The 53,527-nt window shown below is 42.2% G+C and carries 51 protein-coding genes and 3 tRNA genes; 16 read left to right on the forward strand and 38 right to left on the reverse strand.

The window, feature by feature from the left end:
- Positions 1-56 precede the first annotated feature (56 nt).
- From JIG41_RS14685 to JIG41_RS14695, 3 genes are all read right to left on the reverse strand, one after another.
- Positions 57-608, reverse strand: a complete 552-nt coding sequence (locus JIG41_RS14685; RefSeq protein ID WP_199525014.1) for an arylamine N-acetyltransferase — start codon at positions 606-608, stop codon at positions 57-59.
- A 67-nt stretch (positions 609-675) separates the two neighbouring features.
- The gene (locus tag JIG41_RS14690; protein WP_036974172.1) at positions 676-1,338 is read right to left on the reverse strand and encodes a hypothetical protein; all 663 of its coding nucleotides are present in this window, start codon (positions 1,336-1,338) and stop codon (positions 676-678) included.
- Positions 1,339-1,395: 57 nt separating this feature from the next.
- Positions 1,396-1,683, reverse strand: a complete 288-nt coding sequence (locus tag JIG41_RS14695; protein ID WP_036974174.1) for a hypothetical protein — start codon at positions 1,681-1,683, stop codon at positions 1,396-1,398.
- Between the two features lie 236 nt (positions 1,684-1,919).
- Here JIG41_RS14695 and JIG41_RS14700 point away from each other — a divergent pair, with 236 nt between their 5' ends.
- The 5 genes from JIG41_RS14700 (at position 1,920) to JIG41_RS14720 (ending at position 7,147) form a co-directional block, all read left to right on the forward strand.
- Entirely contained in the window at positions 1,920-2,300 is a 381-nt protein-coding gene (locus JIG41_RS14700; RefSeq protein ID WP_036974175.1) for an RNA-binding S4 domain-containing protein, read from the forward strand.
- Positions 2,301-2,363: 63 nt separating this feature from the next.
- Entirely contained in the window at positions 2,364-2,783 is a 420-nt protein-coding gene (locus JIG41_RS14705; protein ID WP_199525015.1) for a hypothetical protein, read from the forward strand.
- A gap of 208 nt (positions 2,784-2,991) precedes the next feature.
- Positions 2,992-5,742 (forward strand): aconitate hydratase AcnA, encoded by a 2,751-nt coding sequence (acnA, locus tag JIG41_RS14710; protein WP_036974180.1) that lies wholly within the window; start codon positions 2,992-2,994, stop codon positions 5,740-5,742.
- Positions 5,743-5,929: 187 nt separating this feature from the next.
- A complete protein-coding gene (locus tag JIG41_RS14715; protein WP_199525016.1) occupies positions 5,930-6,817 on the forward strand; it encodes a DUF4097 family beta strand repeat-containing protein in 888 nt (295 codons plus the stop codon).
- Between the two features lie 84 nt (positions 6,818-6,901).
- The gene (locus JIG41_RS14720; RefSeq protein WP_036974184.1) at positions 6,902-7,147 is read left to right on the forward strand and encodes a hypothetical protein; all 246 of its coding nucleotides are present in this window, start codon (positions 6,902-6,904) and stop codon (positions 7,145-7,147) included.
- Here JIG41_RS14720 and JIG41_RS14725 read toward each other — a convergent pair.
- From JIG41_RS14725 to JIG41_RS14745, 5 genes are all read right to left on the reverse strand, one after another.
- Positions 7,144-7,659, reverse strand: a complete 516-nt coding sequence (locus tag JIG41_RS14725; RefSeq protein WP_199525017.1) for a DUF4124 domain-containing protein — start codon at positions 7,657-7,659, stop codon at positions 7,144-7,146. The genes JIG41_RS14720 and JIG41_RS14725 overlap by 4 nt on opposite strands.
- Positions 7,660-7,674: 15 nt before the next feature.
- Complete coding sequence (locus JIG41_RS14730; RefSeq protein WP_074989649.1) at positions 7,675-8,397, reverse strand: ABC transporter substrate-binding protein; 723 nt, start codon at positions 8,395-8,397, stop codon at positions 7,675-7,677.
- A gap of 100 nt (positions 8,398-8,497) precedes the next feature.
- Positions 8,498-9,238 carry a phosphoadenylyl-sulfate reductase gene (locus tag JIG41_RS14735; RefSeq protein WP_036974190.1) on the reverse strand — a complete coding sequence of 247 codons (741 nt, stop codon included), beginning with the start codon at positions 9,236-9,238 and terminating at the stop codon, positions 8,498-8,500.
- A gap of 38 nt (positions 9,239-9,276) precedes the next feature.
- Complete coding sequence (gene cysI / locus JIG41_RS14740; RefSeq protein ID WP_065978922.1) at positions 9,277-10,974, reverse strand: assimilatory sulfite reductase (NADPH) hemoprotein subunit; 1,698 nt, start codon at positions 10,972-10,974, stop codon at positions 9,277-9,279.
- 49 nt (positions 10,975-11,023) lie between these two features.
- Entirely contained in the window at positions 11,024-12,838 is a 1,815-nt protein-coding gene (locus JIG41_RS14745) for an assimilatory sulfite reductase (NADPH) flavoprotein subunit (protein ID WP_036974194.1), read from the reverse strand.
- 340 nt (positions 12,839-13,178) lie between these two features.
- Between JIG41_RS14745 and JIG41_RS14750 the strand changes: the two genes are divergently transcribed.
- Positions 13,179-14,819 (forward strand): endonuclease, encoded by a 1,641-nt coding sequence (locus tag JIG41_RS14750; protein ID WP_199525018.1) that lies wholly within the window; start codon positions 13,179-13,181, stop codon positions 14,817-14,819.
- A gap of 42 nt (positions 14,820-14,861) precedes the next feature.
- Here JIG41_RS14750 and JIG41_RS14755 read toward each other — a convergent pair whose 3' ends face one another.
- The 14 genes from JIG41_RS14755 to rpsJ form a co-directional block, all read right to left on the reverse strand.
- Positions 14,862-15,449: a hypothetical protein gene (locus JIG41_RS14755; protein WP_199525019.1), complete on the reverse strand. Its 588-nt coding sequence runs from the start codon at positions 15,447-15,449 to the stop codon at positions 14,862-14,864.
- A 73-nt stretch (positions 15,450-15,522) separates the two neighbouring features.
- Positions 15,523-15,690: a hypothetical protein gene (locus tag JIG41_RS14760; protein ID WP_199525020.1), complete on the reverse strand. Its 168-nt coding sequence runs from the start codon at positions 15,688-15,690 to the stop codon at positions 15,523-15,525.
- Positions 15,691-15,883: 193 nt separating this feature from the next.
- Entirely contained in the window at positions 15,884-16,639 is a 756-nt protein-coding gene (locus JIG41_RS14765) for a hypothetical protein (protein ID WP_199525021.1), read from the reverse strand.
- 531 nt (positions 16,640-17,170) lie between these two features.
- Positions 17,171-17,428 carry a 30S ribosomal protein S17 gene (gene rpsQ / locus JIG41_RS14770; RefSeq protein ID WP_036974206.1) on the reverse strand — a complete coding sequence of 86 codons (258 nt, stop codon included), beginning with the start codon at positions 17,426-17,428 and terminating at the stop codon, positions 17,171-17,173.
- On the reverse strand, positions 17,428-17,619 hold the full coding sequence (rpmC, locus tag JIG41_RS14775; RefSeq protein WP_004588692.1) for a 50S ribosomal protein L29: 192 nt from the start codon (positions 17,617-17,619) through the stop codon (positions 17,428-17,430). The genes rpsQ and rpmC overlap by 1 nt, the downstream gene beginning before the upstream one ends.
- Positions 17,619-18,032: a 50S ribosomal protein L16 gene (gene rplP / locus JIG41_RS14780; RefSeq protein ID WP_036974208.1), complete on the reverse strand. Its 414-nt coding sequence runs from the start codon at positions 18,030-18,032 to the stop codon at positions 17,619-17,621. The genes rpmC and rplP overlap by 1 nt, the downstream gene beginning before the upstream one ends.
- Before the next feature lie 12 nt (positions 18,033-18,044).
- Positions 18,045-18,746, reverse strand: a complete 702-nt coding sequence (gene rpsC / locus JIG41_RS14785) for a 30S ribosomal protein S3 (protein ID WP_036974210.1) — start codon at positions 18,744-18,746, stop codon at positions 18,045-18,047.
- An 11-nt stretch (positions 18,747-18,757) separates the two neighbouring features.
- Positions 18,758-19,090 carry a 50S ribosomal protein L22 gene (gene rplV / locus JIG41_RS14790; RefSeq protein WP_004588690.1) on the reverse strand — a complete coding sequence of 111 codons (333 nt, stop codon included), beginning with the start codon at positions 19,088-19,090 and terminating at the stop codon, positions 18,758-18,760.
- 14 nt (positions 19,091-19,104) lie between these two features.
- A complete protein-coding gene (gene rpsS / locus JIG41_RS14795) occupies positions 19,105-19,383 on the reverse strand; it encodes a 30S ribosomal protein S19 (protein WP_010376377.1) in 279 nt (92 codons plus the stop codon).
- Between the two features lie 16 nt (positions 19,384-19,399).
- Positions 19,400-20,224 carry a 50S ribosomal protein L2 gene (gene rplB / locus JIG41_RS14800; RefSeq protein WP_036974212.1) on the reverse strand — a complete coding sequence of 275 codons (825 nt, stop codon included), beginning with the start codon at positions 20,222-20,224 and terminating at the stop codon, positions 19,400-19,402.
- 17 nt (positions 20,225-20,241) lie between these two features.
- Positions 20,242-20,544 carry a 50S ribosomal protein L23 gene (gene rplW / locus JIG41_RS14805; protein WP_036974214.1) on the reverse strand — a complete coding sequence of 101 codons (303 nt, stop codon included), beginning with the start codon at positions 20,542-20,544 and terminating at the stop codon, positions 20,242-20,244.
- Positions 20,541-21,146 carry a 50S ribosomal protein L4 gene (gene rplD, locus JIG41_RS14810; RefSeq protein WP_036974217.1) on the reverse strand — a complete coding sequence of 202 codons (606 nt, stop codon included), beginning with the start codon at positions 21,144-21,146 and terminating at the stop codon, positions 20,541-20,543. The genes rplW and rplD overlap by 4 nt, the downstream gene beginning before the upstream one ends.
- Positions 21,147-21,163: 17 nt before the next feature.
- The gene (gene rplC, locus JIG41_RS14815) at positions 21,164-21,799 is read right to left on the reverse strand and encodes a 50S ribosomal protein L3 (RefSeq protein WP_036974218.1); all 636 of its coding nucleotides are present in this window, start codon (positions 21,797-21,799) and stop codon (positions 21,164-21,166) included.
- A 27-nt stretch (positions 21,800-21,826) separates the two neighbouring features.
- On the reverse strand, positions 21,827-22,138 hold the full coding sequence (rpsJ, locus tag JIG41_RS14820; protein WP_002957900.1) for a 30S ribosomal protein S10: 312 nt from the start codon (positions 22,136-22,138) through the stop codon (positions 21,827-21,829).
- A 419-nt stretch (positions 22,139-22,557) separates the two neighbouring features.
- Between rpsJ and plsB the strand changes: the two genes are divergently transcribed.
- The gene (gene plsB / locus JIG41_RS14825) at positions 22,558-25,008 is read left to right on the forward strand and encodes a glycerol-3-phosphate 1-O-acyltransferase PlsB (protein ID WP_075594185.1); all 2,451 of its coding nucleotides are present in this window, start codon (positions 22,558-22,560) and stop codon (positions 25,006-25,008) included.
- Here the strand turns inward: plsB and tesB are convergent.
- Positions 25,005-25,862: an acyl-CoA thioesterase II gene (tesB, locus tag JIG41_RS14830; RefSeq protein ID WP_036974222.1), complete on the reverse strand. Its 858-nt coding sequence runs from the start codon at positions 25,860-25,862 to the stop codon at positions 25,005-25,007. The two genes, plsB and tesB, sit on opposite strands and share 4 nt — an antisense overlap.
- Positions 25,863-25,941: 79 nt before the next feature.
- Here tesB and JIG41_RS14835 point away from each other — a divergent pair, with 79 nt between their 5' ends.
- Both JIG41_RS14835 and JIG41_RS14840 read left to right on the forward strand, forming a co-directional pair.
- Positions 25,942-26,403, forward strand: coding sequence for an EVE domain-containing protein (locus JIG41_RS14835; RefSeq protein WP_199525022.1), 462 nt, complete (start codon positions 25,942-25,944; stop codon positions 26,401-26,403).
- Between the two features lie 85 nt (positions 26,404-26,488).
- Positions 26,489-27,520, forward strand: a complete 1,032-nt coding sequence (locus tag JIG41_RS14840; RefSeq protein WP_199525023.1) for a cytosolic protein — start codon at positions 26,489-26,491, stop codon at positions 27,518-27,520.
- A gap of 1 nt (position 27,521) precedes the next feature.
- Here the strand turns inward: JIG41_RS14840 and JIG41_RS14845 are convergent, their stop codons facing one another.
- Together JIG41_RS14845 and JIG41_RS14850 are read right to left on the reverse strand one after the other, a co-directional pair.
- The gene (locus tag JIG41_RS14845; protein WP_036974228.1) at positions 27,522-27,728 is read right to left on the reverse strand and encodes a PLDc N-terminal domain-containing protein; all 207 of its coding nucleotides are present in this window, start codon (positions 27,726-27,728) and stop codon (positions 27,522-27,524) included.
- A complete protein-coding gene (locus JIG41_RS14850) occupies positions 27,728-28,795 on the reverse strand; it encodes a potassium channel family protein (protein ID WP_036974230.1) in 1,068 nt (355 codons plus the stop codon). The genes JIG41_RS14845 and JIG41_RS14850 overlap by 1 nt, the downstream gene beginning before the upstream one ends.
- 146 nt (positions 28,796-28,941) lie before the next feature.
- Here JIG41_RS14850 and JIG41_RS14855 point away from each other — a divergent pair, with 146 nt between their 5' ends.
- Positions 28,942-29,892 (forward strand): chemotaxis protein CheV, encoded by a 951-nt coding sequence (locus JIG41_RS14855; protein ID WP_036974232.1) that lies wholly within the window; start codon positions 28,942-28,944, stop codon positions 29,890-29,892.
- Positions 29,893-29,999: 107 nt separating this feature from the next.
- The gene (locus tag JIG41_RS14860) at positions 30,000-31,313 is read left to right on the forward strand and encodes a short-chain fatty acid transporter (RefSeq protein ID WP_199525024.1); all 1,314 of its coding nucleotides are present in this window, start codon (positions 30,000-30,002) and stop codon (positions 31,311-31,313) included.
- Between the two features lie 78 nt (positions 31,314-31,391).
- Here JIG41_RS14860 and JIG41_RS14865 read toward each other — a convergent pair whose 3' ends face one another.
- Positions 31,392-32,408 carry a metalloprotease gene (locus JIG41_RS14865; RefSeq protein WP_036974236.1) on the reverse strand — a complete coding sequence of 339 codons (1,017 nt, stop codon included), beginning with the start codon at positions 32,406-32,408 and terminating at the stop codon, positions 31,392-31,394.
- 176 nt (positions 32,409-32,584) lie between these two features.
- On the opposite strand from JIG41_RS14865, the gene JIG41_RS14870 reads away from it, so the two are divergent.
- Positions 32,585-33,805: an EAL domain-containing protein gene (locus JIG41_RS14870; RefSeq protein WP_036974238.1), complete on the forward strand. Its 1,221-nt coding sequence runs from the start codon at positions 32,585-32,587 to the stop codon at positions 33,803-33,805.
- Here JIG41_RS14870 and JIG41_RS14875 read toward each other — a convergent pair.
- Complete coding sequence (locus JIG41_RS14875) at positions 33,802-34,866, reverse strand: hemolysin family protein (protein ID WP_199525025.1); 1,065 nt, start codon at positions 34,864-34,866, stop codon at positions 33,802-33,804. The genes JIG41_RS14870 and JIG41_RS14875 overlap by 4 nt on opposite strands.
- Before the next feature lie 145 nt (positions 34,867-35,011).
- Here JIG41_RS14875 and JIG41_RS14880 point away from each other — a divergent pair, with 145 nt between their 5' ends.
- Together JIG41_RS14880 and JIG41_RS14885 are read left to right on the forward strand one after the other, a co-directional pair.
- Positions 35,012-37,507: a S9 family peptidase gene (locus tag JIG41_RS14880; RefSeq protein ID WP_065978916.1), complete on the forward strand. Its 2,496-nt coding sequence runs from the start codon at positions 35,012-35,014 to the stop codon at positions 37,505-37,507.
- A 165-nt stretch (positions 37,508-37,672) separates the two neighbouring features.
- Positions 37,673-38,377, forward strand: a complete 705-nt coding sequence (locus tag JIG41_RS14885) for a response regulator transcription factor (RefSeq protein ID WP_036974296.1) — start codon at positions 37,673-37,675, stop codon at positions 38,375-38,377.
- Positions 38,378-38,473: 96 nt separating this feature from the next.
- Here the strand turns inward: JIG41_RS14885 and JIG41_RS14890 are convergent, their stop codons facing one another.
- From JIG41_RS14890 to nudE, 10 genes are all read right to left on the reverse strand, one after another.
- Entirely contained in the window at positions 38,474-39,985 is a 1,512-nt protein-coding gene (locus JIG41_RS14890) for a YifB family Mg chelatase-like AAA ATPase (protein WP_199525026.1), read from the reverse strand.
- Between the two features lie 38 nt (positions 39,986-40,023).
- Positions 40,024-40,638 carry a trimeric intracellular cation channel family protein gene (locus tag JIG41_RS14895; RefSeq protein WP_199525027.1) on the reverse strand — a complete coding sequence of 205 codons (615 nt, stop codon included), beginning with the start codon at positions 40,636-40,638 and terminating at the stop codon, positions 40,024-40,026.
- Positions 40,639-40,708: 70 nt separating this feature from the next.
- A complete protein-coding gene (locus JIG41_RS14900) occupies positions 40,709-41,080 on the reverse strand; it encodes a hypothetical protein (protein ID WP_199525028.1) in 372 nt (123 codons plus the stop codon).
- Between the two features lie 55 nt (positions 41,081-41,135).
- Positions 41,136-44,633, reverse strand: a complete 3,498-nt coding sequence (locus JIG41_RS14905) for a PKD domain-containing protein (RefSeq protein WP_199525029.1) — start codon at positions 44,631-44,633, stop codon at positions 41,136-41,138.
- A gap of 297 nt (positions 44,634-44,930) precedes the next feature.
- Entirely contained in the window at positions 44,931-48,932 is a 4,002-nt protein-coding gene (locus tag JIG41_RS14910) for a two-component regulator propeller domain-containing protein (protein ID WP_199525030.1), read from the reverse strand.
- A 456-nt stretch (positions 48,933-49,388) separates the two neighbouring features.
- Positions 49,389-49,465: transfer RNA gene (locus tag JIG41_RS14915), tRNA-Met, on the reverse strand.
- Positions 49,466-49,528: 63 nt separating this feature from the next.
- Positions 49,529-49,605, reverse strand: a tRNA-Met gene (locus tag JIG41_RS14920).
- 63 nt (positions 49,606-49,668) lie between these two features.
- Positions 49,669-49,745: transfer RNA gene (locus tag JIG41_RS14925), tRNA-Met, on the reverse strand.
- Between the two features lie 138 nt (positions 49,746-49,883).
- On the reverse strand, positions 49,884-50,681 hold the full coding sequence (cysQ, locus tag JIG41_RS14930; RefSeq protein WP_036974269.1) for a 3'(2'),5'-bisphosphate nucleotidase CysQ: 798 nt from the start codon (positions 50,679-50,681) through the stop codon (positions 49,884-49,886).
- Positions 50,674-51,246, reverse strand: a complete 573-nt coding sequence (gene nudE, locus JIG41_RS14935) for an ADP compounds hydrolase NudE (protein WP_199525031.1) — start codon at positions 51,244-51,246, stop codon at positions 50,674-50,676. Before nudE ends, cysQ begins: the two co-directional genes overlap by 8 nt.
- Positions 51,247-51,307: 61 nt before the next feature.
- Between nudE and yrfG the strand changes: the two genes are divergently transcribed.
- Positions 51,308-51,964: a GMP/IMP nucleotidase gene (gene yrfG, locus JIG41_RS14940; RefSeq protein WP_036974272.1), complete on the forward strand. Its 657-nt coding sequence runs from the start codon at positions 51,308-51,310 to the stop codon at positions 51,962-51,964.
- Positions 51,965-51,976: 12 nt separating this feature from the next.
- Here the strand turns inward: yrfG and JIG41_RS14945 are convergent, their stop codons facing one another.
- Positions 51,977-52,597, reverse strand: a complete 621-nt coding sequence (locus tag JIG41_RS14945) for a dUTP diphosphatase (protein ID WP_036974274.1) — start codon at positions 52,595-52,597, stop codon at positions 51,977-51,979.
- A gap of 124 nt (positions 52,598-52,721) precedes the next feature.
- Between JIG41_RS14945 and JIG41_RS14950 the strand changes: the two genes are divergently transcribed.
- Positions 52,722-53,348 carry a peroxiredoxin-like family protein gene (locus JIG41_RS14950; protein ID WP_036974307.1) on the forward strand — a complete coding sequence of 209 codons (627 nt, stop codon included), beginning with the start codon at positions 52,722-52,724 and terminating at the stop codon, positions 53,346-53,348.
- The last annotated feature ends 179 nt before the right edge of the window (positions 53,349-53,527 follow it).

The following is a 53,527-nucleotide window of genomic DNA, read 5'->3' on the forward strand; positions in this document are numbered from 1 at the left end:
AGTGTTTTCGGGCTATGACGAAATTGTTGATGAAGTTTCAAAAGCATGGAATCACTTTATTTCAATACCGGAGCGAGTGATGAAGATATGTAATCGGGAATGGATAAAGTTGATTTAATCTTTATGCGGAATGGTATTAGCCTGTCACGTCGGCTAATTTCATATAAGTTCACACCTTCACTGACTCGTGACGACTGATCAATTGGCAATGCGATTACCGGTGTACTTACCCCAAAGCCAACATCGAGCAAATAGTGTTTACCCTCGAGTGTCAATTTTGTTAATCGGTGCGAGCGAGGGTTTTCTTCACGGCCGTTAAGCATCACCCGCGCTATGAGTATTTCAACATCAAAACCGAGTGCGACCAACGCAAGAAAGAAGATCTTGTTATGTTCAAAGCAATAACCTCCTTCTTGTAAATTAATTAAACGTGAAAACACTTTATCGTCATCAAGGCTCAGTGATTTAGCCTGTAATGCATTGACACTGCTGAAACTATAGCGAGCTAAATGCGCCGCTTGTAAACGCTCAATCAATGCAAGATTTCTGTCTTCATTAATGTAATCAATAGCCAAAGAATTTAGATAATGTTTAATGTAGTTTTGCATGGCATGTCCTTATAAGTAATGATGACAGCCATGCTAAAACCTCAAGTTTAGTTGAGGTAAAGATTTTTTAGTCCATATAGACTATTTGCAACGAGCAATTTAACCAACTAGGCTGATTAACCCTAATAGTATATCGATAGGTATCTGTTGGCTTTTCACCAAAAGGTGTACTTACATAGGGTGTTGAATGGCTGTAGGTCTGTGAATAGTTTTTATAATAAATAACCAGATAACCGTACAAATAATCCCACTTAAGTGATACAGGGGTCCCGCCAGGTAGCACAAACTCGGCGTGCTTCTCGGTAAATGTCACCATCAGTCCATTAAACTTATCCTCATCGCAGTGTGTTGTGAAAACACGATTAGGCAGAGAAATTTCATCCTCCTCACTCGGTGCTTTTAAGTAAAAGCCAATATTGCCATGATTGTAAAAGTGATTTGCGGCGGTGGTGTATTTGATCTCAGGCTGATAACCCAGTCGCTGCATGATGCCAGCTAAGATCTCAGTCTGTTCAGTCAAAATTTTATCTTCGGATAACATCAAAGTCGCGTCGCCAAACTCTCGCGGCACACTCAGTTGCGTGTATTTATAAGGTAAACGCTGAGCACTTAAGGCTAAATCGAGCTGAGCTTGCTGCTGTGCGTCTAAGTTTTCTGTATAAACATAAACAGTTGGCTGTTGGCAACCAACTAACAATAGCAGCACACACCAAATATACATCCTGTTCATACTATTCCCTCCAATAGATTACAAATGTAGTCTATTAGAGAAAAGCTGATTAATCAACTAATTTAAATGGTGACTTAGCCATTTATCAACACTGCGTCGAGTGTAAAGAATATCTTTAAATAAGCGGTGAACCTGATACTCAAGTAACTCTTCTTTACTCTTCTCTCCATAGGCAAGCTGGCTGTGGTTATCATTAAAACGCGAAATTAATGCAAAGCCTTGTTCTGATTTATCAGGCTGCGCTTTCATTGTTTGGGTTAATAATGCACGCACATCATCTGCTGCAAGTAACGATGTATCGTCTAACCCCATTAGTTCTTTTTTCAGTACTGACCTAACGCCCATGACGACTTCTCCTGAACGAATAATAAATAAAACGACGTTGCATTTAGCAAGTAGCGCACCATATCGAGACGCGCGCAGTGTACTTATGAAATACTGCAGTTTTCTTACGACTCTGCAAAATACGTCATTATTTTTTGTGCTCATTTTTTAAGTATGTGAAGCGCTTAAAAATTTAACCTTGGTTCAATCCAGTGCTAGGCTTTATAATGGCTGCGATTAAATTATGAGAGACCAACATGAACGAAGATTTCATCGAAATTGAGCTTGAAGAAGAGCCAATAGAGTTATGTAACTTACTTAAAGTGCTCGATTTAGTTGAGACAGGTGGCCAAGCAAAGACCTTAATCGGTGAAGGTTATGTTGGAGTTAACTATGAAATTTGTACAATAAAACGGAAAAAATTATACAGTGGCGACGTACTTTCGTTTGATGGTGAGCAATTTCAATTAACCTTAAGTGAAGATGCAATACCGAACCCTCGCCCAGAAAAACAACCTGAGCAACAACGACAGAACGCCCCGCAAGAGAGCAGCGCATCAACAGCCAAAAAACGTAAGCGCACTAAAAAGCCTAAAGTAGACGAAAAAACAGGTCGTCGCCCTATTTCTTTTGGTTAGCCTTGCTTAGTTAATATTTATCCCCTTTAATTGTGCTTGATAATAACAATGTAAAGGTGATTTATGACTTCTCCCGCTTGGCTCAAACCACTTGCATGGGCCGCATTAGTTTGGAATCTACTCGGGGTAATTGCACTTATTATGCAGCTACTCATTACCCCAGAGATGATTGACCAATTACCACTCGATCAACAAGCCGCATACCGTGATATCCCGCTGTGGTCAACGCTTGCCTTTGCGATAGCGGTGTTTTCAGCCTGCTTAGCAAGCATTTTATTGCTTGCTAAAAAAGCCCTCGCGAGAGAGTTGTTTCTTATTTCGTTTGTCGCTGTGTTAGTCCAGCAGTATTACAACTTTATCGTAATCGATAGCCTCGCCCTCTTTGGTTTTAGTGCTTTGGCAATGCCATTTTGCGTGATTGTAATTGGCTTATTATTGTTGCTTGTTAGCCATCACACAAAACAGCAGCATTGGCTAACTTAACGTCAGTCTATGTTATGAGCTGCTGTCTAATTACTGCTCTTTTATTGCTCTCTCCCCTTGAAATAAATTGCATCGGCATCAACTATAATTAGATAGCATATTTTTTCATCAGCACGGTGAATTTTAATAGCTGGTATTAAGTTTGCAGATATCTCGTAAAGGAAACATAAAAAGCGAGCATTGCTTGCGTAAACCACAGGGGCAAATAATGAATAACAGTTTTGATACCCAAAAACAGCTTACGATCAATGGTGAGCAATATCATATCCACTCTTTACAAGGTCTTGGTGACAAAGCCAAACGCCTGCCTTTTTCATTAAAAATATTGTTAGAAAATCTATTACGCAACGAAGATGGCGTAAACATTAAAAAGCAAGATATAGACGCACTTCTAAACTGGGATCCACAAGCAAAACCCTCCGCCGAAGTTGCCTTTACGCCTGCGCGCGTGGTGATGCAAGACTTTACAGGTGTCCCTGCGATTGTTGATTTAGCCGCAATGCGCGACGCCATGGAAAAACTTGGCGGAGACCCCGCTAAAATTAATCCACTGTCACCTGCGGAACTCGTAATAGACCACTCTGTACAAGTTGATGGTTATGGCGAAGATGGCTCGTTCGACTTAAACGCCAAGCTCGAATATGAACGAAATAAAGAACGTTACGAATTTTTACGTTGGGGACAAACAGCCTTTGATAACCTTAAAGTGGTGCCACCCGCAACCGGTATCGTACACCAAGTTAATTTAGAGTATTTGGCCCGTGTGGTGTTTAACGATCAAAAAAATGGTCAATCCCTCGCTTATCCAGATACCCTAGTCGGCACAGATTCACATACCACAATGATTAACGGCTTAGGCGTACTTGGTTGGGGTGTCGGTGGCATAGAAGCCGAAGCGGCCATGCTTGGTCAGCCCATTAGCTTGCTAATTCCACAAGTGGTTGGTTTTAAGCTCAATGGTCGCTTGCCCGAAGGCACAACCGCCACAGATTTAGTGCTCACAGTAACCGAAATACTGCGAAAACATGGTGTCGTGGGTAAATTTGTTGAGTTTTATGGGGATGGCCTTGCTGACTTACCACTTGCAGACCGCGCTACCATCGCAAACATGGCACCTGAGTATGGTGCAACATGCGGTATTTTCCCGATTGATGATGAAACGATTAATTACCTGCGTTTAACAAATCGCGATGAAAAACAGCTGAAGCTAATCGAAGACTACGCCAAACACCAAGGACTGTGGCGAAACCCAGGCGACGAAGCACATTACACCGACACATTAGAGCTGTCTTTAGATGATGTAGTGCCTAGCCTTGCTGGTCCCAAACGTCCGCAAGACCGTATTGCCCTTGATAAAGCAGGCGAGGTGATTGGGGAGCACTTAAAAGCTTTCCAAAATGAGCGCATGCAACAGCGTGATAAAAGTGATACTCAAGAAGCACGTATCGAAGATGAAGGTCCGACAACAAATCCGGATGATCCTGTTAACGAAGCGCAATATATGGGCGCAGCCAAAGTTAACTTTAAAGGTGAAGAGTTTGAGTTAAAAGACGGTGCGTGTGTCATTGCAGCAATAACAAGCTGTACAAACACGTCAAATCCGAGCGTTATTCTGGCGGCGGGTTTAGTTGCTAAAAAAGCCAAACAGCTAGGGTTGAAAGTAAAACCGTGGGTTAAAACATCACTCGCGCCAGGCTCTCAAGTGGTCACTGATTACTTGAAAAAAGCGAATTTAATGGATGATTTAGACGCGCTTGGGTTTAACCTTGTGGGTTATGGCTGTACCACGTGCATTGGTAATTCAGGCCCGCTCGCTGATGAAATAAGTGAAGCAATTCAGAAGCACAAACTTGTTGTAAGCTCTATTTTATCGGGCAATCGAAACTTTGAAGGCCGTATCCATCAAGATGTTAAAATGAACTTTTTAGCATCGCCTCCGCTTGTTGTGGCCTACGCTATCGCGGGACGCACCGACATTGATGTATACAATGAACCCTTGGCACAAGACCCCAATGGTAACGACATTTATCTAAAGAACATTTGGCCAAGTGTGAGTGAGGTGAGTGAGTTAGTGCGTGATACCGTCACCAAAGAGATGTTTGCATCGAGCTACGGTAATGTTTATCAAGGTGATGATCGCTGGCAAAAAATCCAAATCCCTGAAGGTAAGCTTTATGATTGGGATGACGCATCAACCTACATTAAAAAAGCGCCATTTTTTGATGGCATGGAAATAGAACCGCCCGGTATCCCCACGATCAGTGGAGCACGTTGTTTAGCAAAACTTGGAGACTCAGTCACCACCGACCATATATCACCTGCGGGGGCGATTAAAGCCGATGCTCCTGCTGGCTTGTACTTACAAGAACATGGTGTAGAAAAAGCACAATTTAACTCGTATGGCTCTCGTCGAGGCAATCATGAAGTCATGATGCGCGGCACCTTCGCCAATGTACGATTAAGAAACTTACTTGCTGCTGGCACTGAAGGGGGTGTCACACGCATACAACCAACAGATGAACTTGCCAGCATTTTTGATGCGGCCATGCAGTATCAACAAGACGGTACCCCATTGATTATTTTGGCTGGTGCAGAGTATGGGACCGGTTCATCACGTGACTGGGCTGCAAAAGGCTCTTTATTACTGGGTGTAAAAGCAGTCATAGCGCAAAGCTATGAGCGTATTCACCGCTCTAACCTGATTGGTATGGGTGTATTACCGCTTCAATTTAAAGAGGGTGAAAGTTATGAATCGCTTGGTTTGACTGGTCAAGAATCCTTTGATTTTGAAGGCTTATACGACAAAACCAATGAAGTCAGCGTAATTGCAACTAACAGCGAAGGTAAGCAAGTTAGCTTTAGTGTTGATGTGCGAATTGATACACCCAAAGAGTGGGATTACTACAAACACGGCGGCATTTTACAGTATGTACTTCGTAATATGCTGGCTGAGCAATAATCACTTTTAAGTTAACTAAGGGGCTGAAATTTCAGCCCCTTTTTTTTTAAAAACACCAATAAATTGCAGTTTAGACCAGTACACTTAGTTACAAAAAATGAAAAAAACATAAAAATCAGCATGTTAAACTTGGATCATAATTTGCAAATGCTAACCAGATAAAAATCACAATAATTTTGGAATCCATATGACTATTGCATCATTCAAACGCGCGATGTGCGCAACTGCCATCTCATCGAGCTTATTATTAGCCGGCTGTGTTATTCATGTATCTGCGGATCAGTTTGCTGAACAAAAACAACAAGACTTACGCGTTTCGGCTGCAAATGTAAGCCAGTTAAAAATCGATGCCGAAGCCGGCTCACTGATCATCAAAGGCGACAGCAATGCCACAGCTATCACAGTGAATGCCAATATCTATGCGGCTAAAGGCGATGAAACCTATACGCTAACACTTGAAAAACACGGCGACACAGCAGAGCTTATCAGTAAACTCAATAATGGTAGCGTGTCGTTTTACAGTGGCTCATCACCTCATATCGATTTAATCGTATCTGTGCCAGCACAGCTTAAACTTGATATTGATGATGATTCAGGTGATATCGTCATACGTGCTATGCAAAGCGATATCAGTATTGATGATGACTCAGGATCCATTGTGATTGAAGGAGGTCGCAATATTCGTCTTGATGATGACTCTGGCGACATTCACATTAGTAATGTAAGCGGCAATATCAACATAGAAGACGATTCTGGCTCAATTATAATAGACCAAGGTCAAGGCCGTATTGATATTGAAGATGACTCTGGAGATATTCGCATCGAGAATAGCCAAGGCCCAGCACGTATCATTGATGAATCAGGTAGTATTAGCGTTAAAACATTAGGTGGTGCGCTCACTATCGAAGACGGCTCTGGTGATATAGATGTAAGACACATAAAAGGGCTCGTTACCATCACCGATGGCTCTGGCAGTATTTATGTCAATGATACCCTTGGACTCACTATCATTGAGGCTGGTTCTGGCGACTTAAGTATTGACAATATTAACGGCCCAGTAAAGCTCAATAAGTAACCAATCATTACTTGATTTAAAACAAACCGTCTAAGTCAGATAGCACCTACACTTTAATTACGACTTTAAATGTTGGTGCTTAAAATGACCGAAAAAAATATTATAAGAACCCTTAAGGTGTTTATTATATTAGGTATTTGCTTAATTATTTTAGGCCACTCGCTGTTAGCAAGTAACTATTTAGATGAAAGCCTAGGTGTTCACGGCATTATGATCAGTGCGGCTTGTATCGCGGTAGGCGTATTATTTTCATTACCGACAAAGATTTATTTAACCATTCTTTTAATGAAGCTTGAAAGCGAATTAACCACAAAAAACACGCACGTTTAGTGTTCTAATTGCTTATTACGTTGCTCAATTTGCTGCTTTATTTGCTCAGTATCTTGTATGAGTTGTTGTATTTTTTTAGGGTCGTATAAATTCGAATCTGCAGCTGATTTAACCTGTGTATCAGTTAACTTGCTTTCGGGGTCTGCTTGAAAGCTCTCTGCGGGTAGCACCGTAATTTCTCGCGAGTCTAACGTCACCAACGTACTCGCATATTGTGGGTGAGGTGTATCTGCAAAATGCCACTGTCCTTGTTCATCTTGCCATTTATAAACCACAACAGCTGCATGACCATTATCAGGCTCGCTAAATTGCTTTAAAAGCTGCTCGGCTTTAACACCCCACGACTCAACATTTTGTGACGCGCTTTCAGTGACATCATGACTTACTTGTTGTGAATAACGTTGCAACATGCTGAGCGATAAGTAAGGCTGACCATCGGGCTTTTTTATATAAAATAGCAGCACAATACTGGTCAGTAATAGCATTACTGCAAGATAGCAAAATCGCTTCATGATCCAATTTATCCGTTATTGGTAGTTATTCATTATCTTAGCAAACTCTCCTGATGATTTGAGATTTTTCAGAAAGTCATTAAATTGTTTGCTGGTCTCTTTACCACGTTCATCAAACGCAAACTGTAACTGTAATGGCGCTTTGCCTACAGAGTAATCACTCACAGTAAACTTTTTGAAATCATTATTGCGAGCAACATACCACGTTAAGGCATCCCGAGAAATCACTGCGACGCGTTGGTTATGCTCCCAATCCATTAAGGCAAGTAGCATTTCAAATTCTGAGTAAAAATTCTCTCTGTGCATATCACCCGATTGAAATAAGTGTTCGAACTCGGGATAGGTGTAGCCATAACGCGCCATAAGCACATACCCGGCAAGCTGTTCAATCATAGGAATATGGCAGCCACTTGGCATGACCAATACATCTTCTACCATCGCGAGCGCATCACTCCAATAGTATTGATTCTGTCCAACATACCACTCTACAGACTCGATTCGACCATCAAGTAACCCTTCATCAAGCATTTTTTGTGAACGTTTCTCTGGCACATAAAAGTAATCAATACTCACTCCATATTGTTTTGCAAAACGGTTCAGTAAATCGCTCACAATGCCCTCTTCTTTACCGGCCATAAAATGATAAGGAGGATAATCGCTATCAGGCAATCCTATACGAAGCGTATCGGCTAAACACAATGGACTAAACAACAAGAATAATATAACTAAACGGCTCATGATTTTCTCTCACTCGATTGAGCCATGGACTATACATTTTTGGTATAAAAAAAGCGCAACCGATGTCGCGCTTTATGAATTTTCTGATAGGAAATTAGGACTAAATACCGTCACCATCAATGTGTAAACCACACTCACGGTTTAACCCAAAGAAACGAGTCTCTTCTTCAGTCATACCGGGTTCGAGTTTACGTGTTGTATGCACATCACCCATTGACACATAGCCTTGCTCCCAAAGCGGATGGTACGGCAAATCATGTTTCGTTAGGTACTGATAGATATCGCGATTATTCCACTCTATCAGTGGATATACTTTCACTGTACCACGGCTAATTTCAACTATTTGTTTATCAGCACGCGACGATGATTGGTCTCGACGAAGGCCACTGAACCATGTACCCGCATTAAGCTCATTCAATGCGCGGGTCATTGGCTCAACTTTATTAAGCTGATTGTACTGCTTAATACCCGCCTCTCCTTGCTCCCAAAGCTTACCAAACTTCGCTTCCTGCCACGCAGGGCTGAGCTCAGACTTGTACACTTTAAGATTCAGCGATAACCGTTCTGTCATGTGTTCAATAAACTGATATGTCTCTGGGAACAAATAACCAGTATCAGTCAGTACCACAGGAATATCTGGCTGCTGCGATGTCACTAAGTGCAACATCACAGCGGCTTGTATACCAAAGCTAGACGATAAAAAGTGCGTGCTTGGTAAGTTTTCAAGTGCCCACGCAACACGCTCCTCAGCGCTTTTTTCAGCAAGAAGACCGTTAATATCAGCCAGCATGGCTGTTTGGTCTTCTTTGCTCATCGTTAAGATGTTTTTAAATTCACTCATGGTTAATTCCAAACCTTAAAGCGGTATCGCTTTTAAAATTATGCGTGAAAATCGGTTACTGAAACTTTGACTTCAGCAACAATGCCTTTGCGAATAACAAAATCACCAAAACATTCACCGTCATTACGCTCACTCGCCCATTGGCCTATGAGCTTATCGAATGCATCTAGGTAGACATCTTCGCCAACATTTTCTAAATACAATTTAGGAATACGCGTGCCTTCACGGTTACCACCTAAGTACACGTTGTATTTACCCGGGCCTTTACCAACAAGCCCTGCTTCTGCCAACATCGCGCGGCCACAGCCATTCGGGCAACCCACAACACGCATAATAATGTTGTCATCACCCATACCGTGTTTCGCTAAGAGCGCTTCTGTTTTCTCAATTAAGCTTGGTAAGTAACGCTCGGCTTCTGCCATCGCTAATGGACACGTTGGTAGGGCCACACACGCCATTGAGTTTTTACGTTGCTCAGTATGGCTGTCATCAATTAAACCATGATTACGAGCAATCTCTTCGATAACGGCTTTTTGATCAGCGGGAACGCCAGCAATGATCAGGTTTTGGTTTGCCGTCATACGGAAATCACCTTGGTGAATTTCAGCAATTTTACGGCATCCCGTTTTGAGTGGTTTATCTGGGTAATCTAAAATACGGCCACTTTGAATAAACAGCGTTAAATGGTGCTTACCATCAATGCCTTCTACCCAGCCAATACGGTCACCACGGTGAGTGAACTCATACGGGCGGCTGTCTTCGAATTTAACACCAGCACGCTTTTCAACTTCCGCTTTAAATACATCCGAACCAACACGGTCTAATGTGTATTTGGTTTTTGCATTTTTACGGTTTGAACGGTTACCCCAATCACGTTGAACAGACACCACGTGCTCAGCAATTTTCAATGTGTGTTCAAGTGGAATAAAACCAAAGTCATCAGCTTTACGTGGATACGTAGCTGTATCACCGTGAGTCATCGCAAGACCACCCCCCACTAACACGTTAAAGCCAACTAATTTGCCGTTTTCTGCAATTGCCACAAAGTTTAAATCATTGGCGTGTACATCCACTTCGTTATTCGGTGGAATCGTTACCGTCGTTTTAAACTTACGTGGTAAGTACGTTGAGCCTAAAATGGGCTCTTCGGTGGTTTCGCTCTTTTCGCCATCTAACCAAATCTCAGCATAAGCCTTGGTTTTTGGTAATAAATGCTCAGAAATCTTTGCGGCCCACTCGTACGCTTCTTGGTGAAGCTCTGACTCAACTGGGTTCGTCGTACACAGTACGTTTCGGTTCACATCGCCCGCGGTCGCAATTGAGTCAATGCCCACGCTATTAAGCATTTGGTGCATGCCTTTAATATTGGGCTTAAGTACACCATGAAACTGAAACGTTTGGCGTGTTGTTAAACGAATACTGCCGTAGCTGGTTTTCTCGTCGGCGAATTTATCAATCGCTAACCATTGTTCAGGCTTGATGATACCGCCAGGCATACGCGCACGTAACATAACATTGTGTAACGGCTCTAGCTTTTGTTTAGCACGTTCAGCGCGAATATCGCGGTCATCTTGCTGGTACATGCCGTGGAAACGGATCAACTGGAAGTTATCAGCGGTAAAACCACCGGTGATTTCATCTTTTAAATCTTGTGCAATGGTGCCACGTAAAAAGTTACTTTCTCTTTTCAAACGCTCGTTATCAGAAAGCTTTACGTTTTTGTCTTGTTCGCTCATGGTATTTCCTAAATTTGTTACGGTGACGGCTGTTAGCTTTTAAACGTGTTTAATACACGTCTTTCTGATAGCGATTGGCGCTACGTAAATCTTTTAAGTATTGCTCAGCTTGCTCATCATCTTTGCCGCTGTTTTCTTTGATGATGTCAACCAGTGCGTGGTGCACATCTTTCGCCATACGATTAGCATCACCACAAATATAGATGTGTGCTCCGGCTTCTAACCACGCAAACACCTCTTTGCTGTTTTTACGTAGTTTGTCTTGAACATAAACTTTTTCCGCTTGGTCACGGCTAAATGCCACATCCACTTTAGTGAGTAAGCCTGACTTTAAGTAGCCTTGAATTTCTACTTGATACAAGAAGTCTTGCGTAAAGTGTGGGTTACCAAAGAATAGCCAGTTTTTACCACTTGCTTCACGGGCGTCTCGTTCTTGTAAAAACGCACGGAATGGCGCAATACCGGTACCCGGACCCACCATAATAATGGGCGTTTCGTCGCTTACTGGTAAGCGGAAGTTGTCGTTATGCTCACTGAATACTTTTACCTTACAGCCTTCTTCAGCTCGACGCGCTAAATAACCAGAACAGCCCCCTAAGTGCTCGCTGCCAAATGCGTCAAACTCAACCAGACCAACCGTTAAGTGCACTTCTTCTTCAACTTCGGCTTGGCTCGATGCAATCGAATATAAACGCGCTTGTAGTTTGCGTAAGCAATCTACTAACGTTTGTGCGTCAAGCTTTGCTGGGTTTTGACGAATAATATCGAAGATTTGGCGAGGCTCAATGTACTCACGCATAGCCGCTTTATCTTCAACAAGCTTTAATAATTCAGGGTTACCCGTTGCTGTTGCGTATTTTTCAACAAAGCCAGGGTAAGACTGCGTTAATTCTAACTTTTCAATCAGTGCATCACGTACGCTTAGCGTTTCGTCGCCTAGTTTAACCGTGCTCGATGCATCGATTTGTGTAAGCGCAAGTACTTCATCAACAAGCGCTTCGTCATTTAAGAAGTACACACCCAACGAATCACCCGGTGTATAGGTAATATCAGAACCTTCTAGAGAAATCTCAACATGACGTACATCTTTCGTTGAATCACGGCCTGTGATCTTTTGTACCACACTAAGCTCAGCGGCAAACGGGTTTTGTTTGGTGTATTGACTTGCTGCTGGTGCTGCTGCACCAAATGGCATTGCCACCACTTGACCACCGCTTGTTTGTTGCTGTGCTTTTAGGTCGGGTTCAAATGCATCAAGCGCACCGTCTATCCATTTTGCAGCTTCGTCATCGTAATCAACGTCTAAGTCTGCGCGTTGGAAAATAGTTTCTGCACCTAGTTTATTGAAGCGCTCTTCAAAATCTTTTGCTGTTTGGCAGAAGAATTCGTAGCTTGAATCACCTAAACCAATTACTGCTACCTTTACACCATCTAATTTAGGTGCTTTTTTGGTGGTTAAGAATTCATGTAAGCTTTCTGCATCTTCAGGTGGCTCACCTTCACCGTATGTTGATACCACAACAGTGATAAATTTTTCTTTTTTCAGGGCTGTAGGCTTGTAGTCTGCCATATTGACTAGTTTTACTGCTAATCCACGTGATTCAGCTTGCTCTTTTAATTTGCTTGCAACACCTTTGGCGTTGCCTGTTTGTGAGCCGTATAAAATAGTGAGTGGTGCAGCATCGCCTGCAGCAGGTGCCGCAGCAACGCCCCCTGTTAATGCACCCGCATTAGCACTTGCAGCTAAGTAACCACTTACCCACGCTTGCTGAATTGGATTAAGTTCAGCCACTAAGCCTTGCAGCTTTTGTACTTGCTCTTGCGATAGCGGGCTCGCCGCTGCATTTAGTTGACTCAACAACATGAATTTATTCCTCGTAACCCTGAAAGTTAACTGCGAAACCCCTTGCTACTGGCATTTCACTAACAATTTTTTCGACTTTAAAAGAGCTCAAACGATGCTTTTTAAAAGTTTATCTGAGCGTGAAGAATAACGAGGTCTCGCGCGATTAAAAAAGAATAGAATCTGCTTTGATATTCCATTTAGTTATTAATTTTCATATTTACTATAAAAAACAGATTAAATGCTTACTTAGTCGAATAAATATTTTACCAATTAACATTATTGCAACATACCGTGTTTAGCCTATACTCGCTGTGTTCATTTTAAGAACAGACAATATAACAATGAAAAGGAAACAATAATGTCACACGGGACATGTAATAAAATAATGCTAGCCAGCAGTTTGCTGTGTTTAGCAAGTTCAGCAATGGCGAATATCAACAATGCTGATTTCGAAACTTGGTCAGCAGGTGCCCCCTCAGGTTGGAGCACAATTGACAGTGGTATAAATCTCAGCAGCAACAGTAATGTGGTTTACTCGGGTAACTACTCAGCTCGCGTTACAGTGAATACAGGTATGCAAAGTAATACTGATTTATTACAAATGGTTGATGTCGTTGCGGGTGAAAGCTATGAGTTTTCGGCGTGGGTTTATCATACCGAAGGGGGGGTGAAGGCACGCCTTGTCGTTGATGGCTACCAAGGTTATTCAAACTCAGCATTAACAAATCAATGGCAACAGATCAGCTATCAATATACCGCATCAGTAACAACCTCTATCGATGTAGGATTACGTTTTTACGACGTAACGGGCTTTGATGGCAGCGAAGTTGTTTATGTCGATAACTTTGCGCCAAACACTGGCACACCGCCTCCACCTGCGGGGGGCTGTACAGATAACCAAGTCGCTCTTACCCTCACCACCGACAACTATGGTGAAGAGACTAGTTGGCAAATTACCAATGCTCAAGGCAGCACAGTAGCATCAGGCGGCAGCTACGCTGCTAATACGAACTATAACGAGCAAGCCTGTTTAGTTGATGGTGACTACACATTCACTATTTTTGATAGTTACGGTGATGGCATGTGCTGTTCATTCGGTAATGGCAGCTACAGTCTTTCTTTAGGTCAAACTGTGCTTGCCAGTGGCGCAAGCTTCCAAAGCTCAGAGGCTACACCGTTTAGTTTAGGTGATAACACTGGCGGCGGGAATGGCGGCGGTACCACACCAACAGAACCGACAGGTTATTATGTAACGACTCAAGGTCTTATAGGCTATGCTTTAAAAACGGAACTGTACAACATAATTAAGGATCATAACTCACAAGGTTATTCGGCTATTTGGGGATTTTACGACCTCGCATCGCGTGATAAATACTTTGAGAATGATAACTCAATTTTAGACCGTTATTCAGAGAATCCAGCAGGCCAAGACAGCTATAACTATGTTGCTGTTAGCGACCAGTGCGGTACCTACAACAGTGAAGCTGATTGCTATAACCGCGAGCATTCGTTCCCAAAAAGCTGGTTTGGTGGCACTGTTGAGCCCATGAATTCAGATGTACATCATATCTTTGCCACTGATGGCTATGTAAATTCAAAACGCAGTAACTACCCTTTCGGCGAAGTCGCCAGTGCAAGCTACACCTCTAGTAATGGAAGCAAATTAGGCAGTGCCGCTAGCTCATTAAATTACTCAGGTACGGTATTCGAACCGATTGATGAGTTTAAAGGTGATTTTGCACGGGCTTATTTTTACATGGCAACACGCTATGAAAATGTGATTGCTAACTGGCAAAACAACACAACGTATAGCAATGCTGTGCTTAATGGCTCATCAAGTCAGGTGTTCGAGAACTGGGTCATTGCGATGCTATTAAAATGGCATAACGACGACCCTGTTAGTCAGCTTGAACTTGATAGAAACCAAGCCGCATTTGAATTCCAAGGAAATCGTAACCCATTTGTTGATCACCCTGAATTTGCAGAAATGATTTGGTAACTTCGTTAAGGCAAGACACTTAACGTCAGTTAAGTGTCTTTTTTAATCAAGTAAAACCACTTTATTTGCCGCAATTAACCCGTCTACATAGCCCTTTTCTAAATGCCACGGATGACGCTTCCATCCTCGAAAAGCGAATCCAGCAATATGTATTTTTTCAAACTGCGATAAATAGAAAGCGATAGCTAGAGTGCCAGAGCTTGGGCAATAAGGTCGATGTATTACAGGTCCTAAAGTAAGCAAGTGAGCGAGTAATGATTGTCGAAACTGAGCGCTTAAACGTTCACATTTACAGTGCAGACCATACATCTTAAATAACTGATTAGCGTAGTCTATCTTGCCTTTTCGATGAATTAATTTAAAAAAGCAGTGCAACAACGGATGAGGGTTAGGATCGGTGATCATAACCTGTGAAAGCCCTTCGAGTGGTATTGTAAGCGGTCTCTGTAGTAAGCCATGCGCCTGATAGCCTCGCCCAACTAGCCATAGATCGGTACAACGCTTACCTAAATGGGCTGGCATGTCTGCACAACGATTAAACCTAACCACGCGTGGGCAGCGATTAACGCTCGCTGCGATATGCGCACCCACAGGGCCATTACCTAAAATAATAATGTTTGGTTGTTGCATGACCCAAGGCACTCCATGTTATTCCTTAAAACAGTGTTATTTCACGCCAGCAACATGACCAGTTAATGACAGCTCACGCTAAATGTAATGTATATGCTAAACGTGTGTGTTCAATAAACAGTACATCATGTCGTTGCCGCTCAACACGGATACGGTAACCAAGATGATGTAACACCTGTTTTAATAAAGCTTGATGCTGCTGCGGTGTTGAATAATGAGAAATATCGAGTGCAACTAACAATGCCTCAGCGTAATGAGATGCTTATAAAAGAGACCGAAAAATACGGTTCTGTACGTCGATGATTTGTGTGACTGAGGTGTTGTAGCAATTAATTTGCAGACTTAACAGGTAGTTTTCGAGTGCATTCATAGCAACGTCCTTCTAAAAAACGCCACTTTAAAAGCTCAACTTTAGTTGAGGTAAAGAACTTTATTTATTTTTTGCTCCACTTATTCATAATCTCCTTGAACAACGCCGCTTCTTTATCTTCACAGGATCTGGGTGAACCACTCGGTACGCCTGATTTACCGAACACTGAATTAAAGTCAATGCCATAACACTGTCCATTCAGCATCTCGATGCGTCGACTACCATCACCATTTTCCCATAATACCGTGGCTTCGCTTGAAATTGAGTACTCTTTAGGGCTCGTTATTCGTACTCCACTCGCATTGTTTGTTGCTGAGTGTAAATTTCCTGTCGCGTGCGCGGTCGACTGGTTGTACTCAACATCCATGTTAGGTAATGGCGCATAAGGATTCAGCTTTTTAAATGGCCTTGATGATACCTCTGATGCAACGATTTCAGGCTCTTTTGTTGGCGTAGCGACTGTTGACGCATTGGTCATTGTCCTTCCTCTGGAATTTGTTTGAGCAGCCAGACTTAAAGTACTTTCATTCATAGCTGCGTAACTCGGCTGTTCAGCAACTTCTGAAGCAGTGTCCTCTGATTTTGGTTCTGTCGCAGAACCTAATTGGCTACTCTTAGCTTTTTCTTCGGGCGTTTTTTCTACATCTATATTTAAGCGAGGTAAGGTCGTGAGATCAACGGTAACATAGGCTTGCATCACACCTTTAGGTTCAAGCCAAGGCGCAACAATGACACGCTGAGCATGTTTAGCAAATATAAGCAGTATGAGAACATGAAGTGTAATCGAAAACACCCATGCTTTATAACGTCCCTTTAACACCAACACTCCTTGTTTTTTATTCTAAGAGTATTTAATAACCCAATAAGTTCATTGTTAACTCGTAAGGGGTTAGCACACAGTAAATCCCGTTTAACTGGTCGCAATTCGCTTAATTAAGTGGTCTATGTTGAGGTGCAAAACGTGTCGGTGGCAAGGCACTAATTTGGTTATTGAAGTGTACGAAATCAACAAAGTATAACGCTGTGAACGTCAGGTTTAGTGTTTTAAATGAGTAATACCATTCCTTGATAACAAAGCAAAAATTTAGTTATTTTGTTGTTCTCGGCAATTGCTCCTGCATTTCCCTACCTCCATGCAGTCGTAAATCAGACATTTATAACGTAAGTAGCAACAGGTTTAATCACTCAAAATGAGTAAGTATTATTGCGGGTTGGTATCAGTGTTATTTCAAGTGGGTATACCCCCTACTCACTGAGCTAACGACTCACGTCACAAAGCAGTGAAGGTTATTTTAAATACAAAAAACCCCAGCAAAGCCGGGGTTTTTTAGTAAGTAAACTTAATTAAAAATTAAGCTTGCTTTGGACGCTCAACAACGTCTACTAAAGTCCAAGACTTAGTCTTAGAAATAGGAGCACACTCACGGATAGTAACTACGTCACCAGCTTGAGCTGTATTGTTTTCGTCATGTACGTGTAACTTAGTCGTACGTTTGATGAATTTCCCATAGATTGGGTGCTTCACGTAACGTGCGATAGCAACAGTGAAAGATTTATCCATCTTGTCGCTGATTACACGGCCTTGAAGAGTACGGATTTTATCGCTCATTATTGACCTGCCTTCTGGTTAATAATTGTTTTTACACGCGCGATATCGCGACGTACTGTTCTTAGCGTGTGTGTTTGAGCTAACTGACCAGTGCTTGCTTGCATGCGCAGGTTGAACTGCTCACGAAGAAGTCCTAGAAGTTCAGCATTTAGCTCTTCTACGCTTTTGTCTTTTAGTTCGCTAGCTTTCATTACATCACCGTCCGAGTTACGAAAGTTGTTGTGAATGGTAATTTACGTGCTGCAAGGTTGAACGCTTCACGAGCAAGCTCTTCAGAAACACCTTCCATTTCGTAAAGTACTTTACCAGGTTGAATTTCAGCAACCCAATACTCAACAGAACCTTTACCTTTACCCATACGAACTTCTAATGGCTTGTTCGTAATTGGCTTATCTGGGAATACACGAATCCAGATTTTACCTTGACGCTTTACGTGACGTGTCATAGCACGACGAGCTGCTTCGATTTGACGAGCAGTCATACGGCCACGACCAGTAGCTTTCAAACCGAAAGTACCGAAGCTTACTTTGTTACCGTTTTGCGCTAAACCACGGTTGCGGCCTTTGTGCATTTTACGGAATTTTGTACGTTTTGGCTGTAACATTACTCGCTACCTCTACTTAGCACTTTTTTTGGCTTTCTTTGGCGCGCGTTTAGCTGGCTTCTCTTGCTCTTGTACTAGTGGTAAACCACCAATAACTTCGCCTTTGAAGATCCAAACTTTAACACCAATGATACCATAAGTGGTTAAGGCTTCAGAAGTTGCGTAGTCGATATCAGCACGAAGAGTATGTAGAGGTACACGACCTTCACGATACCATTCTGAACGTGCGATCTCAGCACCGCCAAGACGACCGCTAACTTCAACTTTGATACCTTTTGCACCAATACGCATTGCGTTTTGTACCGAACGCTTCATAGCGCGACGGAACATAACACGACGCTCTAGTTGTGACGCAATACCGTCAGCTACTAGTTGTGCATCAAGTTCAGGCTTACGAACTTCAGAAATATTGATCTGAGCCGGAACACCTGCAATCTTAGTTACTGCTTGACGTAGTTTTTCAACGTCTTCGCCTTTTTTACCGATAACAACACCAGGACGAGCTGTGTGAATTGTTACACGGATAGATTTTGCTGGACGCTCAATAACGATTTTAGACACAGAAGCCGCTTTTAATTCCTTAGTAAGGAATGTACGTACTTTGTGATCGCCAAAAAGCTGATCAGAGAAATCTTTTGAATTCGCGTACCAGGTAGAAACCCAAGGTTTAGAGATACCTAGGCGAATACCAGTAGGATGAACTTTTTGTCCCATTACTTATACTCCTAGCTATCTGAAACCACAACAGTGATGTGGCTTGTACGCTTAAGGATGCGGTCTGCGCGTCCTTTAGCACGTGGCATAATACGCTTCATTGTTGGACCATCGTCCACAAAGATCGTAGTTACACGAAGCTCATCAATGTCAGCACCTTCGTTATGCTCTGCGTTAGCAATAGCAGACTCAAGTACTTTCTTAACTAATACAGCCGCTTTTTTAGGGCTGTACGCCAGGATTTCTAGAGCGCGATCAACCGGAAGTCCGCGGATCTGATCTGCAACTAGACGTGCTTTTTGCGCCGAACCAGAGGCGAATTTATGTTTAGCTAATGCTTGCATTTATCATTCTCCTCTTAACGTTTCTTCGCTTTCTTATCCGCAGCGTGACCGCGGTAAGTGCGAGTTGGTGCAAATTCACCTAGTTTGTGACCGATCATTTCGTCTGTGATAAACACAGGAACGTGCTGACGACCATTATGGACAGCGATGGTCAATCCGATCATGTTAGGTATGATCATTGAACGACGGCTCCAAGTTTTAATTGGCTTCTTGTCACCGCTTTCCAACGCTTTCTCTACCTTCTTCAGCAAGTGTAGGTCAATAAAAGGACCTTTCTTGAGAGAACGTGGCATGGCTATTCCTCAACTATTATTTAGTACGACGACGTACGATAAATTTATCAGTACGCTTGTTCTTACGTGTCTTAGCACCTTTAGTCGGTTTACCCCATGGAGACACAGGATGACGACCACCAGATGTACGACCTTCACCACCACCGTGCGGGTGATCTACCGGGTTCATGGCAACACCACGAACTGTCGGACGGATACCACGCCAGCGATTTGCACCAGCTTTACCTAGTGAACGAAGCATATGCTCAGCATTGCCTACTTCACCAAGTGTTGCGCGACAGTCAGCTGGAACTTTACGAACTTCGCCAGAACGAAGACGTAGAGTAACGTATTGACCTTCACGTGCAAGGATTTGAACGTATGCACCAGCAGAACGTGCGATTTGAGCACCTTTACCTGGTTTTAATTCTACGTTGTGAACAGTCGAACCTACAGGCATGTTACGCATTGGTAATGTGTTACCAGCTTTGATTGGTGCATCAACACCAGACTGGATTGAATCACCAGCTTTTAAGCCTTTAGGTGCAATAATGTAACGACGCTCACCGTCTGCATATAATACAAGAGCGATGTTTGCGCTACGGTTTGGATCATACTCTAGACGCTCAACAACAGCTGGAATGCCATCTTTAGTGCGTTTAAAGTCGATTACACGGTAATGATGCTTATGACCACCACCGATGTGACGAACCGTGATACGACCTTTGTTATTACGACCACCAGACTTAGAGTTTTTCTCTAGTAGTGGTGCGTAAGGTTTACCCTTATGAAGATCAGGGTTAACCACTTTAACCAGGTGACGACGACCCGCAGAAGTTGGTTTACACTTTTGAAGTGCCATAATTCTAACTCCCCTTATTACTCGGCGCCGCCGACAAAGTCTAGCTCGCTACCTTCTTTAAGAGTAACGTAAGCTTTCTTCCAGTCTGAACGACGACCGAAACGCATGCCAGTACGTTTTGTTTTACCCTTAACGTTTAGTGTGCGAACACCAGTTACTTCTACTTCAAAAAGCTTCTCAACTGCAGCTTGAACTTCAGCTTTAGTTGCATCTTTAGCTACTTTGAAAACAATCGTGTTGTTTTCTTCAGCAGCGATAGTGCTTTTTTCAGAGATATGTGGAGCAAGGATCACTTTTAAAAGACGTTCTTCACGGATCATGCTAGCGCCTCCTCAAGTTGCTTAACAGCAGCAGCTGTAATAAGTACCTTATCGAAAGCGATTAGGCTTACAGGATCGATACCAGCTACATCACGCGTGTCAACCTTGTACAGGTTACGTGCCGATAAGAATAGATTCTCATCTACTTCTTCAGTCACGATAAGAACATCTTTAAGCTCAAGTTCTTTAAGCTTAGCAACTAGTTCTTTAGTTTTTGGTGCTTCAAGACCAAACTGCTCAACAACGATTAAACGCTCTTGACGAACTAATTCAGATAAGATGCTTTTGATCGCACCGCGGTACATTTTACGGTTTACTTTTTGGCTATGATCTTGTGGTTTAGCTGCGAAGCTAACGCCACCTGAACGCCAAATTGGGCTACGGATTGTACCAGCACGTGCACGGCCAGTACCTTTTTGAGCCCATGGTTTTTTACCACCACCGCTTACTTCAGAACGTGTCTTCTGAGCACGAGTACCTTGACGAGCACCTGCTGCGTAAGCAACAACTACTTGGTGTACTAATGCTTCGTTAAACTCACGTCCAAAAGTAGCTTCAGAAACTTCAAGAGCGCCAGAAGCGTCTTTAATTGCTAATTCCATCACTAAATCTCCAGGACTTATGCTTTAACAGCTGGTTTAACGATAACGTCACCGCCGATAGCGCCAGGTACTGCACCTTTAACTAAAAGCAAGTTACGCTCAGCGTCAACGCGAACTAGTTCTAAGTTTTGAGTCGTTACACGCTCAGCACCCATGTGACCGGCCATTTTCTTACCTTTAAACACCTTACCAGGTGATTGGTTTTGACCGATTGAACCAGGAGCACGGTGAGATAGAGAGTTACCGTGAGTCGCGTCTTGCATGCTGAAATTCCAGCGCTTAACACCACCTTGGAAACCTTTACCTTTAGAAGTACCGGTTACGTCAACTTTGTTGATTTCGTTGAATAATTCAACAGTAAGCTCAGCGCCTACTTCAAAATCGCCTTCACCACCATTTAGGCGGAATTCCCACAGACCGCGACCCGCTTCAACACCTGCTTTAGCGAAGTGACCCGCTGCAGCTTTGTTTACACGGCTTGCTTTTTTAGTGCCTGCGGTTACTTGAAGCGCGTTATAACCGTCTGTTGCTTCAGATTTGATCTGAGCAATACGGTTAGGAGTCGCTTCGATAACTGTCACAGGGATAGATACACCATCTTCAGTGAAGATACGTGTCATACCCACTTTACGACCGACTAGACCTAATGCCATTTTCCTAAAACCTCTCTAATCTTCCGATTAACCCAGGCTGATTTGAACATCAACACCAGCAGCAAGATCTAAACGCATAAGCGCGTCAACAGTCTTGTCAGTTGGTTCTACGATGTCGATCAGACGTTTATGGGTGCGGATTTCGTACTGATCACGCGCGTCTTTGTTAACGTGCGGTGAAGTTAGTACAGTAAAACGTTCAAAGCGTGTAGGTAGTGGGATTGGACCACGTACTTGTGCGCCAGTGCGTTTCGCAGTTTCCACGATTTCCGCCGTTGATTGGTCAATCAAACGGTGGTCAAAAGCTTTTAGGCGAATACGAATGCGTTGATTTGACATTCTTAAACCTCAATATAAAGAGCATTTAAAAAGAGCATAAAAAAACGACCGAAACAATCTTACTAACTAAGATGTCGGCTGTTCTCTTATATCTACGTTGAACTCCAAATCGGAGTTCCTGTTTTATTAGCTTGAAATCCAAGCTTAATGTTCCTTCCAAGTTCCCGAGGGAATTTTGAAAGCCTGCGTATTATAGTGAGATTGGTGATAAATGCAACAACTTTTTAGGATTAAAACGAATAAAGTCTGCTTTGTATAATATTTCAGTTAAATTCAGTTAAGCTATGTCTTTGCTTTACTATAGTTAATTTGAATAAACCCAAAAGCCACACTATGGCAATGGTCAGTCCAGTTAATAATTGCTATTCTATGGCGCTTTTTTTGTTTCTATTATTACTCTTAATTACTTTGGTGAGTTAATGCGTATCATTAATCGTTGTTTAAATATCATTTCTGCCGGTATGAACCGCTTATTTGTTAAAAGTAAGGTCTTGCCAGAAAACCCGATTGAGCAATATAACCTAAACCCCGCCAACCCGACCTTTTATATTGTTAGACTCAATGCGCGCTCTGATTTAGCGGCACTCGCACGCGTGTGTAAAAAATACGGCTTACCAAGTCCAACAGAAGAGCAGCTTTTGGGTAATAAAGAGCTTGATCGTTTTATTGGAATTCAAAACCCGCCGCCTCTGTTTGGTAATAAAAGTAAACCCAGTAATGCACTTCACCAAGGCAAACACATTATTGACCACCTAATGCACTCAGGTGAGAAAAACGTACAGGTTATCCCGGTTACTATTTTATGGGGTCGTAACCCAGGAAAAGAAAAGCCAGGTTTAGGTACATTGGTATCACACTCACTTACGCCAAGCTGGTTTCGTAAGTTCTTTGTCATTTTGTTTTCAGGTCGTGACAACTTTATTCGCTTTAGCCAACCGCTCGACTTATCGCTCTTGGTAAACGAAAAAGCCGATGTTGATGAACTGCCACATAAATTGCTACGTGTTGCTCGCGTGCACTTCCGTCGTCAGAAACTGGCAGCTACCGGGCCAAAAATGCCCTCACGTGAGCAGTTGTTTAATTCGCTGCTTGCCTCGCCAACCATCAAAAAAGCCATTCAAGTAGAGGCAAAAGAAAAAAACATTAGCCAAAATGAAGCGCGTCAAAATGCGCTTAAATTATTAGACGAGATCGCTGCTAACTACAGTGACGCGACTATTCGTGTTGCCGATCGTATTTTGACGTGGCTGTGGAATAAGTTGTATAACGGCATCGATATTAAATTTTCTGAGCAAGTCCATGAGCTAACCGACAAAGGCCACGAGATTATCTATATGCCTTGTCACCGCTCGCATATGGATTACTTATTACTGACCTATTCGATTTACCATTTAGGCTTAGTACCGCCGCACATTGCAGCGGGCATCAACTTAAACTTCTTCCCTGCAGGTGGCGTATTCCGCCGCAGTGGTGCATTTTTCATTCGTCGCTCATTCGCGGGCAATAAATTGTACTCCTCTGTATTTAAAGAGTACCTAAGCCAGTTATTCATTAAAGGCTACTCAGTAAAGTTTTATACCGAAGGTGGCCGCAGTCGTACAGGTCGTTTATTACCACCTAAAACGGGTATGTTAGCAATGACATTGCAAGCGATGCTGCGCGGCATCGATCGCCCTATTTCGATTGTGCCCGTTTACATTGGTTATGAGCACGTAATGGAGATTAATACGTATTTAAAAGAGCTGGCAGGTAACGACAAAAAAGGCGAATCCGTTTTAGGGATTTTTAAGGCTATTAAAAACCTTAAAAACTATGGCCGTGGCTACTTAAACTTTGGTGACCCCATTTCGATAAACCAATACCTTAATGAGCAGCAACCTGATTGGCGTGAATCGATTCACCCAACAGATGTACAAAAACCACAATGGTTGGGCCCACAAGTCGCTAATCTTGCAGACAAAGTGATGGTTAATATCAATAGCGCTGCGGCGCTTAATGCGGTGAATTTGTTAGCGATGATCTTACTGGTTAACGATAAACATGCGCTGAGTAAACCCAAACTGATTGCCCAACTTGAGTTCTACTTGCACCTGCAACGTAGTGCAAGCTATAGCGACAAAGTGACCACCCCCAATGAAAGCGCAGAGCAGCTGTTAGAGCATGCATTAAAACTGAATAAATTTGATGTGATCAGCGACGAATTTGGCGAAATCATTGCAATTAACGATAAAGAAAAAACGCTGTTTAACTATTATCGTAATAATGTGTTGCACTTGTTCGCTGTTCCCAGCTTACTGGCACTGCATTTATTTAAAACACACAAAACGACTCTGGCTGATTGCCAAGCCGTGATTACACGCTTTTACCCGCTATTTGCCAAAGAGTGGTTCTTACATGAGTTAGATGAAAACTACATTACTCGTGTTCTTGCCAGCTTTGTTGATCAAGACTTAATTGAAATCGATGGCAATAATATCAAAGTGACAAACAGCAACGACTGCTTAGCAAAACTCGAAATGCTAGGGCGTGCCTTGAGCTTAACCTTGCAGCGTTATGCAATCGTGGTTGGCTTTATTCAAACCAGCAAGGGGATTGAGCGAGAAGAGCTTGAGCACGAAAGCCAAGTATTAGCAGAGCGTTTAGGCACGCTGCATGGCATTAAAACCCCTGAGTTTTTTGATAAAAAAGTACTTATCGGGTTTATTTCAAGCTTACGTGAGCAAAAGTTAATTACCGAAACAGAGCACGGTTTTACCGGTAGTAATGCACTTTGTGAAGTATATATGTATCTAAAAGCATTGCTGCCAGCACGTGTCTGGCAGTCAATTGATGACATAGTGCAAAGCCAAGCTACGCACTCAAAGGATTAGCGCTGGCGCATCACCCCTTCTTGGATCGTTGAGGCAACTAAGTTGCCTTGACGGTCAAAGAACTGCCCTCTCACCAAACCCCTTCCCGAGCTCGCACTTGGGCTATCAATAGAATATAAAATCCAATCATCAAGCCTAAACGGACGATGAAACCACATCGCATGGTCAATTGTCGCCACTTGCATATTAGGTTGCATAAACGACACACCGTGCGGTTGTAAAGCCGTAGGTAAAAACTCAAAGTCCGATGCATACGCCAATAAATAATTATGAATGCGTTGGTCATCTGGCATCTCGCCATTGGCTTTAAACCAAATGTGCTTAACAGGTTCCATTACCTGAGGTTTAAATGGGTTATGAAACGTGACTGGGCGCATTTCAATCGGCACCTCACGAATAAATTTATTGCGGATCACCTCGGGTATATGCTCAGCATTCGCTTGGTAAAATTCAAGCGATGACTTAAGTTCTTCAGGCTGGGGTACATCTGGCATATGGGCTTGATGCGACAGCCCCTCTTCTTCCCCTTGAAATGACGCTGTCATATAAAAAATAGGTTTGCCATATTGAATCGCTTTCACGCGACGCGTACTAAAACTTTTACCATCACGAATATTTTCGACGTCATAAATGATTGGTTTTTCGGCATCACCAGGGCGTAAAAAATAGGAATGCAAAGAATGGACAATGCGCCCTTCTGGTAACGTTTCTTTGGCAGCCGACAAAGCTTGCCCCATAACTTGACCACCGAATACAGCACGAAACCCTAAATCTTGGCTTTGCCCTCGATACAAGCCTTGCTCAATTTCTTCTAACGATAGCAACGACAGTAAATCATCTAATACTTGGCTCATTTATTTATCCTCAATCCCGACAAGCGTTTAATGATACTATAGACTAATTGGAAGTAAATCTTTGTAAGGGCACCTAATTATGGCTTATTGGCTTTTTAAAACCGAACCTGATGCGTTTTCAATCAATGATTTAAAAAACGCGCCAAAGCAAACCTCAATGTGGGATGGTGTACGTAATTATCAAGCCCGTAACTTTATGCGTGATGGCATAAAAGCAGGGGATTTAGTGATGATTTATCACTCAAACTGTAAACATGTAGGCGTTGCGGGCATTGGCGAAATAACTCGTGAAGCCTATGCCGATCCAACGCAATTTGATTTAAGCAGTGACTACTATGATGCGAAGGCCACAGCAGAAAATCCACGTTGGTTTGTCGTTGATGTTACTTATAAAGCGCACCTTAACAAACTAGTGAGCTTACAAGCGATAAAAGCAAATGACGCCATCACTGACATAGCCCTAAAAAAAGGTGGGCGTTTATCAGTCATGCCCGTCACGGAGCATGATTGGCAACAAATAATCGCCATGAGTGAAAGCTAACATATTAAAGTCGCAGCCATTTTTATTAAATGGCTATTTTTGCTATAATGTGTCCCCTTTATTTTAGAGGTACCCTGGGGGATGTATGAAATTATTGTATTGGCTAGATGAATGGACCCAGCTCCCCCATGCAGAACAGCAAAAACAAGTGCCGTTCACAGACGGCGACTTACTCGGTGATGTGTATGTGAAATATCATATCATCGACGCCAGCAAACCTCTGCTATTTACCTTTTCTCCTGCGGGGACAAATTATCAAGAACATGACCTTACTGATGATTTCTCACCATGGGCCTACAAGCTTGCAAAAAAGCAAGATGTTAATATCATTGCCTTTCAACATTTAGGTATCAGTAACTGGTTTAGACACCGTAATTTATTATTTTTTATTGAGCAGTTAGCCCCCCTTATTGGCGGCTTTAAAGAACGCTTAGGCTATGGTTTAAGCCGAGGTGGCTTTGCAGTAGGTGCATTTGCTAATTTGTTGAAGCTCGATAAGGTGCTGCTATTTCACCCTGTCAGTACAAAAAATAAAGAAAAAGCGCCATGGGATGACCGTTCAAGTACTGATATCGCACAAAAATTTGATTGGGCAGGTGATTACCACGACGTAGATTTAGGGCAGGCTAAAGGTTACATTATTTATGACCCGACCAATCGAATTGACCGCGCTCATGCTAAACGGTATTCACAATTAACCCATTTACGGGTGTTTGGCATGGGTCACAGTGTTCATGCAACCTATTTAAATAAGTTTGGTTTTTATAAGGATGTGGCGGTGGATTTTATTCGCCATCAACAGGTTGATATTGCCCAGTTTCGCCAACAAACAAAAACCTTGCGCTTTAAAGAAGATTACTACCGACGCTTAAATAAAGCGAATAAAGGCTCTGCACACCGTTTAGCCTTGCTCAGTACCGCACATAATATTTTGATTGATGAAAAGGCTGAGCATCTCCAAGAGCAAAAGGAAGCTGTTGATGTACAGCCTCTGATTGATATAGCCATTAAGCACCAAGAGGCGCACCCTAAAGACGCGATAAAGTTACTCGAAGTCGCTCAGCAACTGTCGCCAGATGATCCATTGATTGAACATAAATTAAAGCAACTCAAGTAATCTAGCTTTTACCTTTACGGTGCTTTTTGACGTGCCCATGCTTGGGCACAATGGTCAGATACATAATCAAACCAAGCCACGAGAAAAAGATGATACCGATCAACCAGGCATTCTTTTCGTGACCTTGCGTGCGCTTACTATTGAGTACAATGACCACAGGTAAAATGTAGGCACTGAGAACAATAATTAAAAACGCGACTTCATTCATTATTTCACCAAGGCCGGCCAATCAACTTCGTTGCTTAACACACGCTCAACAGCAATATAATGTAAAATATCGCCTTCACTAACGACATAGTCAAGCGGCGGATTTAAATCCATATCTTGCGCACTAAGATTATGGGCAACGCCCAATAAAATAGCGTCATGACTTTGCTTAAAATGATGAAATAAATTACCAAATGTCATTGCTTGCACTCCCTTAGGAATTGGCAAACTGAACTGTGTATCACCATGTAAGGTTGATAATAGCTCTTCCTGAACACGGCTTGAGCCAGGATCTTGCATAGAGCGTACAAGTATTTCAGCCGATTTTGCACTGCTGCACTCGACATTATGGCAATGCTCTAGCAACATTTCGATTTTTGTTTCATCATCAAAATGCGCGCTGATATGGCAGTGTTCATTCACTAATTTGCTGATACGTAACGCTGTAGTAAACGTTTGGTCGTCATCTTGACCATCTATAATAATTTTATCTGCGCGTTCAATCGCCACTCGTTTTAGCTCGTCAATGTCGGTAAAGCTGCTTAAACGGGCAAAATCGACGTGCGGGTTGGCTAAAAATGGATGCTCCATTTGCTCTGTCACAGCGAGCAGAATACGACGATCTAAACGTTTTTGATCTGCTAAAATATAGTCAATCATCTTTTTAGTCCGCGTGTCATGCCAGCCAAAAATAATGATGTGATTGTTAATATGTGCGAAGCTTTTATCACCCGTCATAGCGCGCCTAATTAAGTAAGTTACTGTTTGCCCTGTTTTTCCTAACAGAACGCCAAATAATGCTAAACCAAATGGTATTTGTAATATTGCAACAATCCAACGTCCCAATTCTGTACTGGCGCTAAAGTCGCCATACCCTACCGTTGACGTTGTCACAACATAATAATAAAAATAGGTGCTAAGTGGTGTTAAGGCCTGCTCGCCAACAAGCACAAGTAACCACCAAATAAGTAGCATGTGCAATAGGGTTGTTATTACCACAGCTTGCCAACTCACTTGGTCAATATGGCTGCGAATAATCACCACTAAACGATTAAATAGATGATGCATAATCCTTGCAAATAGTCGTAGAGGAATTTATCCGATACGGTACTTTAATGCTTAGCCTTTGGCAACTGATGGAAAATTACTAATGCGTAACAATGAAAATTAATAGTAGACTATACTTTCTCTGTATTTAGTATTTAGGGTGATATATGTCTGGTGTTTTAGCCTCAGTCGACAAACGCACGCAACTGGTCGGTGAAAACCGTTTAGAGCTATTGCTTTTTTACCTGCATAGCCGCCATCTATTTGCCCTCAATGTTTTTAAAGTCAAAGAAGTGGTAAAAATACCACATATAAGCAAAGTCCCCCACGCCCACCCTAAGGTTGCTGGCGTGGTCGATATTCGTGGCGAATCCATCCCCGTGATTGATTTACGCAAGGCGATTTGTATGCCTGATGCACAGCATATCGAAGATACCAACCTTGTAATTACTGAATACAACCGAACGGTGCAAGGCTTTTTGATTGGGAAGGTCGATCAAATCATCAACATGACATGGTCTGACATCATGCCACCGCCAACGGCGATTGGTAAAAATCACTACTTAACCGCACTCACTAAAATCAAACGCGATGGCCAAGAACACTTAGTGGAGATCATTGATGTTGAAAAAGTACTCGCTGAAATCATCGAATACGAAGTCAATATTTCTGACGACATTTTAGATCAAAGCATCGTTAATGAGTTTGCTGGTCGTAAAATACTGCATGCTGATGACTCTCCCACAGCCCGCAAACAAGTGAGTGACACGCTCTCTCAACTTGGTATTGAAATTATCCCTGCACGTAACGGACTTGAAGCACTTAACATGCTGAAGAGGTGGGCAGATGAAGGCAAAGATGTTGAAAAAGAACTGCTGATGGTGATCACCGATGCAGAAATGCCCGCGATGGACGGTTACCGCCTTACACACGAAATTCGTAACGATAATCGTCTTAAAAACTTACACATTGTATTGAACACTTCACTCAGTGGTAGCTTTAATCAGGCGATGGTCGAAAAAGTCGGCTGTAATGCCTTTTTATCAAAGTTTCAGCCCATTTTACTGGTTGAAGAAGTGCAGGCACGACTAAAAGCGGTACTCGAACAGCAACCGTAACACTGCTTTTTCTAATACACCGAATACAGTCTCCTCGGTATCAATTTGCCAATTAGCTTCATTCATGATTAATTGGCACTATTGATTCAACGACAACAATAAAAACTATGCTAAATCGCGTTGCTAAACCATTTACCAAGCTGGTTGAACGTTATCTACCAGATCCATTTATTTTCGTCATTTTATTAACCTTGCTGAGCTTTATTGTGGCCAGTATTTTTACCCCCTCGTCCCCGGTGCAAGTATTAGCTGCGTGGGGAGGTGGTTTTTGGAACTTATTGCAATTTGCCATGCAAATGCTGCTGGTCTTGCTAACAGGTTATATGCTGGCAAGTACCCCTGTTATGCGACACCTGTTAACCACGCTTGCGACGCTCGCGAATATCCCCGCTAAAGCAATCATACTAGTAACGTTAGTTTCTTTATTGGCAAGTTGGATAAACTGGGGATTTGGCTTGGTTATAGGGGCTTTATTTGCCAAAGCGATTGCCAAACAAACCCGGGTAGATTACCGACTACTGGTTGCCAGCGCTTATTCAGGCTTTATTGTCTGGCATGGTGGTTTAGCGGGTTCAGTACCGCTAACTATCGCCACCGACGGACACTTTTCGGAACAAAGTATTGGGGTAATTGGCACTGAAAACACCGTCTTCGCAGGCTTCAATATTGCGATTGTGCTGGGTTTATTTATTATTATGCCACTGGTTAATCGCTACATGTTGCCAAACGAGAAAGACAGTGTGTATGTTGACCCAGCAAAACTTAACGATGAGCCCACGGCATCAGTAAAACCCACTCGCCCAGCCGAAGTGATTGAGCATAGTCGTATATTAGGTATCGGTATTGGTCTTGTTGGTCTTGGCTATCTATTTTATTACTTTGTACTCAGTGGCGGTGGCTTAAACTTAAATAGTGTCATCGCTATTTTCCTGTTCAGCGCTATTTTACTGCATCAAACACCTCATAATTTACTGCAAAGCTTACAACAGGCGATCCCGAGTGGCGCAGGCATCGTGATTCAATTTCCATTTTATGCAGGGATTATGGCCATCATGGTCAAAACAGGACTTGCCCAGCAAATATCTGAAGGGTTTATTGCCATTGCAACCACTGAATCACTGCCCTTTTGGAGCTTTTTAAGTGCGGGGTTTGTAAATATTTTTGTGCCATCTGGTGGAGGTCAATGGGCTGTTCAGGCACCAATCGTGATCCCGGCAGCACACGCACTCGGTGCCGACATACCTCGTGTAGCGATGGCCGTTGCGTGGGGTGATGCATGGACTAACCTGATACAACCCTTTTGGGCACTCCCTGTGCTTGCCATTGCAGGCCTAAAAGCCAAAGACATCATGGGCTTTTGCTTGGTGCAACTGATCATCACGGGTGTGTTTATTTCATTAATGTTGAGTTTTTATCCTTAAAAAGCAAAGCAGGAAGTGTAAAAACACTTCCTGCTTAGTCATTAGATTCACAAAAATATTCGCTCTGCTTTTGTAAACTTAACTCGATAAAATTTTCATTGGTAGGCTTAAAATTGCGCTTTCAGAGTCGGCAAAGTGCATCATAACAGCCACATGTCCGGCAACAACAAGTGCATACATTACCGCTGAAAAGCCTTGGCCATAGGTGTCCAGAGGGATTAAATGCGAGTAATGACGGCCGCGCCATTCGAAGACAATTTCCAGCGCCCCAACAAATAAGAAAAACACCAACAGCATTAAGCCAAAGGTGTAACTTAACCATAAGCCAAATAACACCCCTAATAAACACACGCTTAAACCAATCCAAGATCGCATTGAAAAGCTAATACTTTTTAAAACATGGCCGCCATCTAGCGGTAAAATTGGTAATAGGTTAAATAAATTAAGCAAAGCACTCAGTACAGCAACACCGGCAAATATTTCCATTTCAGTGGCGTAATAAAGCACCACGCCGAGCACTGAGGTAATTAAACCAAATGCAGGCCCCATGAGTGAGATCACCACATCTTGCCAGCGCGTTGTTATTTTATCGTCGGATACAGCCAGTCCTCCAACAAAAGGGATAAGATAAATACCCTTGGTTTTAATACCAAAGTATTTCATGGCTCTAACATGACCATATTCATGCACCACTAAACAAGCAATCAGCATTAGCGCAAACTCGATTGAGAATAGCCATGCATAGCCGGCAACTGACGCACCAGCGAGTGCCGCTTTGACGACCTTTGCACTTTTAAAGAGTTTAAATCCTAACGCGAGCAAACCGATGATGCCACGTTTTGGCTCAGCCTCTTGCATAGCGGGTAATGCAAGTTGACTCACCCACTGTTGATTTACATAAACACCCAAGCTTTTATCGAGCACGGTGCTGGTATCTAACCCGATACGCTGCCCTTGAAAATCAAACTCATACATTTGTTGTTCTGGGTTCTCGAACGCAATCGCTTGTTGTTGATGAAATAATTGCACTAACTGCGCGCCCTTTAAATGCAATGTAAAGGTTTCATTTGCTAAGCTCAGCTGAAGTCTGATCATAATCTATTTAACGGCTAATAAGGAGTGTGGCTATTATACTGAGGCGGCGCTAAATTACGAATTAACTCTTGCGGCCCTTGTTGTGATTATTTACATCAATACACAAGTAAAAAACATGACGAAATAGCATTTTTCTACTACTTTTAACTAAAGCATTTCTTGTTCATGGAGTGAATATGGTGAAGTCAGCACGGCATATACTCGTAGTCGATGATTCTAAAGCGATTCTTATCGTTATGCAGGCCATTTTAAATGAGCTTGAAGTTCCTCATGTCACAACCTGCTTAAGTGCTTGCGAAGCCTTAGAGAAAATAAAAAAAGCCCCGCATTATTTTGATGCCGTCTTCACTGATTTAAATATGCCTGATATGGATGGTATGGAGCTTATGCGTCATTTAGGCGCAATGAAATACCATGGTGCGATCGCAATCATTTCTGAAATGGACCCTAAAGTCATCGATTTAGCGGCTGACCTTGCACGTAAACACAACGCGCATCTTATTGGCAATATTTCAAAACCCGTGCAACTGAATCAAGTTTACTTACTACTCCAAAAACTTGAGCATTTTTCGATTCATGTCGAACGAACAAAATCCCCGATTTCGGAGTCACTTTTACTGCATGCTATTAGCCACAATGAAGTCGTGCCATTTTATCAACCAAAAATTAATCGCCATGACAATCGGGTTGAAAGTATTGAAGTGCTGGCACGAATTAACACCAGTAAAGAAGATGATATCGTTTTACCCGAACGCTTTATCTGTATTGCCGAAGATTTAGATCTTATTAACCTTATTACTTTTCAATTATTTGAAAAGGCGACGAGCGACTTTTCTGAAATTAAAGAGCACTTTGAACCAAATTTAAAACTGGCTTTTAATTTATCGCCTTCACAGCTTGAAGACTTAAGCTGCCCAGATAAACTAGCCCTCATTTTGCACTTAAACAATTTATCGCCAAGCGAAGTGATTTTAGAAATTACAGAGCAGTATGCACTTCGTAGTGCCGCACAACTCGAAACCCTAAACCGCCTTAGAATGCGTGGTTTTGGTATTTCGCTCGATGACTTTGGGACCGGCTTCACCAACGTGCAACAACTCAAAACCCTGCCTTTTACAGAGATAAAAATAGACAGGACACTAATCAGTAATATTGAAACTGATCAGTTTTCACAAGTTATCGTCAGTAGCTTAGTAAATATTGCGATTCAAGAAGACTTAGCCATTGTGGCTGAGGGGATAGAGCGCGTAGAAGAGCTTGACTACCTAGACCGCTATAAAGAATTTATCTTAATGCAGGGTTTTTTACTTTGCCGCCCGAAAGCCAAAGAAGACTTTTTAAATTGGTCATTTTCATGGCGGCAAATGGTTAAAACCGCAGCGGGGTATCGCCGCTAAGGCTCACGTTTATCGTCGCTAACAATCGTATTACTGCTCTCTAAACGCTGCCGCCAGCGCTGCTTTGCCTCTTTTTGCATATTGGCAGATTGGTCATGTTCGTCAACGATTTCAAGCCCCATTAAGGCCTCAATTAAATCTTCCAATGTCACAATGCCTTGAATATCACCATATTCATCAACCACTAAGCAAATATGAACACGTTGCGATAATAAGGTTTCAAGCAAAGTAGGCACATGCAAGGTTTCTGGCACCGTATAAATAGGCTTGACCAGCTTGCTAATTTTGTAGTCTTCACCCAAGCGATGGTAAGCAAGCATAATATCGTTTTTATGTACAAAACCAATAATGTCATCGCCATTTTTATCGTATACCAACACCCTAGAAAATGACGATGAACCATATTCCGATAAATACTGATTCACTGTAATATCTTTGTGTACTTTAAAAAGCACAGTGCGCGGCGTCATTAATGTATCAAGTTTGGCATGGCGAAAATGCAATAAACTGCGAATAATCTCAGACTCATCTTGTCTAAGTGCCCCAGATTCAGTGCCTATATCTGCCATTGCTTCAATTTCTTTACGTATATAATATGCTTCATCGTAATTGCGCCCTAAAAAGCGAGTTAAGATATCCGCAAACCAAACAAAGGGTTTTAAGATAAAGACTAAACCCACCAGGCTTACGCTTACGATGGGGGTTAAAGCACGCCAGTAATTAGCACCTAATGTTTTTGGAATAATTTCGGATAACACGAGTACCAGTAGTGTCATTATTGCTGAAGCAATGCCGACAGCCGCATCCGAAAAAACCACCGCGGCTTGCGCACCAACACCCGCAGCACCTGCAGTATGAGCAATCGTATTTAAAGTTAAAATAGCCGCCAATGGTTGATCTATATTGTCTTTCAACTTAGCAACACGCTCAGCTAAAAGAGGTTGCTGTTTTCGTATTAAAGCAACATAGCTTGGCGTAATGCTTAGCAACACAGCCTCCATTACTGAGCATAAAAAAGAAACGGTAATTGCCACCAGCATGTATACAAGTAATAGTGTCACTGTGCGCCCTCAGCTTTAATGAAGTGCCTCACCTTAACAAGTGTTTACACGAAGCTCAATCCATTCTGCATTCTAACGCAGCACACTTTTTGACATTTTTGCTGCGTGTTATATTGCTCTAAACCACCATTTAATAGGCTAAATCATGATGTTTACAACAACTTGGCTGAGCAAGCGCGCTCGCTTAAAAACAGCACTCAGCGCTGTGGCACTGTGCACTTTAACAAGCACAGCAATGGCTGCTGCCATTGATAAGTCTGCAATACAATTTATTGGTCCACTTAGCGATGACATGCAACTTAAGCCCTATCAAACCGAGCACCGCGATGCCATCATCGCCAATCTACTGCCACACTTACAAAAAAATACCTCCCGTGTACGTGTCTTTGGTGATGAACAAGATTGGCAAGCATTTGATAAAGTAAGTGCCCTTACTTTAGGGGGCCTGCAAGCCCTAAAATTCACAGCGTCAGCCGAACGTTTTAGTCAAGGTAAGTTAACGTTAAAGGGGATCGAAAACGCCCAGTTATTTATTAACGGCGAAAAACAGACTGAAAAAGATAAAACTTATGAATTGGCATTGAGTCAAGGCGACCATCAAATAGTGATCATCACAGAGCAAGTGCCTAATTGGCATGATGTTGCCATTGATTTTGAAGCTAAATCAGAGGAAAGCGCTCTGACCTTTTCAGCAAAAGAGCAGCATGGTTTATCGGCAAAGCAATTATTTGATGCGCCAACGATAAGCTACATTTCTATGTCACCAAATGGCGCACATTTTTTGGCGAGTACACGCCATTACGACGATAAATCAGCAAACCAAGCTCTGTATGTCACTGAGTTAAAAAACGCTAAAAATAAGACTATTTATCGTTTTGAATCAGCGCAGCCTAGCAATATAACTTGGAGCCCAGACGGTTCAAGCTTGGTGTATTTAATCGAGGGCGAGCTTAAGCGCTTAAATTTAGAAACACTGCAACTCACTGTCATAGCTAAGCATCTTGCAGGCGCAAATGGGTTTCAATTTTACAATAATGACAGCTTAATTTTTAGTTGGTCAAAATCACCCAGCGACGATGGAAAACTCACCAAGCACTATCAAGGGCTTCAAGACCGTTGGTCTTATGCGCGTACCACGTCACAAGTGTACTTACTCGATATAAGCACAGGATTAAGTAAAATTTTAAGTCAAGGCCCGCTGAGCCATTCACTTGAAGACTTCGATGCTCAACAAGGTGTTGTGTTAATGAGTCGCTCAGCCCAAGCTATGAACCGTTCGCCAGAACCCGCGACTGAACTTGTTGAGCTAAATATTGCCACTGCAGCGAGTAATGTACTTGGCCAATTTAAAACCTTTAATCAAGCAAAATACACCGACGACGGTATTTATGTTACAGCTGGCCCTGACTTCAGAGATGGCCTTGGCCGTAATTTACCCGAAGGCATGCTTGCCAATAATTACGATGGGCAACTTTACTTACTTAGCCGCGATGGCAAAAAAGCGACGGCACTAAGCAAAGAGTTTGACCCGGCGATAGGCCAACTTACGGTGCTTGCAAATGGCGATGCACTGTTAAAAGTGACTGAGCAAGATACTGTGCAATTATATCAATACGATTTAAGCAAAAAACGTTTTAACAACGTGAATACAGGCTTTGATGTTGTTGAGCAATTTAGTTTCTCAGACGAGCGTAACCCTACTCTGCTTGTTACAGGCACCACAGCATCAACACCACAACAACTTAAGCAACTCACTGTAGGTAAAAGTCGTACTAAGGTGCTGTGGGACTCCACACCAATTAGCTACCAACACACTGATATTGCAGCGCTTGAAGAGTTTAATTTCATTAACCCTGAAGGTGTAGAAATTAAAGGTCGCGTGTACTTGCCGCATAATATAGATAAGAGTAAACAATACCCTGCTTTGGTTTACTACTATGGCGGTACATCACCGGTGACGCGTGGCTTTACTGGGCGTTACCCTTTTAACCTGTGGGCGGAACATGGTTATGTGGTTTACGTTATTCAACCAACAGGTGCAACGGGATTTGGCCAAGAGTTTTCGGCTAAACACGTTAATGCATGGGGTGAATACACCGCAAACGATATTATTAATGGCACACGAGCATTTCTTAACCAGTATCCGTTTGTCGATAGTAAACGCGTTGGTAACTTAGGCGCCTCATACGGTGGCTTTATGACCATGCTGCTGGCGACAAAAACAGATATGTTTAGTGCCTCTATTGCACATGCGGGAATTTCAAATATCACGTCTTATTGGGGCCAAGGTTGGTGGGGATATTTATACTCAGCTGAAGCATCTAAAAATAGCTACCCGTGGAATAACCCGCAACTTTATAGCCAACACAGTCCCGTGTTTCATGCTGACAAAGTAACAACGCCGCTATTACTACTTCATGGTGACTCAGATACCAATGTACCGGTTGGTGAAAGCCACAATATGTACACGGCATTAAAGTTATTAGGTAAAGATGTTGATCTGATTGAATATAAAGGTGCAGATCACCAAATATTTGCCCGTGACAAACGCTTTGATTGGTGGAATACGATGCTGGCTTATTTCGATAAAAACTTAAAAGATCAGCCTCAATGGTGGCAGTATCTTTACCCTGAAAAATAACAAAAAAACATCACTGAGTACCTGCAAAGGTACTCAGCTTTTTACAAATATATAAAAGCTAAGCCATTAAATTGTAAGAAACAGTTACAAACCGCTCCATTGCACTTCTCAGCCTTTACCATACAGTGCTAACATAACAGCAAATCAAGTATGAAATTAAAGCGAATGACTATTCAAGTTTTATTGGTTGAAGACGACGAGCTTCTCGTTAAACGCATTCTCAATCATTTTAAAGAGACTGAATTTAATATTGAGGTAGATTCAACGGGAGCCGATGCTTTAAGCATCGTGCAATCACGTGCCTCTCTACAAGATGCAATTTCTCTGGCAGTGATCGACATAGTCTTACCCAAGCGCGATGGTTTGTTACTTGCCAAAGAGCTCAATGCACTGACCAATATTGGTGTAATTGTTTTATCTAGTCGTGACTCACAAGCCGATCGTATTGCAGGCCTTGCTCAAGGCGCTGATGATTATATTTGTAAACCGGTTGACCTGCTTGAACTTGAGCTAAGAATGCGCGCCCTTTACAAACGTTTAAAAGGCTCACAACACGACGATGAAAGTGAAGAGTTTATAGAATATGCCGACTTTAAGCTGCACCCTGACAATCGCACTTTGATCACCCCAAGTGGCGAAGAGTCTCGCCTCACTGAAGCTGAACATAAAGTGCTTATTTGCTTGATTGCCAACGCAGGAAAAGCAACCTCTCGAGAGAAAATATCTGAAGAGATTGGGCAACCCGACTGGAGCCCAAGTGACCGTACCGTCGATGTGTTAATTGGCCGTTTACGTAAAAAGCTCAGTGACGAAAAAGATCAAAAGCGCATCGTAACAGTTCGTGGTAAAGGTTATATGCTTTCTATTTAGGTATACACAGCGCCTAAATGACTCATTGTTTATAAACATACCACCTAACACGGTGACGCTTGCTAAAACACGTAAAATATTGAATAAAGCATCGATTTAAAATTGTGTTAATTGGCTTATTAGGCGCTCAAAGGCACGATAATTTAATGCCTCTTTTAATTCGCTTAAGGTGATCGTTGGTTGCTCTTTTAAGTCACTAATTGTTCGGGCAACTTTAATAACACGATGGTAAGAACGTGGTGACAGCGCCAGTTTTTCACTGGCTCTCGCTAAAAACTGCAACTCTGCAGCTGCAAGCCCACAATATCGACTCATTTCTTTATTGTTCAATCGTGCATTCACTTTACCTTGCCGTGCATGCTGAAGCGCATGCGCTCGCTCCACACGTTTACGTACTTGCTGACTGCTCTCTTCTGGTTCGGTACTTTGCAATTGAGCGCTGGTAAGTCGTGGTAATTCAATTTGTAAATCTATTCGGTCAATAAACGGACCCGATACACGAGATAAATAGCGCAATACTTGATCTGGTGTCGCACGCTTGTCGGTATGGCTTCCCGTTGGGCTGGGGTTAAGTGCAGCTATAAGCTGAAATTGAGAAGGAAACTCCATTTGCCTCGCAGCCCTTGATATTGTTACGACCCCAGTTTCCATTGGCTCACGAAGCGAGTCTAGCACTTTACGCTCAAACTCAGGGAGCTCATCCAAAAATAACACGCCGTTGTGTGCCAGTGAAATTTCACCGGGCTTCGGGTTCGATGACCCTCCAACCAGCGCGACTGCCGAACAAGTATGATGTGGATTTCGAAAGGGACGCTCTCGCCACTTAGATAAATCAACAGACTGACCAATAATAGAATAAAGCGCCGCGGTGCTTATTGCTTCATCATCCGACATGGTCGGCATAATGCTTGGCATTCGCTGTGCTAGCATCGATTTACCCGTGCCTGGCGGGCCTAAAAAAAGCAAGTTATGGCCACCAGCAGCCGCGATTTCCAACACACGTTTGGCACCAGGTTGGCCTTTAACATCACTTAAATCATAGATTGAATCGCGTTCTATTTGTTGCTCTGGGTACTCAATATTAAGCGGTAAGGGCTGCTGATTCAGTAAGTCGTTCCATACATCTTGAATAGAATAAATCGCTTTACGTGACACACCAGAAACAAGACTGGCTAAGGTGTCGTTTTCCGCTGGTAAAAAACAGCACCGGCCCTTTTCTTTCGCTCCTAATACGGAGGGTAAAATGGCATTCACTCCCCTTACTTCACCATTTAAGGCCAGCTCACCATAAAACTCATAGCGATGAATATCAGGGCACACTATTTGCCCTGATGCCACTAAAATCCCAACGGCAATGGCTAAGTCAAAGCGCCCTCCGTCTTTGGGTAGGTCAGCGGGCGCAAGATTAACGGTGATGCGCTGATCGGGAAAACCAAATTGTGAGTTTTCAAGCGCACTGCGCACTCTATCTTTAGCCTCTTTTACAGAGGCTTCAGGTAAACCAACAATATGAAAAGCAGGTAAGCCATTCCCTAAATGCACTTCGACAATGACTTCTGGAGCTTGCACTCCTACTTGAGCACGAGAGAAAATCCGAGCTAATGACACGTTCCGTTGTCCCTGTAATGTATCCTTGTTATTACAGTTTAGTCGGGATATTTAAAAACATGTAATGTGAGATTCCACTTCATTGCTGCAAGTCGTAATGTGAGGGTCATTAACATGGCCAGTACCATAGCCATTTCTGTCACTAACCCAAGTGAAATTCCCACTGTATAAACGATGCCACCCGCGATACAAGTGATCGCATAAAGCTCACCTTTTAATAACATAGGTACGTTGCCAGCAAGTACATCGCGGATCATGCCTCCGAAGCAACCTGTAATCACTCCCATAATAATAGCCGTGGTATCTGGCATGCCTGCAAGCAGGGCTTTTTGCGCCCCCATTACAGCAAAAAAAGCTAAACCAAACGCATCCGCTATTTGTAAAGCATATAACGGAATAGAGCGCTGTTTATTGATTAGCCGTGTCGAAATAAAAACTGAGACTAGAATAGCCCAAAAGTAACTTTGATCATGTAACCAAAAAACTGGAATATCTAAAATGAGGTCTCGTAAGGTCCCACCCCCAATGGCTGTAACGGTCGCTAACACAACAACACCAAAGCCATCCATTTTTTTATCGTACGCTAACAACGTCCCAGAAACAGCAAACACGGCAACGCCGATTAAATCAAACCAATGGTAAAGTTCCGTCATGTTTGTAACTAAAAAGTAATGTTACTTACGTTGTAACATAAACTTTTCAATCTTTTAAGCGAAGAATCAATTACTCGCCGCTTTCTACCAACTCAATAAATTGGAGACTTTGCATCATAACCCCATCAGCAAGTGTGGTATCAGAAAAGTACGATTCCTTTTCGGTCGCTTTACTGGGTGTCGCTAATAACACGTTATAGTCCTCTTCTAGCTCAAGCCATAAACTCCGCTCTTTGGCAGTCAACTGCGAATGTTGCTTGCGAACGCGATCAGCTTCATAAAAGGCTTCTTGTGCTTTTAAAAATGCATCTTGTGCACTTTCATCCATTTCTTCGCTTGAAAACAAACTAGTACCAATATCGCTGATATCTTCTTGTACTGCATCCATTGTTTTACAGGCTGTTAGGCTGAGTAGAAGAACTGAGAAATAAAATATTTTCATTGATTAAATCCTCAACAAAAGCCCAGTAACATTGCTGTTACTGGGCTGTGCACGGTTACTGCTTAATTAAACTGCCTGATACAAAAGAATGCAGAGCAGGGTCATCGTTATCATCATAGGTTTCTGGCACTTCGAAGCCTAAAGTCTCAACACTAAAACCACCATCTATCATCATTATGGGGGTCATGAGTACACCATAACCGTAGTTTTGAGTAACGGTCGGGTCGCTGTACATCATTAACGAACCTAGGTGTAGCTCCCATGTCGCTTCTCTCACTTCACCCTCTAATTCAAATGTTGCGGTACCATCATTTGAAATAACAACATTCGATGTTTGCATACCACTGCCATCATCTGCCATGTAGGTAAATCCATGTGAGCCCACTAACTCTGTTTCAGTAAAGGTCGCTTGTTCTATTACTCGCGTGACTCGCTCCATGATGCCGAAATCGTCGCCATCTTTAAAGTGTATAAAGTTACCTTGCGCTTTCACAATAAAGTTAGGGTCGGCTTGCTCAATAGGACTACCATAGGTTTTTTCATAGAAGTCTACTGACACCTTTTGAGTTTCTGTATCGTAGCTGTAATAACCACCTGAAATACCTAACTCATTAAACTCAGTATCATGTGCTAACTCTAAGAATGTGCCATCTTCTTTAAATACGGCAATAAAGAAATCACTGTCAAATGAGCCATCATAGTATCCTCCTATCAGCGGATTAGTTGCACTGTAAATGCGTGTGAGCGTTATAGTACCTTCACCTTCAATATCTAGGGTTAACGTATCACCAGATACGGTGGCTGTGATTGCTCCAGCATCATCAATACCAAAACTACCATTTGTATCTTCGCTAATTTGAACAGAGAATTCACCTGTTGACTCGTTCCACGTAAAATCACCTATTTCATAACCCGCAAAGGCAGTCTCATCATCAGGGTGTGACATAGCTTGGATTTGTAACCACTTACCATCACGTAAGATCACCGCCACTTCAGGTTCATCAGCGAGTTGCCATGCACCATCAAGAGGATGAACAGTCGCGGGACGTTCTATAACAACTTGTTCTTGAGCCATAGCCTCATCGAAGTACCATGCCTGCTTAGCATCTTCTGTACAGCTACTTCCTTGACTGTAAACACACACAGTTAAGAAATCGCGGTCAAATTCAACGACCTCAAATACCCATTCATTGGACATCAACTTACCACTTTGCAGTGCATAGCTGTTTTGCATATACGCGCCTTGGTAGGTTGTTGCTATTGAGTACTCAAAAGCACCTGAACTTTTGTCAGTGATAGTTGCCAACTCAATGGTTTCTACCCCAAGCTCTTTTGGAGTATAGAAGTTTGAGAAGTAACGATAGCTTGTATCATCTTCAGCATACATATGCTCCCACCAATACGGCGCAAATCGACTTACACCATAATTACTTGAAACAGAAAACTCTCGAATATGAGAAGCATAATATTCAGGCATTTCGGTGCCATCCATTTCAAATGCACGGTATTTACGATAGGTAAAGAAGTGCTCGCCATCTTTTGCTAGCAGCTGCTGTGTAAACTCTGTATAAACTGGGCAGCTATTGTCGGGTTTATCACAGGTTGCCGATATGCCTCCGGTGTCGGTGTAGTAGTTATTTCGAACAAACACACCTTCGCTGTTAATCTGCCAAGAGCGATAATGTTGATTAAGGCTAAAATTCATTAAGCCATCATCATATACATCGTAATGGAGATCAGGTTGCGCTGAATTTACACCTTGATAAATAGTCCATTTACCCAACACATCACTGTTTGTAAGCTGCAGCGTGTTATCTTTTACAAATAACCCTGTACTTGTAATACTTGAATCATCCGTTTTAGACATTAAAGAAGCTGCGAATTGGTAACCGACATTCATTGATTTTATAAACCAGAACGAGTAGTCAAACGTAAGTGACTCATCGGTGCTAGAAATCATCAACTGGTTATCAGACACTGACCAAGTAATCTCAACCGGTGCGTTGCTATTATTGATAAGTGTTCCCGTACCACCTTCAACTAAATTAAAATTAACGGCACTGCTGTAGCCGTAAAAATCAGATGTATTATCGACATACCATGAACCGACTAAATCGGCTGCGGCAACATTTAAGGTTTGTGTTTTATCGATTAACGTACGATTCGCGGTCAACTCTTCTGTCGATATTATCTCAGTCGTTGATTCGTTTTTCGTTTCAAACGCTGAATAAAGCTCAACAGTTCTATTAGCGTCATTTTCAAGTAAAATGCGCATATCCAAATCAGTTAAGTACTCGCACATTTCTTCTTGAGTCACTGTACCTGCATCAAAATAACACGATACTTTGACTGGTTCAGGAACAGTAATACTGACGACATCATTGTCCTGTGTCCAAGAGAATGAAGCATTAAAATTAATAAAAACATAACTGCCCGTTCCATCAGCGTTAAAATTAATCTGACCCGCGCCAAAACGCGTGTAATACTTGGGCGCCATAACAACATAGTCACCCACAACACTGCCAAATGAGTTATCAACCAACTCTTCATCGTCTTTAATGGTTTCTTTTACTGTTTCTATTAAGGCTGGATCTTGACTGTTCACGGTGTTGATAAAGTCATCAATACTCTCGCTGTCACTGACTAAATCAAGCGTAGACTCTACCCCTTCAGGTAAGCTGTAATCAGGATTATCAACAATAATTTTAATTAGTGCTGATAGCAGCAGTTTTTCGTCAGCATCAATCGCAAGCAAGGCTTTGTCTAATGCATCCTCAGAATCAACCGTGTCGTTATCACGACTAATAAGAGCAAATTCAGCAGTACTTACATTGGTAATATTGACACCAAAGTTTTCTTCTTTGCTCAGTGTTCCATCTTCGCCTGCTTGCGAGATTAAAGTAGCAATCGACTTAAGTTGAGAAACAAACTCTACACCCGGGTTGATGGCGTTATCGCCTAGCGCAACAAGTTTCACCAGTTTATTAGCAAAAGAGTCGTCTACTTCAACATCAACACGGTAGCGGCCTTGCTCATCAGCAGTAATCTCAAATAACTCATCACCAATTTGTACCGCCACATTTGAATTTATAATGGGCTCATCCGTTACAATACCTGTAATTGTGACACTGAGCACTTTACGCTTTAATTGAATAGTGACTTGTGCATTAGCTGTTGCACCATCGTCATCGGTGACGGTCACAGATAACACCACATCTGCATCATCTTCAATTGCAGGTGCCGTTATCGTTAGGCTGCTACTGTCACTACCCGACAAAGCTAAATCAGGACCAGAAATCTGCGACCATGCATAAGTACTAATAGTGCCGTCACTATCAGTTGCTGTTGCTAGAAGCGTTAACTCGCTACCTTCGGTGAGTGTTTCATCGCTGCTTATTGATACTGTAGGGCTTTTATTTTCTGCAACTGGCGGCTTTTTATCCTCGTCGCTATCGCTTCCACTGCCACCACAAGCGGTTAAACCGACAAGACTTGTCGCGAGCAGTAGCTGTTTAAAGTGATTTATTAATCGTGAATTAGGAGGGCTCATCATGTCATTCCTTACATTGATTGCTACGTAGCCACCCAAAAAGAGGCAACTGCACAAACAGTTGCCATATCTCAAGGGAAGCGAAATCTAACAATTATGAACAAAGGCGGGATCTCCGTGACTTCCTTAACCATATACTGAGTTCAGCTATGTTTGCCCGTCAAATATGAACACGTGAGATCCCATCAAAACGGTTCATCTTTCGTTAAGTTTTATAGGTTAGATGAGATGCAAAAATTATGTATGCTTGATGCCGACAAAAATGTACTCAAATACGACATAACAATAAAAATCAATAAGTTAAACGTAGTGACACTGATATTCTTTTGCCGTCATACCATATTTTACTTTAAAAAATTTCGAGAAATGTGAGCGAGATGAAAAACCAATATCGTCAATCACCAAACTAATTTGACGACCTTGGCGTAACAACTCGGCAGCTTTTATGAGTCGATAATCCCGTAAATATTCACTCGGTGTCATGTTGAGAAACACTTTTAACTTACGCTGCAACTGACGTTCACTCAGTGCGAGATGCTTAGCACAATGCGTCATTGAGAATCCTTGTTGCTGATAATTTTCAGATACATAGTGCTCAAGCTTTTCAAGTAACTGTTTATCACGCGGATCAACGGGAGTATCTGCCTTTGGTGGGCTTTGATCTGACACCTGAATCACATGCTGTTGAGCATATTGATTAACCCAATCAATCCAATTTTCGACTTTTAATAATAATTCTTCCCTGTCAAAAGGCTTGGTGATTACATCCAGAGCATGTTGTTTTAAACCGCTTACCCGCGTTTCATAGTCTCCTTTAGCAGTGAGTATTATCACGGGAATATGGCACGTAACAGGGGAGCTATGTAGCGCATCTAATACGGCAAAACCATCCACTTTTGGCATCATTAAGTCTGTCACTATCAAATCTGGCACTTGGCTTTGCGCTATTTGCAAACCAACGTGACCATCTTCTGCCAGTAATACCTGATAACGCGGGTGTAATTCAGTTTTTAAATAATGACGCAACTCATCATTATCCTCGATAACCAGTACGGTAGGTTGCTCACAATTTTTCTTGGCTTTAAGATTCTCACTGTCGATACTCACCGAGGTTGCCTGCTCGACAGCCTCAGCTAATGGGAAACGAAGCGTAAATGTTGTGCCTACCGCTAAGCGACTAACAAGCTGAATGTCGCCTTGATACTTATCAACGAGACGTTTCACAATGGCTAACCCAACACCACTGCCTTCTACATTGGCTTGGCTGCTTACACGGTAAAAGATATCAAATACTTTCTCTTTCTCCGCATCAGCAATCCCTTTACCTGTATCGGTCACCTCAATAAAGGCATTGTTATCATGCGTTGTTATTTTTAAGCTTACACTCCCTTGTTTTGTATACTTGAAGGCATTGCTGAGTAAATTGCTTAATATAGTAATTAGCCCCTCTCGGGTGCTTGATATAAAAATTGCTTCTTCTATTTCAACATAAAACTCTACTGATTGCTCACCGAGTACAGAAAACTGTCCTGCAACCTCACGCGCAATCGCAGACAAGGATACAACCTTAATAATCTCTTCATTGCGCTCATCATAACGGGTCAATGTTAAGAGTTTATCGACCAGATTTTCTAAACGTCGACTGTTTCGTAATACCAAGGTTAACTGCTCACGTTTATCTGTGTTTTTTTCATTAAAAATAAGACGCTGCAATGGTGCGATTAACAAACTAAGTGGCGTACGTAACTCATGAGATGCATGCGTAAAAAAGCGCACTTTATTTTCAAGCGAATCACTAAGCGCATCAGCTTGCTGTTCTATCAGCGCTTTTTGCTCTGCAATTTCATCAGTGCGCTCATTGACAAGTTGCTCTAGTTGATACTTTTGTTTACGGATCCGATAGGTCCAAAGCACCGTTAATAACCACACCAAACATAAGACAAGTACTGCACAAACAACATAAAAAGCAGGGCTTTGCCACCATGGAGCCAGTACTTTGATATTCAATAACAATGGGGCGAGTGCGTTCGCTCCACTTTCGCTACTTGCTTTAACGATAAGCTGATAACTGCCAGGCGGTAAGTTGGTGTAATCTATTGATAAGTAAGGACCAGTTACATTTCTCCATTGCTGTTCAAAACCTTCTAAACGGTAAGAATACTTATTAGTTTTAGGTTCTGAATAATGCAAATAACTGACCTGTAAGTGCATGCGTGTAATATCGGCTGGCACTGTGACGATGCGACTCTTCTCGATTTGGTAAAGGCTACCGAGCTTACTCCCAGCAGAAGTAATAAGGTCTTGATCGTCAAACTGTAAACGCGTTAATGCTAACTGCCCACCTTGTTTATTCTTAACGAGTGTTTCAGGGTTAATAACACTTACACCTTGGGTGCCGCCAAACATTAACCGGCCATCTCGCATTTTCAGATAGGCGCCGGCATTAAATTCATTGCCTTGCAAACCGTGACGAGCTTTATAACTGGTGATTGCAAAATTCTCTGGATTTATTTTAGCTAATCCATTGTTTGTACTTACCCAAACCATGCCATCATTGCCTTTTAATAAAGCATAAATCACTTGATTAGGCATACCATCTGCCACATTAATAACCTTTACTTGCTGGCTATTGGTGTCAATGATATTTATTCCATTAGACGTCGCTAACCACATACGTGAACCTTCCTGTAAAAAGGCTCTCACCGTATTATCAGATAAAGCAGATGCGGGGTTACCTTTGCGATAATTAATTAAAGAATCAGTCGCAAAGTTATAGTAATACGCCCCATCCCCATCGGTTGCTATCCACATGTCTGTTGCGGAGCTTTGATATAAGCTTGTCACCCTTGCTGTAGGTATGACTAATTGAGAATGTGCCTGTTTTTCTGAAAAACTGATAAACCGACCTAATTGCCTATCAAAACAAAATAATCCACCACCATTCGTCCCTACCCAGACATTATTTTTCTCATCCACCAGCAAGGCGTAAATACTGTTTTCAGTTAATCCATGGCTCCCTTCATCAGCTCGAAAATGTGTCACACTGCCATCTTGGTGGAGCACATCAATACCCTGCTGCCAACTACCAACCCAAATGTCTCCATTTAAATCTTCGGTTATCGCTTTAATTGCGTTACTGGTAATTGAATTGGGTAAGTTGCTCGCCACGAGGTGTTTAATACGGTTTAATTGTTGATCAAGGATATCTATCCCGCCCCCCCAACTGCCATACCAAATACGTTGCTGCGAATCTTCAAATAGCGCCCAAGCATCTTTACTTGAAAGCGGTGTCGGTTTTTTTAATTTACTGAATTGAAGTGAAGCAGGATCTAGCTTGCTGATACCATTGGCAGTACCAAACCACATAATATCGCTACTATCACGGTAAATACTGTAAACTCGGTCGTGCGCTAAGCTATATCTGTCAAATGGGTCATGGGTTAAAGCAGTAAACGTGTTGGTTTTGCGATCAAAAATATTGATGCCGCCCCCTCGCGTTGCAAGCCATACTCGACCTTGCTGATCAAACTCGATATCACGAATTTCGTTACTGGTTAACCCGTACTCTGAGTCGCTCGATTTAAGCCATTGCTGCATCGATTTTGCTGATAAATCAATCTTAAATAACCCACCGCCTTGACTGGCCAACCATATTGTTTCGTCATTTGCCTGCTTTATCGCAAAGATACTCGAATGAATGCTAGGCGGCTTTGTAAATCCATTCAACAACGTACTGACACGTTGTTGCTTAGCAAGATCATAATGAATTAATCCTGCACCATGAGTACCTAGCCACAATACATCGTGTATTTTTGTTATCGCATAAATAGGCTTTTTTATATCCCGCACTAGTGGGGTCACTTTTTCATTGCGTTTATTGTAAGCGAATAAACTGCCATCATACGTGCCGATATACAGCACGTGAGAATCAACAAACAAACTGGTAATACGGTAGTCTGTTAAAATGGGCGAAGAAAATTGGTAATCGTATAACGGGAGTTGATTTACGCCCCCATTGCGGGTGCCTATAAAAAGGTGCGATTCGTTATCGAGTGCAAGCGGATAAATGTAGTTATTCGTTAAACTATTGTTTTCTCCTGTTGACGAAAAAACAATAAATTCATTCCCATCAAAGCGGTTTAACCCTGCTTGCGTAGAGAACCATACAAACCCCTGCTGATCTTGTTGAATATCAAATACAACGCTTTGTGATAAGCCATTATCAATACTGAAATTTTGAAACGCAGGCCACGCAAAAGGTAAAAAAAATAGACTAAAAAGATAAATAAGAAACCGAGTCATCCCTAAAAGCTACACATTTATTATTAGTTATTAATAAAGAATAGTTCAGTTCAGTTAACATTCATAATAGTTCCCCATTTTAACTACATGAAAGAAAAGCTTTTATTATAGTCGGTTCTAAAGCTCATCACGTTTAAGCCCAATAATACCGCTATTGTTTCAGGCAAAAATACGTTGATGTGTATCTAATAATTTTAGTTAATTTAATTTCAGTGGGTTGCGGGAGCAGTAAATAATGAAGGCAAACCGACGACCTTCGGATTATAAACCTGAATTTCAGACATAAAAAAACACGCGGCTGCGTGTCTGATCATGTTTGCTAATTTAATTTCAGTGGGTTGCGGGAGCAGTAAATAATGAAGGCAAACCGACGACCTTCGGATTATAAACCTGAATTTCAGGCATAAAAAAACACGCGGTGGCGTGTCTAATCATTGTTGCTAATTTAATTTCAGTTGGTTGCGGGAGCCGGATTTGAACCGACGACCTTCGGGTTATGAGCCCGACGAGCTACCAGGCTGCTCCATCCCGCGCCTGAAATTATTAAGTTTATTTTTCTTCTCACTTAATTTAAGAAGTCAGCCAATTCAAAGAATTGGTTGCGGGAGCCGGATTTGAACCGACGACCTTCGGGTTATGAGCCCGACGAGCTACCAGGCTGCTCCATCCCGCGCCTGAAATTATTAAGTTTATTTTTCTTCTCACTTAATTTAAGAAGTCAGCCAATTTAAAAAATTGGTTGCGGGAGCCGGATTTGAACCGACGACCTTCGGGTTATGAGCCCGACGAGCTACCAGGCTGCTCCATCCCGCGCCTGTAATCTCTTAGTAACATAAGCATGTTAACGATGCCCTGTACCAGAGAGAGCGCTATAATATAGCAAAAAAATTAGAAATCAAGGGTTATAATAATAAAAGCGGTTCAAGCGAACAAAAAGCACACAAAACTACTCTAAATAGCACGTTGATGAGGACTGATCATTTTTTGCCACTCCCAATCTGGGTGTCCCATTACAATAAAATCAGGATTCTCAGTACTTTCTCGTTGATTGTAAGTCAGTGGGTTAAATTCAGCGTCAGTAATGCATCCGCCAGCTTCTTCGACAATTACTTGAGATGCACCAGTATCCCATTCACCTGTTGGGCCAATACGTAAAAAGCAATCTGCTTTCCCCTCAGCAATAATGCAAGCCTTTAATGAACATGATCCTAATGCTACGGTGGCAAACTGAGTATTTAAATATTGACTGACCGCCTCAATTTTTTGCCTGCGACTCACCGCTAATGTTAAGTTATCTGGCGTTGCTACCGAAATTTGCTTATCTTGGCCATTTTCACGTTTAAACGCACCATTTTGATAACTTGCGAAATACGTCACTTGTTTAGCTGGCCAGTGTATAACGCCTAAGACGGGATGATTGTTTTCAATCAACGCAATATTTACCGCAAAGTCGCCACTTTCTAAAATAAACTCTCCCGTACCATCCATAGGATCTAGCAACCAATATCGCTGCCAATGTTTCCTATCTTCAAGTGCTGGAATAGGCGTCTCTTCAGACATAATCGGAATATCGGGAGCCAACTTTCTTAGGCCTGCCATCAATACTTCGTTCGATGCCAAGTCAGCTTTCGTTACGGGTGTATTATCTGACTTTTCTTCAGCACCAATATCATCTTGCTGATAAATAGCCATAATAGCCTCACCTGCCTGCTCAGCTAAACGAATACACGGTTCTAAAAAATTATTCATTGCCCGCTCCTGACTCTAGGTACTTTGTTAATAATAGCAAAGCTGCAACACTTCGTGCTTCAGTAAAGTCATCTTGTTGTAATAAAGATTGCCAATCTTGTATTGGCCATTTAACAACAACGAGTGGTTCAGGCTCATCACCAGGTAACGTTTCTGGATAAAGTTGCTCTGCATAGAGAATATGCATAGTGGCATTAAAGTAACTGGGTGCCATCGTTACTTTTTTTAGTGCAGAAAAATGCTTCGCACCAAAACCGACCTCTTCTTTAAGCTCTCGGTTTGCGGCTTGCTCTGGTGTTTCTCCAGGATCAATTAAGCCCTTAGGAAAACCGAGTTGATAGTCGTTCGTGCCTGCACAATATTCCCTTACTAATAGCAATTCATTATCAGCTGTAACGGGCACAATCATCACAGCTCCCCGGCCTCCACCACGAATTCTTTCATACTGCCTTTTTTCATCATTTGAAAACTTCAAAGCCAGAGATTCAACAGTAAATAGTCGGCTTTTGGCGACGACTTCGTTAGACAATATTTGCGGAGGTGTTGGGTGCTTTTTCTGTGTCATTGGCATTAATTTGCTATCATGTCAGTTACACTCATGATAAATCTTTTAAAGTGAATTGCCTATGTTAAATTGGTCAAAAATCGATACAGTACTGCTTGATATGGATGGCACTCTGCTCGATTTGCATTTTGATAATTACTTTTGGCTTACCGTTATTCCCGAACAATATGCATTAAAGCATGGACTCAGTTTAGAGCAGGCGAAAACAGACATTTTTCAACGCTATCAAAAAGTAAGCGGCCAAATAAGTTGGTATTGTTTAGATTACTGGCAACAGCAACTCGATTTACCCATTATGGCGTTAAAGCGTGATATTCAGCATTTAATAAAAATTCGCGAAGACGTCCCCCCTTTTCTAACCGAACTTAGAAAAACAGGCAAAGAATTAATCTTACTTACGAATGCCCACCCAGATTGTGTCATGTTAAAGTTTGAGTTAACGGCAATAGACAATTATTTAGATGGCGTTATTTCAACCCATCAATATGGTGTGAGTAAAGAACATCAACCTTTATGGCAGCAAGTGCAACAAGAATGGCAGTTTGATAAAGCGCGCACTTTATTTGTTGATGACAGTCCCGCAGTGCTCGATGCGGCCAAAGAGTTTGGCATAGGCCATATACTTGCGGTTGCCAACCCTGATAGCCGACAACCGCATAAACAGTTCGATGGCTATTTATCTACCACCGACTTTCGTGACTTCATGCCCCTAAAATGAGCATAAATAGGTTTATTTAGGGTAACGCTGCTCTAAACCTTGATAGACAAGCTTTGCAAAATCAGCATGCTCCGTATCGAGGCTTTTAACAACTTCAACTAAATGCTCGTTATCTTCTTGACCGTTCCACACCTTTATATAACTGCCATCTTTGTAACCATGATCTTGGCGGAAGAAATTAAGTGTATTTTTGCCAACATAGCCACGATATAAATCGTCGATGTCCATGCCAATTTGCGCCATACATCCAGCGAATGCGGCAGCATTAAAACGCTTTTCAGCAACGGCGGTTGCAGCCAATAACTCAAGCGTTTGTTTAAAATCGTCAGCTTGCTCAGGCGCACTTAGTTCAGCTTCAAGTTGAGCGGCAAGTTGCTCGTAACTTGTTTCCCCGTCGATACGCAGTGATAAACCAAAATGGAAAATGTCGACCAGCTCCAAAATAACTTGCTCAGTATCTGGGGTTTGTTTTTTCCACCATTTCCAACCATAGTGGTCGAGCATTTCAGCACACTCAACCCAAATAGCACGATACCATTCAAAACCTTGGCTAAACCATTGCTCATGCACTTTTGTATTCATGGCATTTTGCATCTCAAGCATGACAACGATTTTTTGTAAATTAGCAGACATTTTTAATCCCAACTTGCATTTTTATTTAGCTATATACTACAGATAAATTCAGCATTGATGAAATTAAAAAACAGCTAAGCAGGTCTTCATAAGCAGTTGAAAAAAATAATTGAGGAATACCATGCTGAGAACCCTTCTTGTTAGTGCATTACTTGTGCTATCTAGCCAAACACTTGCAGCCACAGCTCATAATATTGCTGACTCGGCAGAGCACGTCAGTCCACTATTGCCTGGATTAACAATTCCAGATGTTGATTTAAAAGACCAAAACGGCACAACCGTTTCTTTAAAAAAACGTTTTAAAGAAAAAACTACCGTATTAATCGTTTACCGAGGTGGATGGTGTCCCTATTGTTCCAAGCAATTAGCCAACGTACAAAAAATTGAGGATCAATTAGCAGACTTGGGGGCACAAATTATTGCAATATCTCCGGATAGTCCAGAAAAGCTAGCCGAGACTAAAATAACCTCTGCGAACTATCAACTACTCTCTGATGATAGTTTGGCATTGAGCCAAACGTTGGGCTTGGCATTTTATCTCGATGACAAAACAGCAAAAATTTATCGCAACAAGTTAGGGGTTAACTTTGTATCACTCGATGGCAAAGCACAGGTTGCGTTACCCGTTCCTGCTGTTTTTGTAGTAGATAAACAAGGGCTTATCCACTTTCAGTATGCGAACCCTAATTATAAAGTTCGTTTAACAGAAGACGTATTGTTAGCCGCAGTTAAATCAGTGAGCGAACAATAAACACACTATCGAGTGATTAATAAGTAGGGCTTTAAGCCCTAATGCCGATCAGTTAAGACTTTAATCGGCGGATCAGTTGAATGATCCCCTCTATATGTAAAAATCCGATAGACCCTGTTTATCGGATTTTTTTATGCACGTATCTCAAGCCCTCAACATTATTAACAGTTACAAACCAA

It is taken from the genome of Pseudoalteromonas sp. bablab_jr011, assembly GCF_016464045.1.
GTDB lineage: Bacteria > Pseudomonadota > Gammaproteobacteria > Enterobacterales > Alteromonadaceae > Pseudoalteromonas > Pseudoalteromonas lipolytica.

What these genes read in the sequence shown, in the direction of transcription:
- JIG41_RS14685 (WP_199525014.1), bottom strand. Translation starts at nt 608, where the DNA reads ATGCAAAACTACATTAAACATTATCTAAATTCTTTGGCTATTGATTAC.
- JIG41_RS14690 (WP_036974172.1), bottom strand. Translation starts at nt 1,338, where the DNA reads ATGAACAGGATGTATATTTGGTGTGTGCTGCTATTGTTAGTTGGTTGC.
- JIG41_RS14695 (WP_036974174.1), bottom strand. Translation starts at nt 1,683, where the DNA reads ATGGGCGTTAGGTCAGTACTGAAAAAAGAACTAATGGGGTTAGACGAT.
- JIG41_RS14700 (WP_036974175.1), top strand. Translation starts at nt 1,920, where the DNA reads ATGAACGAAGATTTCATCGAAATTGAGCTTGAAGAAGAGCCAATAGAG.
- JIG41_RS14705 (WP_199525015.1), top strand. Translation starts at nt 2,364, where the DNA reads ATGACTTCTCCCGCTTGGCTCAAACCACTTGCATGGGCCGCATTAGTT.
- acnA (WP_036974180.1), top strand. Translation starts at nt 2,992, where the DNA reads ATGAATAACAGTTTTGATACCCAAAAACAGCTTACGATCAATGGTGAG.
- JIG41_RS14715 (WP_199525016.1), top strand. Translation starts at nt 5,930, where the DNA reads ATGACTATTGCATCATTCAAACGCGCGATGTGCGCAACTGCCATCTCA.
- JIG41_RS14720 (WP_036974184.1), top strand. Translation starts at nt 6,902, where the DNA reads ATGACCGAAAAAAATATTATAAGAACCCTTAAGGTGTTTATTATATTA.
- JIG41_RS14725 (WP_199525017.1), bottom strand. Translation starts at nt 7,659, where the DNA reads ATGAAGCGATTTTGCTATCTTGCAGTAATGCTATTACTGACCAGTATT.
- JIG41_RS14730 (WP_074989649.1), bottom strand. Translation starts at nt 8,397, where the DNA reads ATGAGCCGTTTAGTTATATTATTCTTGTTGTTTAGTCCATTGTGTTTA.
- JIG41_RS14735 (WP_036974190.1), bottom strand. Translation starts at nt 9,238, where the DNA reads ATGAGTGAATTTAAAAACATCTTAACGATGAGCAAAGAAGACCAAACA.
- cysI (WP_065978922.1), bottom strand. Translation starts at nt 10,974, where the DNA reads ATGAGCGAACAAGACAAAAACGTAAAGCTTTCTGATAACGAGCGTTTG.
- JIG41_RS14745 (WP_036974194.1), bottom strand. Translation starts at nt 12,838, where the DNA reads ATGTTGTTGAGTCAACTAAATGCAGCGGCGAGCCCGCTATCGCAAGAG.
- JIG41_RS14750 (WP_199525018.1), top strand. Translation starts at nt 13,179, where the DNA reads ATGTCACACGGGACATGTAATAAAATAATGCTAGCCAGCAGTTTGCTG.
- JIG41_RS14755 (WP_199525019.1), bottom strand. Translation starts at nt 15,449, where the DNA reads ATGCAACAACCAAACATTATTATTTTAGGTAATGGCCCTGTGGGTGCG.
- rpsQ (WP_036974206.1), bottom strand. Translation starts at nt 17,428, where the DNA reads ATGAGCGATAAAATCCGTACTCTTCAAGGCCGTGTAATCAGCGACAAG.
- rpmC (WP_004588692.1), bottom strand. Translation starts at nt 17,619, where the DNA reads ATGAAAGCTAGCGAACTAAAAGACAAAAGCGTAGAAGAGCTAAATGCT.
- rplP (WP_036974208.1), bottom strand. Translation starts at nt 18,032, where the DNA reads ATGTTACAGCCAAAACGTACAAAATTCCGTAAAATGCACAAAGGCCGC.
- rpsC (WP_036974210.1), bottom strand. Translation starts at nt 18,746, where the DNA reads ATGGGACAAAAAGTTCATCCTACTGGTATTCGCCTAGGTATCTCTAAA.
- rplV (WP_004588690.1), bottom strand. Translation starts at nt 19,090, where the DNA reads ATGCAAGCATTAGCTAAACATAAATTCGCCTCTGGTTCGGCGCAAAAA.
- rpsS (WP_010376377.1), bottom strand. Translation starts at nt 19,383, where the DNA reads ATGCCACGTTCTCTCAAGAAAGGTCCTTTTATTGACCTACACTTGCTG.
- rplB (WP_036974212.1), bottom strand. Translation starts at nt 20,224, where the DNA reads ATGGCACTTCAAAAGTGTAAACCAACTTCTGCGGGTCGTCGTCACCTG.
- rplW (WP_036974214.1), bottom strand. Translation starts at nt 20,544, where the DNA reads ATGATCCGTGAAGAACGTCTTTTAAAAGTGATCCTTGCTCCACATATC.
- rplD (WP_036974217.1), bottom strand. Translation starts at nt 21,146, where the DNA reads ATGGAATTAGCAATTAAAGACGCTTCTGGCGCTCTTGAAGTTTCTGAA.
- rplC (WP_036974218.1), bottom strand. Translation starts at nt 21,799, where the DNA reads ATGGCATTAGGTCTAGTCGGTCGTAAAGTGGGTATGACACGTATCTTC.
- rpsJ (WP_002957900.1), bottom strand. Translation starts at nt 22,138, where the DNA reads ATGTCAAATCAACGCATTCGTATTCGCCTAAAAGCTTTTGACCACCGT.
- plsB (WP_075594185.1), top strand. Translation starts at nt 22,558, where the DNA reads ATGCGTATCATTAATCGTTGTTTAAATATCATTTCTGCCGGTATGAAC.
- tesB (WP_036974222.1), bottom strand. Translation starts at nt 25,862, where the DNA reads ATGAGCCAAGTATTAGATGATTTACTGTCGTTGCTATCGTTAGAAGAA.
- JIG41_RS14835 (WP_199525022.1), top strand. Translation starts at nt 25,942, where the DNA reads ATGGCTTATTGGCTTTTTAAAACCGAACCTGATGCGTTTTCAATCAAT.
- JIG41_RS14840 (WP_199525023.1), top strand. Translation starts at nt 26,489, where the DNA reads ATGAAATTATTGTATTGGCTAGATGAATGGACCCAGCTCCCCCATGCA.
- JIG41_RS14845 (WP_036974228.1), bottom strand. Translation starts at nt 27,728, where the DNA reads ATGAATGAAGTCGCGTTTTTAATTATTGTTCTCAGTGCCTACATTTTA.
- JIG41_RS14850 (WP_036974230.1), bottom strand. Translation starts at nt 28,795, where the DNA reads ATGCATCATCTATTTAATCGTTTAGTGGTGATTATTCGCAGCCATATT.
- JIG41_RS14855 (WP_036974232.1), top strand. Translation starts at nt 28,942, where the DNA reads ATGTCTGGTGTTTTAGCCTCAGTCGACAAACGCACGCAACTGGTCGGT.
- JIG41_RS14860 (WP_199525024.1), top strand. Translation starts at nt 30,000, where the DNA reads ATGCTAAATCGCGTTGCTAAACCATTTACCAAGCTGGTTGAACGTTAT.
- JIG41_RS14865 (WP_036974236.1), bottom strand. Translation starts at nt 32,408, where the DNA reads ATGATCAGACTTCAGCTGAGCTTAGCAAATGAAACCTTTACATTGCAT.
- JIG41_RS14870 (WP_036974238.1), top strand. Translation starts at nt 32,585, where the DNA reads ATGGTGAAGTCAGCACGGCATATACTCGTAGTCGATGATTCTAAAGCG.
- JIG41_RS14880 (WP_065978916.1), top strand. Translation starts at nt 35,012, where the DNA reads ATGATGTTTACAACAACTTGGCTGAGCAAGCGCGCTCGCTTAAAAACA.
- JIG41_RS14885 (WP_036974296.1), top strand. Translation starts at nt 37,673, where the DNA reads ATGACTATTCAAGTTTTATTGGTTGAAGACGACGAGCTTCTCGTTAAA.
- JIG41_RS14895 (WP_199525027.1), bottom strand. Translation starts at nt 40,638, where the DNA reads ATGACGGAACTTTACCATTGGTTTGATTTAATCGGCGTTGCCGTGTTT.
- JIG41_RS14900 (WP_199525028.1), bottom strand. Translation starts at nt 41,080, where the DNA reads ATGAAAATATTTTATTTCTCAGTTCTTCTACTCAGCCTAACAGCCTGT.
- JIG41_RS14905 (WP_199525029.1), bottom strand. Translation starts at nt 44,633, where the DNA reads ATGATGAGCCCTCCTAATTCACGATTAATAAATCACTTTAAACAGCTA.
- JIG41_RS14910 (WP_199525030.1), bottom strand. Translation starts at nt 48,932, where the DNA reads ATGACTCGGTTTCTTATTTATCTTTTTAGTCTATTTTTTTTACCTTTT.
- cysQ (WP_036974269.1), bottom strand. Translation starts at nt 50,681, where the DNA reads ATGAATAATTTTTTAGAACCGTGTATTCGTTTAGCTGAGCAGGCAGGT.
- nudE (WP_199525031.1), bottom strand. Translation starts at nt 51,246, where the DNA reads ATGACACAGAAAAAGCACCCAACACCTCCGCAAATATTGTCTAACGAA.
- yrfG (WP_036974272.1), top strand. Translation starts at nt 51,308, where the DNA reads ATGTTAAATTGGTCAAAAATCGATACAGTACTGCTTGATATGGATGGC.
- JIG41_RS14945 (WP_036974274.1), bottom strand. Translation starts at nt 52,597, where the DNA reads ATGTCTGCTAATTTACAAAAAATCGTTGTCATGCTTGAGATGCAAAAT.